The 57,671-nt window shown below is 66.0% G+C and carries 41 protein-coding genes (2 of these 41 cut by a window edge); 21 read left to right on the top strand and 20 right to left on the bottom strand.

What is annotated here, in order from left to right; all coding sequences use genetic code 11:
- The 5 genes from ASE13_RS15330 to hisS form a co-directional block, all read right to left on the bottom strand.
- Window positions 1–893: the 5' portion of a DUF4139 domain-containing protein gene (locus ASE13_RS15330; protein WP_414885379.1), read on the bottom strand. Its footprint begins 496 nt before the window's first position; only the first 893 of its 1,389 coding nucleotides appear in the window; its start codon is at window positions 891–893; its stop codon lies beyond the left edge, outside the window.
- A gap of 83 nt (window positions 894–976) precedes the next feature.
- On the bottom strand, window positions 977–1,819 hold the full coding sequence (locus ASE13_RS15325; protein ID WP_056617622.1) for a DUF4167 domain-containing protein: 843 nt from the start codon (window positions 1,817–1,819) through the stop codon (window positions 977–979).
- 256 nt (window positions 1,820–2,075) lie between these two features.
- The gene (gene prmC / locus ASE13_RS15320; RefSeq protein ID WP_082596880.1) at window positions 2,076–2,843 is read right to left on the bottom strand and encodes a peptide chain release factor N(5)-glutamine methyltransferase; all 768 of its coding nucleotides are present in this window, start codon (window positions 2,841–2,843) and stop codon (window positions 2,076–2,078) included.
- A 159-nt stretch (window positions 2,844–3,002) separates the two neighbouring features.
- Window positions 3,003–4,073, bottom strand: a complete 1,071-nt coding sequence (prfA, locus tag ASE13_RS15315; protein ID WP_056617615.1) for a peptide chain release factor 1 — start codon at window positions 4,071–4,073, stop codon at window positions 3,003–3,005.
- Window positions 4,074–4,194: 121 nt separating this feature from the next.
- Window positions 4,195–5,445, bottom strand: coding sequence for a histidine--tRNA ligase (hisS, locus tag ASE13_RS15310; RefSeq protein ID WP_056617612.1), 1,251 nt, complete (start codon window positions 5,443–5,445; stop codon window positions 4,195–4,197).
- A gap of 439 nt (window positions 5,446–5,884) precedes the next feature.
- Here hisS and ASE13_RS15305 point away from each other — a divergent pair, with 439 nt between their 5' ends.
- The 3 genes from ASE13_RS15305 to ASE13_RS15295 are packed head-to-tail and all read left to right on the top strand — an operon-like array spanning window position 5,885 to window position 11,697.
- Window positions 5,885–7,060 carry an efflux RND transporter periplasmic adaptor subunit gene (locus ASE13_RS15305; protein ID WP_156404914.1) on the top strand — a complete coding sequence of 392 codons (1,176 nt, stop codon included), beginning with the start codon at window positions 5,885–5,887 and terminating at the stop codon, window positions 7,058–7,060.
- Window positions 7,061–7,066: 6 nt separating this feature from the next.
- Window positions 7,067–10,261: an efflux RND transporter permease subunit gene (locus ASE13_RS15300; protein ID WP_056617609.1), complete on the top strand. Its 3,195-nt coding sequence runs from the start codon at window positions 7,067–7,069 to the stop codon at window positions 10,259–10,261.
- On the top strand, window positions 10,258–11,697 hold the full coding sequence (locus ASE13_RS15295) for an efflux transporter outer membrane subunit (RefSeq protein WP_056617606.1): 1,440 nt from the start codon (window positions 10,258–10,260) through the stop codon (window positions 11,695–11,697). Before ASE13_RS15300 ends, ASE13_RS15295 begins: the two co-directional genes overlap by 4 nt.
- Window positions 11,698–11,849: 152 nt before the next feature.
- Here the strand turns inward: ASE13_RS15295 and ASE13_RS15290 are convergent, their stop codons facing one another.
- Genes ASE13_RS15290 through ASE13_RS15270 form a run of 5 tightly spaced genes read right to left on the bottom strand, consistent with a single transcriptional unit; the run spans window position 11,850 to window position 17,940 of the window.
- Window positions 11,850–13,274 carry a tryptophan 7-halogenase gene (locus ASE13_RS15290; RefSeq protein ID WP_056617603.1) on the bottom strand — a complete coding sequence of 475 codons (1,425 nt, stop codon included), beginning with the start codon at window positions 13,272–13,274 and terminating at the stop codon, window positions 11,850–11,852.
- On the bottom strand, window positions 13,271–14,770 hold the full coding sequence (locus tag ASE13_RS15285) for a tryptophan halogenase family protein (protein WP_156404913.1): 1,500 nt from the start codon (window positions 14,768–14,770) through the stop codon (window positions 13,271–13,273). Before ASE13_RS15285 ends, ASE13_RS15290 begins: the two co-directional genes overlap by 4 nt.
- 40 nt (window positions 14,771–14,810) lie before the next feature.
- The gene (locus ASE13_RS15280; protein ID WP_056617599.1) at window positions 14,811–15,440 is read right to left on the bottom strand and encodes a 2-dehydro-3-deoxy-6-phosphogalactonate aldolase; all 630 of its coding nucleotides are present in this window, start codon (window positions 15,438–15,440) and stop codon (window positions 14,811–14,813) included.
- Window positions 15,437–16,309, bottom strand: coding sequence for a 2-dehydro-3-deoxygalactonokinase (locus ASE13_RS15275; RefSeq protein WP_056617596.1), 873 nt, complete (start codon window positions 16,307–16,309; stop codon window positions 15,437–15,439). The genes ASE13_RS15280 and ASE13_RS15275 overlap by 4 nt, the downstream gene beginning before the upstream one ends.
- Window positions 16,300–17,940: a sodium/sugar symporter gene (locus ASE13_RS15270; protein ID WP_056617593.1), complete on the bottom strand. Its 1,641-nt coding sequence runs from the start codon at window positions 17,938–17,940 to the stop codon at window positions 16,300–16,302. The genes ASE13_RS15275 and ASE13_RS15270 overlap by 10 nt, the downstream gene beginning before the upstream one ends.
- A gap of 196 nt (window positions 17,941–18,136) precedes the next feature.
- Here ASE13_RS15270 and ASE13_RS15265 point away from each other — a divergent pair, with 196 nt between their 5' ends.
- Together ASE13_RS15265 and ASE13_RS15260 are read left to right on the top strand one after the other, a co-directional pair.
- Entirely contained in the window at window positions 18,137–18,880 is a 744-nt protein-coding gene (locus ASE13_RS15265; protein ID WP_056617590.1) for a FadR/GntR family transcriptional regulator, read from the top strand.
- A 361-nt stretch (window positions 18,881–19,241) separates the two neighbouring features.
- Window positions 19,242–21,095 carry a methyl-accepting chemotaxis protein gene (locus ASE13_RS15260; RefSeq protein ID WP_056617973.1) on the top strand — a complete coding sequence of 618 codons (1,854 nt, stop codon included), beginning with the start codon at window positions 19,242–19,244 and terminating at the stop codon, window positions 21,093–21,095.
- Between the two features lie 150 nt (window positions 21,096–21,245).
- Here ASE13_RS15260 and ASE13_RS15255 read toward each other — a convergent pair whose 3' ends face one another.
- The 4 genes from ASE13_RS15255 to ASE13_RS15240 form a co-directional block, all read right to left on the bottom strand.
- The gene (locus ASE13_RS15255; RefSeq protein WP_235536999.1) at window positions 21,246–22,154 is read right to left on the bottom strand and encodes a family 43 glycosylhydrolase; all 909 of its coding nucleotides are present in this window, start codon (window positions 22,152–22,154) and stop codon (window positions 21,246–21,248) included.
- A 119-nt stretch (window positions 22,155–22,273) separates the two neighbouring features.
- Window positions 22,274–23,416 carry a cellulase family glycosylhydrolase gene (locus ASE13_RS15250; RefSeq protein ID WP_056617583.1) on the bottom strand — a complete coding sequence of 381 codons (1,143 nt, stop codon included), beginning with the start codon at window positions 23,414–23,416 and terminating at the stop codon, window positions 22,274–22,276.
- 16 nt (window positions 23,417–23,432) lie between these two features.
- Window positions 23,433–24,584: an aldose epimerase family protein gene (locus ASE13_RS15245; RefSeq protein ID WP_156404911.1), complete on the bottom strand. Its 1,152-nt coding sequence runs from the start codon at window positions 24,582–24,584 to the stop codon at window positions 23,433–23,435.
- A 35-nt stretch (window positions 24,585–24,619) separates the two neighbouring features.
- Window positions 24,620–26,425 carry an IlvD/Edd family dehydratase gene (locus ASE13_RS15240; protein WP_056617578.1) on the bottom strand — a complete coding sequence of 602 codons (1,806 nt, stop codon included), beginning with the start codon at window positions 26,423–26,425 and terminating at the stop codon, window positions 24,620–24,622.
- Window positions 26,426–26,560: 135 nt separating this feature from the next.
- Here ASE13_RS15240 and ASE13_RS15235 point away from each other — a divergent pair, with 135 nt between their 5' ends.
- The 4 genes from ASE13_RS15235 (at window position 26,561) to ASE13_RS15220 (ending at window position 33,046) form a co-directional block, all read left to right on the top strand.
- Complete coding sequence (locus ASE13_RS15235) at window positions 26,561–27,499, top strand: Gfo/Idh/MocA family protein (protein ID WP_056617575.1); 939 nt, start codon at window positions 26,561–26,563, stop codon at window positions 27,497–27,499.
- A 254-nt stretch (window positions 27,500–27,753) separates the two neighbouring features.
- The gene (locus ASE13_RS15230) at window positions 27,754–30,507 is read left to right on the top strand and encodes a TonB-dependent receptor (protein ID WP_162254703.1); all 2,754 of its coding nucleotides are present in this window, start codon (window positions 27,754–27,756) and stop codon (window positions 30,505–30,507) included.
- 113 nt (window positions 30,508–30,620) lie between these two features.
- Complete coding sequence (locus ASE13_RS15225) at window positions 30,621–31,778, top strand: glycoside hydrolase family 105 protein (protein ID WP_056617570.1); 1,158 nt, start codon at window positions 30,621–30,623, stop codon at window positions 31,776–31,778.
- Complete coding sequence (locus tag ASE13_RS15220) at window positions 31,778–33,046, top strand: BNR repeat-containing protein (RefSeq protein ID WP_056617567.1); 1,269 nt, start codon at window positions 31,778–31,780, stop codon at window positions 33,044–33,046. Before ASE13_RS15225 ends, ASE13_RS15220 begins: the two co-directional genes overlap by 1 nt.
- Window positions 33,047–33,130: 84 nt before the next feature.
- Here ASE13_RS15220 and ASE13_RS15215 read toward each other — a convergent pair whose 3' ends face one another.
- The 6 genes from ASE13_RS15215 to rhmD all read right to left on the bottom strand — a co-directional run bounded on the left by ASE13_RS15215 (window position 33,131) and on the right by rhmD (window position 39,290).
- A complete protein-coding gene (locus tag ASE13_RS15215; RefSeq protein WP_235536998.1) occupies window positions 33,131–34,201 on the bottom strand; it encodes a glycoside hydrolase family 43 protein in 1,071 nt (356 codons plus the stop codon).
- Between the two features lie 11 nt (window positions 34,202–34,212).
- Complete coding sequence (locus tag ASE13_RS15210) at window positions 34,213–35,454, bottom strand: MFS transporter (protein WP_056617564.1); 1,242 nt, start codon at window positions 35,452–35,454, stop codon at window positions 34,213–34,215.
- A gap of 8 nt (window positions 35,455–35,462) precedes the next feature.
- Window positions 35,463–36,365, bottom strand: a complete 903-nt coding sequence (locus ASE13_RS15205) for an amidohydrolase family protein (protein WP_156404910.1) — start codon at window positions 36,363–36,365, stop codon at window positions 35,463–35,465.
- Between the two features lie 105 nt (window positions 36,366–36,470).
- On the bottom strand, window positions 36,471–37,238 hold the full coding sequence (locus ASE13_RS15200; protein ID WP_414885375.1) for an SDR family NAD(P)-dependent oxidoreductase: 768 nt from the start codon (window positions 37,236–37,238) through the stop codon (window positions 36,471–36,473).
- The gene (locus ASE13_RS15195; RefSeq protein ID WP_056617555.1) at window positions 37,217–38,077 is read right to left on the bottom strand and encodes a fumarylacetoacetate hydrolase family protein; all 861 of its coding nucleotides are present in this window, start codon (window positions 38,075–38,077) and stop codon (window positions 37,217–37,219) included. The genes ASE13_RS15200 and ASE13_RS15195 overlap by 22 nt, the downstream gene beginning before the upstream one ends.
- A gap of 16 nt (window positions 38,078–38,093) precedes the next feature.
- On the bottom strand, window positions 38,094–39,290 hold the full coding sequence (gene rhmD, locus ASE13_RS15190) for an L-rhamnonate dehydratase (RefSeq protein ID WP_056617552.1): 1,197 nt from the start codon (window positions 39,288–39,290) through the stop codon (window positions 38,094–38,096).
- 205 nt (window positions 39,291–39,495) lie between these two features.
- Here rhmD and ASE13_RS15185 point away from each other — a divergent pair, with 205 nt between their 5' ends.
- The 12 genes from ASE13_RS15185 to ASE13_RS15130 form a co-directional block, all read left to right on the top strand.
- A complete protein-coding gene (locus ASE13_RS15185) occupies window positions 39,496–40,326 on the top strand; it encodes an IclR family transcriptional regulator (protein ID WP_056617550.1) in 831 nt (276 codons plus the stop codon).
- Window positions 40,327–40,341: 15 nt separating this feature from the next.
- A complete protein-coding gene (locus ASE13_RS15180; protein WP_056617547.1) occupies window positions 40,342–41,106 on the top strand; it encodes an SDR family NAD(P)-dependent oxidoreductase in 765 nt (254 codons plus the stop codon).
- Window positions 41,103–41,891: a rhamnogalacturonan acetylesterase gene (locus ASE13_RS15175; protein WP_056617545.1), complete on the top strand. Its 789-nt coding sequence runs from the start codon at window positions 41,103–41,105 to the stop codon at window positions 41,889–41,891. Before ASE13_RS15180 ends, ASE13_RS15175 begins: the two co-directional genes overlap by 4 nt.
- Window positions 41,892–42,158: 267 nt before the next feature.
- On the top strand, window positions 42,159–45,158 hold the full coding sequence (locus tag ASE13_RS15170) for a TonB-dependent receptor (RefSeq protein WP_056617968.1): 3,000 nt from the start codon (window positions 42,159–42,161) through the stop codon (window positions 45,156–45,158).
- Window positions 45,159–45,519: 361 nt separating this feature from the next.
- Window positions 45,520–47,388, top strand: coding sequence for a rhamnogalacturonan lyase (locus ASE13_RS15165; protein ID WP_056617542.1), 1,869 nt, complete (start codon window positions 45,520–45,522; stop codon window positions 47,386–47,388).
- 4 nt (window positions 47,389–47,392) lie between these two features.
- Window positions 47,393–48,592: a rhamnogalacturonan acetylesterase gene (locus tag ASE13_RS15160; RefSeq protein WP_056617539.1), complete on the top strand. Its 1,200-nt coding sequence runs from the start codon at window positions 47,393–47,395 to the stop codon at window positions 48,590–48,592.
- Window positions 48,592–50,085, top strand: a complete 1,494-nt coding sequence (locus tag ASE13_RS15155) for a glycoside hydrolase family 28 protein (protein ID WP_056617536.1) — start codon at window positions 48,592–48,594, stop codon at window positions 50,083–50,085. Before ASE13_RS15160 ends, ASE13_RS15155 begins: the two co-directional genes overlap by 1 nt.
- A gap of 68 nt (window positions 50,086–50,153) precedes the next feature.
- Window positions 50,154–50,471: an L-rhamnose mutarotase gene (locus ASE13_RS15150; protein ID WP_056617533.1), complete on the top strand. Its 318-nt coding sequence runs from the start codon at window positions 50,154–50,156 to the stop codon at window positions 50,469–50,471.
- Window positions 50,472–50,590: 119 nt separating this feature from the next.
- Window positions 50,591–53,572 carry a glycoside hydrolase family 35 protein gene (locus tag ASE13_RS15145; protein ID WP_235536997.1) on the top strand — a complete coding sequence of 994 codons (2,982 nt, stop codon included), beginning with the start codon at window positions 50,591–50,593 and terminating at the stop codon, window positions 53,570–53,572.
- Window positions 53,569–54,762 (top strand): glycosyl hydrolase 53 family protein, encoded by a 1,194-nt coding sequence (locus tag ASE13_RS15140; protein WP_056617530.1) that lies wholly within the window; start codon window positions 53,569–53,571, stop codon window positions 54,760–54,762. The genes ASE13_RS15145 and ASE13_RS15140 overlap by 4 nt, the downstream gene beginning before the upstream one ends.
- A 35-nt stretch (window positions 54,763–54,797) precedes the next feature.
- Window positions 54,798–55,910: a glycoside hydrolase family 105 protein gene (locus ASE13_RS15135; RefSeq protein ID WP_056617527.1), complete on the top strand. Its 1,113-nt coding sequence runs from the start codon at window positions 54,798–54,800 to the stop codon at window positions 55,908–55,910.
- Window positions 55,911–56,092: 182 nt separating this feature from the next.
- Window positions 56,093–57,671, top strand: partial view of a glycosyl hydrolase 115 family protein gene (locus ASE13_RS15130; RefSeq protein ID WP_056617524.1) — the 5' portion only. The gene runs 848 nt beyond the window's last position; the window shows 1,579 of its 2,427 coding nt (coding positions 1–1,579); it begins with the start codon at window positions 56,093–56,095; the stop codon falls past the right edge of the window.

Here is a 57,671-nt window from a genome sequence, read left to right as displayed (position 1 = left end):
TTGCGCGCCGGCGTGTTCTTCACGTCGAGGAAGCTGACCTGCTTCTGCTGCGCATTGGCGATCGTGGTGCGTTCGCCCAGCGGATAGAGATAATAGTCGCCCAGTTTCTCGCGCGGGCTGGTCTCCGTGCCGGCCTGCTCGATCGTCGAATCGCCGAGCTGCGACAGGCCGCCATTGCCGCGATTGGGATTGCCCGCGATTAGCAGCACATCGGCGCCCCGGTAATTGGTGCCGGTATTGTTGGTGAGCGTCACCCAGCCCTGCATGTCGATCGCGCTTTTGGCCTCGTCGAACAGCATCACATAGTCGCTGGTCCAGCCGAGACCGGGGGTGAGATAAGTGAGCGTCGCCGGGACGCGGCCGGCATTCGCCGCCTGCAGCGTCACCGACAGTGTCGGGCGGGCGCGCAGATTCTCGGGGACTTTATCGAAGATCACGCGAACGGGCAGTCCGTCGTCGCGCAGCACTTCGATGCGGTTGCCGATCTGGAGGACGATGCCGCCATTGGCGGCGAGCACCCGCGCCTGCTCGCGCGTCTCGGCGCCCGTCGCGGGATTGGTGCGCACGATCGTGACGACCGAGCCCACGGCCTTTTCCATCAACTTGTCGGGCGAGAGCAGGTCGTAATCGAAATTCTGCTCGACGATGCCGAGGCCGGGGCCCGACAAGGTCACGGTTTCCGAACGGATCTGCGCCGACACATCGGGGAATTCCTGCCGCGTGCGGCCGGCGGGCAGATCGAGCTGGCGCACGTCCTGCACCAGCGACTGACCATTTTGATAGATGGTGACCGAGACGTCGCCCTGCGCGCTCTGATCCGGGGACGGCACCGACGGCGGCGGGGTCTGGGCGTGCGCGGCGAACGGAATCGCCAGCAAAACGAGAGCCGTCAAACGCAAAGCATCCTCCCCCAAGGCCTTCTCAGGAGAGGATGCTAGCAGGTTGATCGCGAAGGGCCAGCCCCTCGCGGAAGATATCAGGCCGCGGGCGGAACCTCGGCGTCGTCGCTCTTCACGGTGCGGCGGCGGCGCGGCTTCTTGGGCGCTTCATCGGCATCGTTGGCGGCGCTCGCGTCGCCGAAAGCCGGCGGAAGGATCGCGGCGTCGATGCCCTGCGGCGCTTCGACCTCGGCTTCGTCGCGGCGCGGACGACCGCGGCCGCGAGCGGGGCGCGGCGCGCGCTCCTCGCCGACGTCGCGCTGCTCGGCGAACAGCTCGGGAGCCGGGGTTTCCTGCGCCTCGGGCTGATGGCCGTTGGCATAGCCGTTGGCGGCGTTACCATTCGGACGACGATCGCGGCGACCTTCGCGGTCGCGATTCTCGCGGGGCTCACGATCCTGGCGCGGTTCGCGATCCGGACGGAATTCCCGATCCGGGCGTGGCTCGCGGGCTTCGCGGTCCTGGCGCGGTTCACGCTCGTAGCGCGGCTCGCGCTGCTGCGGCTGCTGCTGGCGGTCGTCGCGCTGATCGTCGCCGCGATTGCCTTCGGCCTCGTACTCGAAATCCTCGTCGTCGCCATCGATGTCGTTGCTCGGACGGGGCTGACGCTGATTGGGATTCTGCTCCTCGAAGCGCGAGCGGGTCTCGCTCAGCACGCGGAAATAATGGTCCGCGAACTGGAGATAATATTCGGCGTTGACCCGATCGCCCTGACGCTGCGCGTCGGAGGCGAGATTCTTGTATTTTTCGAGCAGCTGCGCCGCATTGCCGCGGGCGCGATTGTCGATGCGGTTACCATTGCCCTGGTTGGGGTTTCCACCCTGGCGCTGCTGACCGCCACGACCGCGACGGCGGCCGTTATTAGCCTGACGATTGTTCATCAAGATCTGTATGTCCTGTCTACTTAAGCCGTCCGTCGATCCATCGGGGTCCCGGATGCACGTTACACTTGCGGACAGCGCCCCTGCCGACGCTTCCGCGCGCCACGGCCGTCGGACTGCAACGGCTCACATGACCATGGAGTGGGCCTTAGCCCTATGTTTCAACAACTTGGTTGAAAGTGCCTCGCCCCGGCGCTGTCTTAGCCCGTGGAGCACCAATCTCCAAGAGGAAATATGGGCGGAGGGTGCCGCGGTTTCAAGTAAGTAGTATCACGCGTGGACGTCCCCCGAGATCGCTGTGGACCGCGGGCAACAGACCGTGCTGGAGCGCCAGCGCCGAGACCGCTTTCGCCTGCGTCCAACCGATCTCCAGCACCGCCGCGCCTGCGGGGGCTAGCAGACGAGGAAGATCCGGGACGATGCGGCGATAATCGTCGAGACCGTCGATGCCCGCGAACAGCGCCGACGCGGGTTCATGGTCGCGGACCTCGGCCGGAAGCGATTCGCGCGTCCCGATATAGGGCGGGTTGGCGAGGATCAGATCGAACGCGCCCTCCACCCCCTGCCCCCAGTCGCCGATCCGGAATTCGGCGCGGTTCGCCATGCCGAGGCGCCCGGCATTGGCGCGGGCATAATCGAGCGCCTGCTCCGACGCGTCCACGCCGAGCCCGCGCGCTTCGGGCCATTGATCGAGCGCGGCGAGCAGCAGCGTGCCCGGGCCGGTGCCGAGATCCAGGATCGTCATGGGCGCGCGCTCGTCGAAATGCTCGATCGCGGCTTCGATCAGCGTCTCGCTGTCTGGCCGCGGGATGAGGGCGCCCGGGCCGACCTGCAGGTCGATCGTCCAGAAGGCGCGGGTGCCGGTGATATAGGCGATCGGCTCGTGCGCGAGGCGGCGCTGGAGGAGGGGTTCGAAGGCGGCTGGGATGGGATCGTCGAGATGGCGGAGCAGCAGATCCTGGCGCGAGGTGCCGAGGGCGTGGGCCATCAGGAGCTCGGCGTCGAGGCGGGGGGTGTCGGTGATGCCTGTGAGACGCTGCGCGGCGTCTAACAGGACGTGCCGTATCAAAGCCCCTCCCCTTCAGGGGAGGGGTTGGGGGTGGGGCCTGTCCACGGGCGGTTGGCCTGCCGCACCGCCCCACCCCAACCCCTCCCCTGAAGGGGAGGGGCTTTCTTTGGCTTGTTACCCATCCAGCTGCGCCAATCGATCCGCCTCGTCCTGCGCGATCAGCGCGCCGATCAGTTCGTCCATCTCGCCTTCGAGGATCTCGGGCAGGCGATGGAGGGTCAGGTTGATGCGGTGGTCGGTCACGCGGCCCTGCGGGAAATTGTAGGTGCGGATGCGCTCCGAACGGTCACCCGAACCCACCATCGATTTGCGCGCGCCCGCCCGCTGGGCGTGGAGGCGTTCGCGCTCCTGCTCGTAGAGACGGGTGCGGAGCACCTTCATCGCCTTGGCCTTGTTCTTGTGCTGCGACTTCTCGTCCTGCTGGATCACCACGAGGCCCGTGGGGATGTGGACGATGCGCACCGCCGAATCGGTGGTGTTGACCGATTGGCCGCCGGGGCCCGACGAGCGATAGATGTCGATGCGCAGGTCCTTGTCGTCGATCTTGATATCGACTTCCTCGGCCTCGGGCAGCACCGCGACGGTGGCGGCGGAAGTGTGGATGCGGCCCTGCGTCTCGGTGGCGGGCACGCGCTGGACGCGATGGACGCCGCTCTCGAACTTCAATTTCGCGAACACGCCTTTGCCCTCGACCGAGGCGATCGCTTCCTTGAACCCGCCCGCATCGGAGGCCGAGGAGGAGATCAGTTCGACCTTCCAGCCCTGCTTCTCGGCATATTTCTGGTACATGCGGAACAGGTCGCCGCCGAAGAGCGCGGCCTCGTCGCCGCCGGTGCCGGCGCGGATCTCGAGCATCGCGGCGCGCTCGTCCGCGGCGTCGCGCGGAAGCAACGCCAGCGCGAGCTTTCGGTCGGCGGCGGCGAGCGCCTCGCCGTTCGCATGGAGCTCCTCGGACGCCATCTGCCGGATCTCGTCATCGGCGTCGTGCGTCATGTGCTGGAGCGATTGCGCCTCGGCACGCAGCCGCCGCACTTCGCTCGCGGCCTGGGCGACGGGCTCGAGCTCGGCATATTCCTTCGACACCTGGACGAAGCGCTCACCCGACAAGTCGCCGGTCGCCATCAGCGCCTGCAACTCGTCGCGCCGCGCCTCGATCGCGGCGATGCGGTCGGGAGCTATTTTCACTTCCTCCGTTCCCCGGCGAAGGCCGGGGCCCAGACTCGGCGCGAAGCGCCGAAGTGCACGCTGCCGCGTGCGAGTTTGCTATAGGGCTGGGCCCCGGCCTTCGCCGGGGAGCTGGTTGGCGTCACCATTGCCCTCCCGCCACGACCCGCAATAGCTCTTCGACGCGCTGCAGCTCGGGAGTTCCGGGCACCGAGCGAGCGTTCGCCTTGGCCGTTTCGCCTTCCCAGACGAGACCGACGATTACCTTGGCATTCACCTTGGCCGCCTTGTCGTACCTCTTCTTTGGCGAGCCGGTGGCAATCATATCCGCTGAAAGCCCATTCGCGCGAAGTGCTTTGAGCGTGCGGATACCAAACGGAAGCGCGCGGTCATCTTCAACCGCAATGATGACCTCGGGTCGCTCGACCTTCGGCTCCTCGATCAGCATCGCGAGCCGTTCGACACCCGCCGCCCAGCCCACGCCCGGCGTCTCCGGCCCGCCGAGCGAGCCGATCAGCCCGTCATAGCGGCCGCCGGCAAGGACGGTGCCCTGCGCGCCGAGGCGGTCGGTGACGAACTCGAACGCCGTGTGGCGATAGTAATCGAGGCCGCGGACGAGGCGGCTGTTGCGAGTCCATTTGACGCCCGCCGCGTCGAGGCCGTCGGTGACTGCCTTGAAGAAGGCCGCAGCCTCCTCGGTCAGATAGGCATCGATATCGGGCGCGCTGTCGGCGATCGGGCGGTCGCGCGGATCCTTCGAATCGAGGATGCGCATCGGATTCTTGTCGAGCCGGACCTGACTGTCCTCGGACAGTTCGCCCCGGTGCGCCTCGAAATGCGCGACCAAAGCCGTGCGCCAAGCGTCGCGCGTCTCGGCATCGCCCAAGGTGTTGAGCTGGAGCGTCACGCCATCGGCAATGCCGAGCTCGTGGAGCAGCTGGTCGGCCAGGACGAGCAGTTCGACATCGGCGGCAGGCTCGGCCGCGCCGATGATCTCGGCGTCGACCTGGTGGAACTGGCGGAAACGGCCCTTTTGCGGACGCTCGTAGCGGAACACCGGACCCGATGTCGCGAGCTTCAAAGGCGCATATTGCTGCCAGCCCTCGGTGATATAGGCGCGGGCGATGCCGGCGGTGAATTCGGGGCGCAGCGTCAGCGAATCGCCGCCGCGGTCCTCGAATGTGTACATCTCCTTCGAGACGACATCCGAAGTCTCGCCCATCGAGCGGGCGAAAACGCCGGTCGCCTCGAAGATCGGGATCTCGAGCCGCTGGAAGCAATAGAGCCGGCGGACGTGCTCGAACGTGTCGAGCACACGCGCGAAGCGCCTCTGCTCGTCGCCGAAAATGTCCTGGGTGCCCCGGATGCGCTTGGGGGTTTCGATACGTGCCATTTCGCGCGGGTTTCTAGGGCGTTAGGCACGCTTGCGCCACTCCCCTTTAAATCCCGTTGTGGACGCCCATATTCCCGTTCGAGTTCAACAGCATGGAAGGAGGTGATCGAATGTCTCATTGTCAAACGCCGTCTGCGGCGCGCACTCAGGGTTCGGTCCGCTCCATCGGAGCCGCCGCCTGAGGCATTGACGTTAAGGTCGCTCGCCGCAGCGGCTGACAATGGAAAGGCCGTTCCCCGATGGGGAGCGGCCTTTCGTGTATCCGGCCCCTTTCGTATGTCCGGATCGTGTCTGACACATTCTGATACAATTCCCCCCTAGTAGCGCCGCGACCGTCTGCCTATGGCGAGCTACGGAACTGAACTGCGCTGCACAAAAGCGCTACGAGCGGGTCTGCGAATTGAATCTGAAGCCTTCGAACCTCTCCGGTCGATCCAGCGTGGCACTTCTGGCCACAGCTCTCCTTCTCATCTCTTGCAGCAGCGGCAACAACGCCGCCCAGAAAAAGGGCCAGAGCGGCCCGGCGCAGGTCGGTTTCGTCGTGGTGCAGCCGAGCAACGTGCCCCTGGTCACCGAGCTTTCAGGCCGGGTGACGGCGTTCCAGACCTCCGAGGTGCGGCCGCAGGTCGCCGGGATCGTCCAGCGGCGCTTCTTCACCGAAGGCTCGATCGTCCGCGCCGGCCAGACGCTCTACCAGATCGATCCCAGCCTCTATCAGGCGCAGGCATCCGAAGCCGAGGCCAACCTCCAGAGCGCACGCGCCACTGCCGAGGCCGCCCGGATCCGCGCCGAGCGCTATCGCCCGCTCGCCAAGATGGAAGCGGTCAGCCAGCAGGACTATACCGACGCCGCCGCGCAGGCGCGCCAGGCCGCGGCCGCGGTCGCGCAGAACAGCGCGCAGCTCCGCACCGCGCAGATCAATCTGCGCTTCACGCGCGTCCCCGCGCCGATCACCGGGCGGATCGGGCGTTCGCTGTTCACCGAAGGGGCGCTGGTCACCACCAATCAGGCCGATCCGCTGGCGGTGATCCAGCGGCTCGATCCGATCAACGTCGACATCCAGCAATCGAGCGCCGACATGCTTTCGCTGCGCAAGGCACTGGCGCGTGGCGGGCTTACCCCGACCACCGCAGTGGTCCGGCTGCGGCTAGAGGACGGCACCGAATATGGCCAGACCGGCACCGTCGAATTCTCCGAAGTGATGGTCAACGAGAATACGGGGACAGTGACGCTCCGGGCGCGCTTCCCCAACCCGCAGGGCATATTGCTTCCCGGCATGTTCGTACGCGCCTCTTTCGCGCAGGCGATCGATACCCAGGCGTTCCTCGTGCCGCAGGCGGGGCTCTCGCGCGATCCGCGCGGCAACGCGACCGTCTATATCGTGGGGCCAGGCAATCGCGCCGTCGCCCGCACGGTCGTCGCGGCGCGGACCGAGGGGGCGAACTGGGTGGTGACGCAGGGACTCGCGCCCGGCGACAAGGTGATCGTGCAGGGCACCGCCAATCTGCGCCCCGACGCCGAGATCCGCCCGGTGCCCTATACGGCGCCGCAACGCATCGAGGCGCCGAAGGGCGGCCAGAACGCGCAGGGCGGCGCGGCGAAGAAGGGCGGCTGACCGCCCATGTCACGCATCTTCATCGATCGCCCGATCTTCGCATGGGTGATCGCGATCATCGTCATGCTGGCGGGCGTGGGCGCGATCATGGCGCTGCCGATCGCGCAATATCCCGACGTCGCGCCGCCGCAGGTCAATGTCCGCGCCACCTATCCCGGCGCCTCGGCGGAGACGGTGCAGAACTCGGTGACCCAGATCATCGAGCAGCAATTGAGCGGAATCGACGGGCTGATCTATTTCAGCTCCTCCTCGACCTCGCGCGGGCAAGTCAACATCACGGCGACCTTCGAGAAGGGCACCGATCCGGACATCGCGCAGGTCCAGGTCCAGAACCAGGTCCAGCAGGCCTTGTCGCGCCTGCCCCAGCAGGTGCAGCAGCAAGGGTTGCGCGTCACCAAGTCCAACCCCGACTTCCTGATGATCGTCGGCGTCTATGACGAGACCGACAAGCGGACCAACCAGGACGTTTCGGACTGGATGGCGTCGAACATGCAGGACACGCTGGCGCGCACCCCGGGCGTCGGCGACACCAATGTGTTCGGCGCGCCCTATGCGATGCGCATCTGGCTGAATCCCGATCGGCTGGCGAGCTATTCGCTGATGCCGAGCGACGTGATCACGGCGATCCAGAACCAGAATACCGAAGTCGCCGCGGGCGAGATCGGCGGCCAGCCGCAGCCGAGCACCCAGATGCTCAACGCGACCGTGACCGCCCAGTCGCGGCTCCAGACCCCGGCGCAGTTCGAAAAGATCATCCTCAAGACCGAGACCAGCGGCGCCAACGTGCTGCTCAAGGATGTCGCGCGAGTCGAGCTCGGTGCCGAGAGCTACAATGCCGTCAGCCGGGTCAACGGCCATCCGGGCGCAGGCATCGCGATCAGCCTCTCACCCGGCGCCGACGCGCTCGAGACCGCCGAATTGGTCAAGGCGGAAGTGGAGCAGATCGCGCGCAGCTTCCCCGCCGGCTTCAAATACGCCTATGCCAACGACACGACAGCGTTCATCAAGCTCTCGATCGAGGAAGTGGTGAAGACTTTGGTCGAGGCGATCCTCCTCGTCGTGATCGTGATGTTCATCTTCCTCCAGAGCATTCGTGCGACGTTGATCCCATTCATCGCAGTGCCGGTGGTGCTGCTGGGCACCTTCGCGGTGTTCTACGCGCTCGGTTTCTCGATCAACACGCTGACGCTGTTCGGGCTGGTGCTGGCGATCGGCATGCTCGTCGACGACGCGATCGTCGTGGTCGAGAATGTCGAGCGGCTGATGGAGGAGGACCCCGATCTCTCCCCGCGCGACGCGACGATCAAGTCGATGGAGCAGATCCAGATGGCGCTGGTCGGCATCGCATTGGTGCTCTCTGCGGTGTTCCTGCCGATGGCGTTCTTCGGCGGATCGACCGGTGTGATCTACCGGCAATTCTCGGTGACGATCGTGTCGGCGATGGTGCTCTCGGTGCTGGTCGCCCTGATCCTCACTCCCGCGCTCACCGCCACCCTGCTCAAGAAGAAGAGCGAAGAGCATAATGGCTGGGTAGAGCGGCGCTTCCCGGCGGTCGGCCGCTTCTTCGGCAATGCCCGCGACTGGTTCAACAGCAACTTCGATCGCGGCGTCCAGCGCTACACCGGCGCCGTCACCACAGTGGTCAACCGCAAATGGCTGTTCCTGCTGATCTACGCGGTGGTCTGCCTGTTGCTGGTGCTGATGTTCACGCGGCTCCCCACCGGCTTCCTGCCGACCGAGGACCAGGGTGCGGCGTCGGTGCAGTTCCGCCTTCCCGCCGGCGCGACGCAGAGCCGCACCCAGGAAGTGCAACGAGCGGTCGAGCGTTATTTCATGGAGCAGGAGGCGAAGAACTCGGCGACGATGTTCACTGTCACCGGCGGCGGCGGCGGCGGCGGCGCGAGCGGCCAGAATACCGGCCAGGGCTTCATCAACCTTGCGGACTGGTCGAAACGGCACGGCAAGGAAAATGCGGCCGACGCCATCGTTCAGCGCGCGTCGGCGGCGTTTCGCAATTTTCGCGATGCGCAGGTTTTCGCGCTGGTGCCGCCCGCGATCCGCGGCCTCGGCCAGTCGAGCGGCTTCACGATGGAGCTCCAGAACGCCAGCAGCATGCCGCGCGACCAGTTCCTCGCCGCGCGCGACAGGCTGCTCGCCGCCGCCAACGCCGACCCCGCGCTCGCGCAGGTCCGCCTCTCGGATCTTCCCGATGTCGCCACGCTCAAGGTCGATATCGACCAGCAGAAGCTCGCCGCGCTCGGCCTGAGTCAAAGCGACGTCAACAGCACGCTCTCTACTGCCTGGGGCGGCCGCTACGTCAACGACTTCATCGACCGCGGCCGGGTGAAGCGCGTCTATGTGCAGGGCGACGCGCAATATCGCGCGAACCCGGACAATATCGACGAATGGTTCGTCCGCTCCAATAACGGGCAGATGGCGCCCTTCTCCTCCTTCGCGCAGACGAGCTGGGCGACCGCGCCGACGACGATGTCGCGCTTCCAGGGCATTCCCGCCTTCGAGTTCCAGGGCCAGGCCGCGCCGGGGCGGAGCTCGGGCGAGGCGATGCGCCGGATGGAGGAGCTCGCTGCGCAGATCCCGGGGACGAGCGTCGCATGGGCCGGCCTCTCCTTCCAGGAGCGGCTGTCCTCCGGGCAGGCGCCGTATCTCTACGCGGTGTCGCTGCTCGTCGTCTTCCTGTGCCTCGCCGCCTTGTACGAGAGCTGGAGCATTCCGGTCGCGGTGCTGCTGGTGATTCCGCTGGGCCTTGTCGGCGCGGTGTTCGCAGTGACGCTGCGCGGGCTGCAGAACGACGTCTATCTCCAGATCGGGCTGCTCACCACGATGGGGCTCGCCGCCAAGAACGCGATCCTGATGATCGAGTTCGCCGAGCGCGCCGAGAAGGAAGGCAAGCGCGTCATCGATGCGGCGCTGGAGGCGGCACGCATCCGTCTCCGCCCGATCCTGATGACCAGCCTCGCCTTCATCTTCGGCGTGCTGCCGCTGGCGATCTCGACCGGCGCCGGCGCGAACAGCCGCATCGCGATCGGCACCGCGGTGATCGGCGGCATGCTGACCGCGACGATCCTGGCGATCTTCTACATTCCCTTGTTCTTCGTGCTGGTCCGCCGCGGCGTGCGCGACGGACTGAAGGCGATCCGCGAGCGAGGCCATCACGACGATAGCCCGGAGGCCACGGCATGAGGCGCGCGGCGCTGTTCCTCGCCGCGACCGCGCTCGCCGGCTGCTCGATGGATCCGAAATACGTCCAGCCCGCGGCGCCGGTGCCGCCGAGTTGGCCGGTCGGCGACGCCTATCTGGCTAACAGCGAAGCTGCGCTGCCCACGGTCACCTATCGCGACATCTTCCGCGATGCGCGGCTCCAGTCGCTGATCGCCCGGGCGCTGACCGAGAATCGCGACCTTCGCCTCGCCGCGGCGAACATTCGCGTGGCGCGGGAGCAATATCGCATCCAGCGCGCGGATCGGCTGCCCGAAGTCAGCGCCGGCGCAGGCGCGACGGTCTCCGACGGCCAGAGCACCGGCTCCTCGACTGCGGGATCGGGCGCCCGCACGCGCTTCACCGCCGATGCCGGGATCACCGGCTTCGAGCTCGACCTGTTCGGCCGCGTCGCCTCGCTCACCCGCGCCGAGCAGAACCGCTATTTCGCCACCGAGGCCGGCGCGCGCGCGACCTATCTCACCCTGGTCGGCGACATCGCCGACGCGTGGCTGAACTATGCCGCCGACGCGAGCCTGCTCAAGATCGCGCAGGACACCGCGGGCAATGCCGAGAACAGCGTGCGGCTGACTCGCGCCCGGCTGGAAGGCGGGATCGCGCCGCGCACCGATCTGCGCCAGGCCGAGCAAGTGCTGGAAGGCGCACGCGCAGACCTGGCCCAGCAGCGCACTGCGCTCGCGCAGGATATCAATGCGCTCCAGCTGCTGGTCGGCGCGCCGATCGATCCGGCGTTGCTGCCCGCGTCGCTCGACGAGGCCGCGCCGACGATCGCCGAATTGCCCGCCGGGATCGATTCGAGCGTGCTGCTTCGCCGCCCCGACGTGGTCCAGGCCGAATATCAGCTGCGCGCTGCCAATGCCGAGATCGGCGCGGCGCGTGCCGCTCTGTTTCCGCACATCTCGCTCACCGGCCTGCTGGGACTCGCGAGCAATGCACTGACCGGGCTGTTCAGCGGCAACGGGTTCAACTGGTCCGCCGGTGCCGATGCGAATTATTCGATCTTCAACGCCGGCGCCGGCAAGGCGAACGTGCGGCTGAGCGAGGCGCAGCGCGAGGCGGCGGTCGCCACCTATGAACGGGCGATCCAGTCGGCGTTCCGCGAAGTGGCCGACGCCTTGGCGCGGCGCGGGACGATCACCGAGCAGCTCCGCGCGACCCAGGCGCAGGCGACCGCGGCGGCCGATACTTTCCGGCTGGCCGAGGCGCGCTATCGCGGTGGGATCGACACGTTCCTGTCCAGCCTCGATGCGCAGCGTTCGCTGTATACGGCGCAACGCACCTTGGTGAACACGCGGCTGGTGCAGGCGAGCAACCTCGTGACGCTGTACCGCACGCTGGGCGGCGATTCGCTGCTGCGCGTGACGCCGCAAGGGCCGGAAACGGCGGGCGGGCGGCCTTGAGCCTGAAGTCTTGGATTCAAACGTCATCCCCGCGAAAGCGGGGACCCATCTCCGACAGTTTCCACAAGCGCGCCGGTGCACTTTGCCGCTCGCTCAGGAGATGGGTCCCCGCTTTCGCGGGGATGACGAAAAGGGGTGAACGGGTCTTCAGCCTAACGCCTCGAAGCCCTCACCTGCGCAAGATATTCCGCGAAACCAGGCACCCGCGCGGGCAATTGCGCCAGGCCAGCCCGTATCTCCGTCATCCGCGCCGCGGCGACGATCGGGTCCACCGCCGCAGCGAGCGGCTGGATGTCGCGGGGCAGCACGCCCAGGCCGAGCAGCGCCGACAGCCAGATCTCGTCGGGCAGGCTATCCTCGTCATAAACGGGCAACCGCCCACGGCTCTCGAATTGCTGGAGCGTCCGGGCGAGGCTCTCGGGCACTTCGATCGATGCGCCCGCGCGCAGATAATGGAGTGCCTGAAAGTCGCGCATCCGCCGGGCTTCCTCGCGCGAACGGCGGTTATACTCGGCGATCTCCACAGGATGACAATCACGCCCCGGGAGCAGATCGAGCGCACGCGCGATCCCGTTCTGGGCAAGGTGGAGATTGGGCCAGTGGAGTGGGTCCAGCACGACAGCGGCATCGCCGATCATGAGAACGTTGCGAATCCACGGATCGGCGCGTCGGCCGGGACGGAGCGCGAGCGAACGCCCCTGAGGATCGGGCGCGGGATCGGCCGAGGACCAGACGTGCCCGAGCATGGTCCGCCCGGGCAGCGGGCAGGCGAATTGCCAGCCCCGCGCGCCGCCGACGATCGTGTCGTTCGGGCTTGCGGCGCTCGGCGGCCCCTCGCCCAGCAACAGGCGGTCGCAGGGTAGCGCGTTGCTCCAGTCCTCGAAGGCGCCGCCGACCGCTTCGGCCAGCACCGCCGCGGGGCCCGAGGCATCGAGATACAGATCGGCCTCGATCCGGCGGCCGTCGGCGAGCAGCAGCGCTGCGACCACGCCATCCCCATGCCGATCAATGCCGGCAAAACTGCCTTGGGTACGCACCACGCGCAACTGATCGACGAGCGACGCGAGGATCTCGCGGTAGCGTTCGGGATCGAGCCGCAGCGCATAGTCGAAAGTCGCCAGCGGCGATCCGGGACCGCCCTGCGGATGTACGAACCTTCCCGCTTCGGCAAGCACACCGGCAGCGGCGTAGCGATGCCAGGGTTCGGCCTGCCCCTCGCGCCGCGCGCGCGCCCAGAGCTGGTGGAAGGCGACCGTCCCCGTCGGCGCGCCGTGATCGCCGTGGACATGATACCAGGTTTCGCCACCCGCGGGCCAATTCTCGAAGCGGAGCCCCAGCCGTGGGGTCGCCGCCCCCGCGCCGAGCAGCACCGCCTCGTCGAGGCCGATGCTCGCATGAAAGCGGTGGATCGAAGTCATGCTGCCCGGCAGCCGATCGGCGAGCGCCGCGGGATCGGGCGCGGTCTCGATCACGGTGATCGCGACCTGCGGCAGCGCGCGCGCGAACGCCGCCGCGGCGGACAGGCCGGTGATGCCGCCGCCGAGAATGGCGACGCTGCGAATCGCGCGATCGTTCACAGCAATTTCTGCCGTTCGAGCGTCTGGCGATGCCCGGGCAGCGCGCGTACCTCCACCGCGATCCGGCCGCGCAGCCGTTCGAGCGCCTGGCCGAGTTCCTGCGGCGGCGCCGCCGCGATACGCTGGTCCCACCCCTCGGGCATCACGCCCTGCCCGATCAGCACCGCGATCCAGCTCGGCTCGAAGAACAGGCCATGGGCATAACGCTGGATGCGCCCGGCGCGGCGGAACAATTCGATCTTGTCGGCCAGGCTGTCCGGGATCGGCATGTGGCGGACATAGTTCCAAAACTCCGAATCGTCGCGCGTGCTGGCGTGGTAATGGAGGATCAGGAAGTCGCGGATCCGGTCATATTCATAGTCGATCAGCCGGTTGAACTCGTCGCGATCGGCGGCTTCGATGCCGCGGATCGGGAACAGTTCGAGCAATTGGGTGATCGCCGCCTGGACGAGATAGATGCTGGTCGATTCGAGCGGCTCGAGAAACCCCGAGGCGAGCCCGACCGCGACGACATTGTGCGACCAGCTCCGCTTGCGGCGGCCGGCACGGAAGCGGAGCACGCGCGGATCGGCAAGCGCCTCGCCTTCCACGGCGCCGAGGATCGCGTCCGACGCTTCGTCATCGGACAGATGCGCGCTCGAATAGACATAGCCGTTGCCGACACGGTGCTGGAGCGGGATGCGCCAGCGCCACCCCGCCGGCATCGCAGTGGCGCGGGTGAGCGGTTCGATCTCGCCCGGAGGCGAGGCGCAGGGCAAGGCCATCGCGCGATCGCAGGGGAGCCAGTGCGACCAGTCCTCCCATTCCTCGCCCAGCGCGTCGCCGAGCAGCAGGCTGCGGAATCCCGAGCAATCGACGAACAGGTCGCCCTCCACCCGTACGCCGCTTTCGAGCAGCACCGCCGCGACGTCGCCGGTTTCGGAGTCGCGCTCGACCGAGACGATCCGGCCCTCGGTACGCTTCACCCCCTGCCCTTCCGCGAAGCCGCGCAGATAGGGGCCGAAGCGCGTCGCATCGAATTGATAGGCATAGCCGATCCTCGAGAGCAAAGAGGCGGGGTCGCTCTCGGGCGGAGCGAAGCGCTTTGCCGCCGCCATGACATTGGCCATCGAATATTCGAAGATCTCGCCCCCCTGCCCCAGCGCGCGCATCCGCAGCCAATATTGCAGGAAGGGCACATTGTTCAGCGGGCGGCCGAAATCGCCGAACGGGTGGAGATAGGAATCGCCCGGCTGGCCGAAATCGCGAAATTCGATGCCGAGCTTGTAGGTGGCGTGGGTGGCGGTCATGAACTCGGCCTCGTCGAGCCCGAGCGTGTGGATGAAGGCGCGCAGATGCGGGAGCGTCGCTTCGCCAACCCCGACGATGCCGATCTCGGCGGATTCGATCAGTTCGACGCTGCACGCATGCGGCAGCATCTTGCCGAGCGCCGACGCGGCCATCCAGCCGGCGGTGCCGCCGCCGATGATGATCACTTTCCTGCGTGGTCGGTTCACCGCGCCCCCTCTCCGGGAGGGAGCCTAGGCGATCAATCGGTCAGCTGGCCAGTGCCGAGACGAACGCCCGTGCGCGTGCGCCGACTTCGGCGGCGGTGAGGCCGGGCTTGTAGAGCGCCGAGCCCAGTCCGAAGCCCGCCGCGCCCGCCTCGCGCCACGAACCCATAGTGTCGGGCGCGATCCCGCCGACGGGGAGCAGGCGCATGTCCTTCGGCAGCACGGCGCGCATCGCCTTGAGGATGGCGGGGCTGGAGCCTTCGGCGGGGAAGAGCTTGAGCGCGGTGGCGCCGGCTTCGATTGCGGCGAAGGCTTCGGTGGGGGTCACCACGCCAGGGAGCGAAGTCATGCCCGCCTCGGCGCTGGCGGCGATCACGCGGGTGTTGGCGTTGGGCGAGATGATCATCGTGCCGCCGACGGCGCGGACCTGCTCGACCTGCCCTTCGGTGAGGACGGTGCCGGCGCCGATCACTGCCCTGCCCTCGAAGCGCCGCGCCAGGCGGGCGATGCTGTCGAGCGGATCGGGGGAGTTCATCGGGACTTCGATCAGCGTGAAGCCGGCATCGACCAACGCATCGCCGATGGCCTCGACCTCGTGCGGAGCCACGCCGCGCAGGATGGCGATCAGCGGGCAGCGGGCGAAGGCGGCATCGAAGGCGGCGACATGGGTCATTGTTTCACGATCTCGTTGATACCCGCGACGAACGCGGCGTGGCTGTCGACCAGATAGGCATTGCGGCCATGGGCTTGAATGGCCGCGGAATAGAGGCCGCCCAGTACCGGATCGGCGAGGACGTGGACGGCGTCATGCGCCGAAGTCGCGAGGCGGGCAGCGACGTCGGTGCCGATCAGAAGGCCGCTGGCATAAGAGGCCGCGTCGGCATCGTCGCGTTGCCCCAGCATCTTCGCGGCGCGGATGCCGAAGAGCGACGCCGCCAGGTCCTGGCGCTTGCCGTCCTCGACACCTTCGCGGAAGGCACCGCCCAGCGTGACTTCGCTGCCGAGCTGGGAAGCGAGCAGGCCGTGCTTGCGGAGCAATGCGAACAACTCGCCGGTCATCGCGGTAACGAAGTCGGCGATCCTGCCGTCCCGCATCTCGACCCATTTGCAGTGGGTTCCCGGCTGGGCGAGCAGGGAGTCCGCCGGAACGAGGCCGGCCGCTACGGCGCCGAGCAACTGGACTTCCTCGCCGCGCATCACATCCGGGCGGCCATTCATCAGCGTCGAGATGCCAGGGACGATCGCGGTGCGATCGTCGATCCAGAGCAAACCCGCCGCGAGTTCGGCGGCACCGGCGGGCGCGGCGACATAGGGCGCCGGCCGCCAGCCGATGTTCGAACCGACCATGCCGGCGAGCAGCATCGGCAAGTCGCCGAAGCGGCCGCGGATCGCCGCCGCCTCGGCTTCGAAGTCCTCGACCGAGGTAACCCCGCGGTCGTCACGCTCGGTCTTCACGACCTGACCGCTATCGATCAGGAACACGCGCCTATTGGTCGTGCCCCAGTCGACGGCGAGGAAGCGGCTGCCGAAACTCACCACCAGATCGCGTACAATGCGATGAGGATGGCGATGATGATTGCGGATGCGATGTTGAAGCCGCGGGTAGTGCGGAAGCTGACGCCTTCCATCGTGATCAAATTGCTCTCCGCACGCGCCGGCCTGGCCAGCGAGACGATCACCGCGAGGGCGAGCGAGAGGAAGAACACGATCATCATGCGGTTCATGAACGGCACCGCGTTGAGCGCCGCGATGCCGCCCCAGTCCGCGGGGAACCAGAACAGGAAGCTCAGCACCACCGATGCCACCGCACCCACCAGCGCCCCCGCCTCGGTCGCGCGCGGCCAGAACAGGCCGAGCAGGAAGATGACCGTGATGCCCGGGGTTACGAAGCCCGAAAACTCCTGGATGTACTGGAACGCCTGATCGAGGCTGCCGAGCAACGGGCGCGCCGTCGCCATGGCGATGATGATCGAAACCACCGCCGCGATCCGGCCGACCAGCACCAGCCGTGTCTCGTGCGCCGTGGTGCCCTCGGCGTCCTCGGCGCGGGTCTGCACGCCCTTGAACTTGGCGTAGATGTCGAGCGTGAAGATCGTCGCGATCGAATTGATCTTCGATGCGGTCGACGCGATGATCGCCGCGATCAGCGCCGCGAAGACGAGACCGAGCAGCCCGGTGGGGAGCAGCGTCATCATGGTCGGATAGGCCTGGTCGGGCTTGGTCAACTCAGGGGCGAGCACCACCGCGGCAATGCCGGGCAGCACGATGATCACCGGCATCAGCAGCTTGAGGAAGCCGGCGAAGATCACGCCCTTCTGTGCTTCCTGCAAGCTCTTGGCGGCCAGCGCGCGCTGGATGATGTACTGGTTGAAGCCCCAGTAAGAGAGATTGGCGATCCACATGCCGCCGATCAAAACCGCGATGCCCGGGAGCTTGTCGTAGCGCTCCTTGTCGACGGCCGCGTTGCCTGTCTTTTCCAAAATCATGTCGAAATGATCGGGGACCCGACGGGTGAGTTCCATGAACCCGCCGACGAAACCGGAGTCCCCGCCGATCTTGCTGAGCGTGAGGTACGAGACGACGAGGCCGCCGAAGACGAGCAGGGTCACCTGGACGATGTCGGTGAGCGCAACCGCCTTGAGGCCGCCGCGGAGCTGATAGAGCAAAGCGAAGGTGCCGAGACCGATCAGCGCGACGTCCTGATTGACGCCGGCGACCTGCGTCACCGCGATCGAACCGAGCCAGATGATCGAGGTCAGGTTCACGAATATGTAGAGCACGAGCCAGAACACCGCCATCACCGTGCGGATCGTCGGTCCGAACCGCTGCTCGAGGAACTGCGGCATCGTGTAGATCTGGTTCTTCAGGAAGATCGGCAGGAAGAATTTGCCGACGATCAGCAGCGTCAGCGCCGCCATCCATTCATAGGAGGCGATCGCGAGGCCGATGGCAAAGCCCGAACCGGACATGCCGACGATCTGCTCCGCAGAAATGTTCGCGGCGATCAGCGAGGCGCCGATCGCCCACCAGGGCAGCGACTTGGACGCGAGGAAATAATCCGACGTGTCCTTGGCATGGCCCGCCTTCTCACGGCTAACCCATTGCGCAAGGCCGAAAATTCCGATCGCATAGGCGATCACGACGAACAGATCGATGTTCGAGAGACTCGTCATTGCTTCCTCCCTGCCCCGGGCGCCGGCGGCTGATGCCGCGCTCTTGTGCCCGCCTGAGGCACCCGATCGGGCGCCGTTGGTTCATTTATCGTATTTATTGGACTTGTCCAGCGCCCCCGCTTCGCTAACGTAGGTGAAACAATGACGAGGAGAGGATCCTGACATCGCTGTCAGGATCGATCAAGGGGCGACCGAAATGCCGAACTATCCGAGGCTCGATGCGGAGGACGTGGGCCCCCAGCTCGGGCGCAACTTGACCTATGGAATGCTCGACAGCCTGGGACGCGCGATCGTCACCGGACGCTATGAACGCGAGGCCTTCCCCACCGAGGCCGAACTCGCCAAGCAGCACGGGGTCAGCCGATCGGTGACGCGCGAGGCAGTCAAGATGCTCACCGCCAAGGGGCTGTTGAGCGCGCGCCCGCGCCAGGGCACGGTGGTGCAGCCCGCGACCAACTGGAACCTGTTCGACACCGACGTGCTGCGCTGGCTGCTCGAACGGCAATTCTCGGTCGACCTGCTCCGCCAGTTCAACCAGCTCCGCGTCGCGATCGAGCCCGAGGCGGCCGCCCTGGCCGCGCGTGTCGCCACGCCCGAGGATCTTGCCCGGATCTCGCACGGGCTGGAGCGGATGGAAGCCGCCGAACAGGGCCTCGAGGATACGCTGGAAGCCGATATCGCCTTCCACGTCGCGATCCTGCGGGCGTCGGGCAATCCGTTCTACGCGCAGTTCCGCGACGTGGTGGGCACCGCGCTGCGCACATCGATCCGCTTCACCAACCGGATGAAGGGCCGCACCGCCAATGTCGCCGATCACGCCGCGGTGCGCGACGCGATCGAGGCACGCAATTCCGAAGCCGCCCGCACGGCGATGCGTACGCTGATCGGCGATGTGCTCGATCTGATCGAACAGGTCGAAGCGGCCCCGCCCGAGGGCTGAGGGCGCGCTACCGGTGGAAAGCGGACGCTCCCATCCTCCCGTGCCGGGGAGGATCGACGATGGCCGCTATCGATCAAAGCCGTTCGCCCCGACACCCGCCCAGATGCGCGATGCGCCTGATTTGATTGAACATCTCGAAGTTGATCAGGGCATACGCCAAACGATGGAAATGATGCGGGAATAGCGCGGTCGCGATGATCGGCGCGGTTTTTCTCCGGAATAATATGGGGTTGGCGGCGCCGGGCCCCTCTCCTTCTTCCTATGATGGTGTGATGACCGGCGCGCCGAACCCGCGCAAGCGAGGGCGCGTTCGCGGGCGCTCGCGTCGCGGGCTCCGCCGGAGAAACGTACGGAGCCCATGATGTCTTTGCAGAACATCCCCATTTCTCGAAAGCTCGCCGGCGCCTTCGCCGCGCTGATTGTGATCTTTGCCGGTGTCGGCACGATCGTCTTCTCGAACCTCTCGTCGCTCGTCACTGCGGCCGCCGAAAAGGAGCAGTCGCTGCGCGCGCTCGAGAAAAGCCAGATGCTGCTGACCGACGTGCTCGAGCAGCAGAACGCCGCGCGCGGCTTCGCCATCCTCGGCAAGGAAGAGTTCCTCAAGACCTATCAGGAGAATGGCCAGAAGTTCGGCGAGACGGTCGCCGAGTTCAAGACATACTCGACTTCGCCCGAGCAGCACGCCCGTATCGACCAGCTGGTCGCCAATGTGCAGACGCTGCGCGGCAAGCTCGATCACGTCATCGAACTCGCGCACAATCCCGCGACGCGTGGCCAGGCGGGCGAGCTTTCGGGCGTCAAGATGCTCGGCGACATCCGTCCGCTGATCAAGGAGATCGGCAAGGTCCAGGAAGAGCGGGTCGTGAAGCGGATCGCCACCGAAGAGGCGGCGGTCGCTTCGGCCAAATGGGCGATCTGGATCGGTGGCGCCTTCGCGCTCGCAGTGTCGGTGCTGTTCGGCTGGTTGCTCTCGCGCGGCATCGCGGCGCCGGTCGCGCAGATGACCGGCGTGATGAACAAGCTCGCCGGCGGCGACAATGCCGTCGACGTGCCGGGAACGGACCGCGGGGACGAGATCGGCGCGATGGCCAAGGCAGTTCTGGTGTTCCGCGAGGCGGCGATCGAGAAGGAGAAATCCGACGCGGCCAAGAAGATCGCCGATGCCGAGCAGCAGCGCGTCGTGGATACGCTCGAGGCAAATCTCGGCAAGCTGGCGCAGGGCGACCTGACCAGCGAGATCCACGAAGCCTTCTCGCCGGCATATGAATCGGTGAAGGTCAATTTCAACGGTGCGGTGGCCGAGCTTCGCAACCTGATCGGCACGGTGATGGAGAGCGCCGCGACGATCCGCACGGGCTCGGGCGAAATCGCCCAGGCCTCCGAGGATCTCGCCCGCCGCACCGAAGCCAATGCCGCGAGCCTCGAAGAGACTTCGGCGGCAGTGACCCAGATGGACGGCCGCCTCAAGGCGACCGCCGCGTCCGCGGGACGTACTGTCGAGCGTGCCGACGGCGCGATCACCACGGTCTCGGGCGGCCGCAATATCGCCGACGAAGCGGTGCAGGCGATGACGCGCGTGGCGGATTCGGCCAAGGGCATCGACAGCGTGATCGAAGGCCTCGACAAGATCGCGTTTCAGACGCGGGTGCTCGCGATGAACGCCGCGGTGGAAGCAGGCCGCGCCGGCGAGGCGGGCCGCGGCTTCGCCGTCGTCGCCGATCTCGTCTCAGCGCTCGCGATGCGCGCCGAAGAGGAGGCCGGCCGCGCCCGCGACCAGCTCACCGCCACCCAGACCGACATCGTCGCTGCGGTGGAGATGGTCCAGAAGGTCGACGGCGCGCTCGCCGACATCTCGGGCGATGTTGCCGAAGTGCACAGCCTGCTCAACCAGATGGCGACCGACAATCAGGCGCAGTCGACTGCGATCACTCAGATCAGCGTCGCGATCGGGACGATGGACCAGTCGACCCAGCAGAATGCCGCGATGGTCGAGCAGACCTCGGCGGCCGCGCGCAACCTCTCGGGCGAAGTCGCGGCACTCAGCGAGCAGGCTTCGAAGTTCAACGTCGGCAATGGCGCGCGCGTCGCCGCGATGCGTTCGCCGGCACCGGCCAGGCTCGCGGCGAAGTCGAACGGCTATGTCTCCCCGGTCAAGCCGCTGCCCATCGCCGCGATAGCCAACGGCGCCGGATCGGACGACTGGGCTTCGTTCTAATTCTTCCTTCAATCCTCCCTCGCGCAGCGGGGAAGGTGGCGTCGAAGGCGACGGAGTGGGCCTGGCCGCAAGCGAACCGCCTGTGGCCAAGCCCCCTCCACCAGCTTCGCTGGTCCCCTTCCCCCGCTGAAGCGAGGGAGGATTTGTGCTTCACTTCATCCTGATCGCTTCGATCGCACCGTCGTCGCGATAGGTGATCGGCTGGATCGCGACGCGGCGGCTGCCCTGATAGGGGCCGTCGCCGAACTGCCCTTCCCAGCGATGATAGGCGATGTACCATTTGCCGTCCTTCGGATCCTCGAAGAAGGCGTGGTGGCCGGGGCCGCGATACCGCTTGTCGCCGACGAGCAATGGTCCGCCATAGCGCCATGGGCCTGTGGGCGAGAGCGCGACGGCGTAGTGGACCTGATAAGAGGCGGTGTCCCACTTCCCGGCCGAGTAGGACAGATAATAGATGCCCTTGCGAAAGTGCATGAAGGCACCCTCGGTGAAATTGGGCGGGGTATCGACCTTCACCTCATGGTCCAGGCTGACCATGTCGGGCTTGAGCGCCCAGACACGCAATGTCGCGCCGGCGCTGCCGCCGGCATAGAGATAGGGCGTCCTGCTTTTCGGATCGACGAACACCGCGGGATCGATCGCCTCGAAGCCCTTGCCGCCGGTGACGAGCGGCTTGCCGCTGTCGGTGCAGGGTCCCGCCGGCCCCTTGCAGATCGCGACGCCGATACGGCTGGGAGTCGGGTTCTGGGGGCCGACCGAATAATAGAAATACCAGCCGCCATTGGCCTGGACCATGTCGGGCGCCCAGAGGAAGTGCTGCGGGGCGCGGTCGTCTTCGATCCAGGCGATGTCCTTGAGCCGGAGGAGCGGCTGCTCCTTGCGTGTCCACTGGACCATATCGGGCGAAGACCAGGCGAAGAGCCCGCCGCCGCCGGTCGGATAGATCCAGTAGCGGCCGCCGGCGAACGCGATATCGGGATCGGCGCCGGCGAAAACCGACTTAACTTCCTGCGCGGACGCTGCCGGTAGCGTCGCCCTCAAGGCAATGCCGGTGAGCACCAAAATTCCTCCCCAGGAGCGGAAGCTCCGGGGGAGGGGGACCGTTCGCGCAGCGAATGGTCCCCCTCCCCCGGAAACGCCGTTTCCGGGGGAGGAATTGATCGGCGCAGCGGCCTCGCTCATTTTCCCGCGGGCACCACGCCCTTTGGCGCCGCGGCCAAGCGCTTGATCAGGTCGACCTCGGCTTGGCGATAGGGCTTGCCGTCGGCGCGGAAGACCTCGTGGAACCAGATCGTGGGTTCGTCCCAAGTGTAGGGCTTTTTCCAGCTGTCCCATGGCAGGCGCGTCTGGGTCTTGCCGTCGACGAAGCCCCAGTTGAACATCGCGATATTGTATTTCTTCGCGATGGGCAGCGAACCGTCGAAGGTCGAGCCGTTGCCGCGCGCCATATATTCGGTGCACCACACCGGCCGGCCATAGCTGAGCATCTGCTTCGCGCGCTCGTCGAACTTCTCCGGCCAGCTGTAGTCGTGGAAGCTGAGCACGTCCGACTGGGCGATCTGGGTCTTCTCGACTGCGTCCAATTTGGCCTGGTCGTCCCAATGATCGCCGATCCACACGCCCGAGGTGAGCGGCTGGGTCGGATCGACCGCGCGCGCCCAGGTGAAGATGCGCGGGAGCAGCTTCGCGACATATTCCTTCTTGTCGGGAGTCGGCTTGTAATTGCCGCCGCCGCCATTGTTGGGCTCGTTCCACAGATCCCAGCCGAGGATGCGCTGGTCGCCCGCGAAATGGCCGATGACGCCCTTCACGTAGCTCTCGAACTTGTCGTATTGCGACGCGTCCTTGAGCCGCGCTGCGCCGGGGGACTGGACCCAGCCCGAATTGTGGACGCCGGGGATCGGCGGGTGCTGCGGTCCGGCGACGGGATCGGGATCCCAGCAGCTGTCGAACAGCACGAACAGCGGGCGGATCTTGTGCTTCGCAGCGATGACGAGGAATTCGTCCATGCGGCGCTTGAGGCCCTCGGGGTCGTTCTCCCAGAGCAGATTGTGGAGGAACACGCGCATCGTGTTCATGCCAATCGATTCGGCCCAGGCGAGCTCCTTGTCGATCCTGGCGGGATCCCAGGTTTCGGCCTGCCACATCTCGAGCTGGTTGATCGCCGAGGCCGGCGTGTAGTTCGCGCCGACGAGCCAGGGCTGTTTGGCATGGAAGGCAGCGGCCTGCGCTTTGGTCCATTGATCGCGCGCATCGGCGGGTGCGGCGCCCACAACGAGGACGAGCGCGGTCGCCGCGAAAAGGAAGCTACGACGGATCATCAGGTCTCTCCCGGGTTCAGCGGCGAGCCGCGGTCGCGCCGCTGCTGAACTTGTAGGTCATGACGTTGCGATAGGTCTGGCCGGGTTGGAGGCGTGCCTCGGGGAAGCCCTTCTGGTTGATCGCGTCGGGGAAGATCTGCGGCTCCATCACGATCGCGTCGCCTTCGCGATAGATCTTCTTCGCCTTGCCCGAGAAGGTGCCGTTGAGGAAATTGCCCGAATAGAATTGCAGACCCGGCTGGTTCGACCAGAGTTCGAAGCTGCGGCCCGAGACCGGATCCGAGACGCGCGACATCAGATGCTGGGTCGTGGTCACCTTGCGGCCGATCACCCAATTGTGATCATAGCCACGGCCATAGACCATCTGCTTGTCGCTGGCGTCACGAACACGATCACCGATCGCGCGGGGCTTGCGGAAGTCGAACACGGTGCCGGCGACCGGACGGAACGCGCCGGTAGGGATCAGCGTCTCGTCGACCGGCGTGATCGAATCCGCGGGGATGGTGACGACGTGCCCCATCGCGCCGTTGGACGAGCCTTCGCCGGACAGGTTCCAGTAGGCGTGGTTGGAGATGTTGACGATCGTCTCCTTGTCGGTGGTCGCGGTATATTCGATCGTCAGGTTGTTCTGCTCATCCAGCGCATAGGTGGCGTCCACCGTCATCGTGCCGGGATAGCCCTGATCGCCGTCGGGGCTGACATAGCGCAGGGTCACCGACGCGGTCGGGCCGTTCTTCACCGAGACGACCTGCCACAGCACCTTGTCGAAGCCGACCGAGCCGCCGTGGAGCGAATTGGTGCTGTCGTTGAGCGGTGTCTGATATTGGCGGCCGTTCAGCGTGAAGCGCCCGGCGTTGATCCGGTTGGCGAAGCGGCCGACGGTCGATCCGATGAAGTTCGGATGCGCCAGATAATCGCCGATATTGTCATGGCCGAGCGCGATGTCGGCCTTCTTGCCGGCGCGATCGGGCATCACCAGCGACTGGATCGACGCGCCATAAGCGATGATGTTCGCCGAGATGCCGCGATTGTTGGTGAGCAGCACCGAATCGACCGTGCGGCCGTCGGGCAACTTGCCGAAGGTGCCGCGCTTCGCGGTGGCGGCGTCGGCGGCGGGGGCGGCGATTGCCATGGCGGCCAATACTCCCAGAGCAGCGATCGTCTTCATTCTCTCTCCCTCCATTTTGTCGTTGTCGGTGCGTATCAGTGGCTGTCGCGCGGAATGCCCCTGGTCTGGGCGATGCGCTGGTATTTGACGGCATTCTCGAGCACCGCGCCAGTATCGAATTGTCCGACCAGATTGCGGTGGATCTCCTGCCAGGGGGTCTGGCTCTCCGGAACGTAATCCACGCCCAGGGCTTCGCGACGGCGCGCGAGTTCGGCGTCGTCGACCAGCACGTCGACCCGGAGTTTCTTCAGATCGATGCGGATGCGGTCGCCGGTCTGCACCAGCGCGAGTCCGCCCCCGACCGCGGCCTCGGGCGCGGCGTTGAGGATCGACGGGCTTCCGCTGGTGCCCGACTGGCGGCCGTCGCCGAGGCAGGGCAGCGCGTGCACGCCGGCGCGGATCAATGCGACGGGCGGACGCATGTTCACGACCTCGGCGCCGCCCGGATAGCCGACCGGCCCCGCGCCACGCATGATCAGGATCGAATTGTCGTCGATACCGAGCGAGGGATCGTCGATGCGGTGGTGATAATCCTCGGGCCCGTCGAACACGAAGGCCTTGCCCTCGAATGCCTCGGGATCGTCGGGGTTGGAGAGGTAGCGCGCGCGGAATTCGTCGGAAATCACGCTCAATTTCATCACGGCGCTGTCGAACAGATTGCCCGACAGGACGGTCAGTCCCGCCGCGCGCTTCATCGGCGCATCGAGCGGGAAGATGACATCCGCATCCTCGGTCTCGGCAGTCCCGACATTGTCGCCGACAGTCTTGCCGTTGACGGTGAGCGCGCTGCCGTCGATCAGCCCAGCGCGGAGCAACTGCCCCATCACCGCGGGCACGCCGCCGGCGCGGTAGAAGTCCTCGCCCAGATATTTGCCCGCCGGCTGGAGATTGACGACCAGGGGCACGTCCGCGCCATGCTCCTCCCAGTCGGCGAGGCTCAACTCGACGCCGATGTGGCGGGCGATCGCATTGAGGTGGATCGGCGCGTTGGTAGAGCCGCCGATCGCCGAATTGACGCGGATCGCGTTCATGAAGGCAGTCCGCGTCAGCACATCCGAAGGCTTGCGATCGGCATGCACCATCTCGACGATCTGCAGCCCCGTGCGATAGGCATTTTCCTGCCGGTCGCGATACGGCGCGGGGATCGCCGCCGAGCCGGGAAGCGACATGCCGAGCGCCTCGCACAGCGAGTTCATCGTCGTCGCGGTGCCCATCGTGTTGCACCAGCCGGTGGACGGCGCCGAAGAGGCCACGAGCTTGATGAAGCCCTGATAGTCGATCTCGCCCGCGGCGAGCATCTCGCGCGCTTTCCACACGATCGTGCCCGATCCGGTACGCTCGCCCTTGAACCAGCCATTGAGCATCGGGCCGACCGACAATGCGATCGAGGGGATGTTCACCGTTGCGGCGGCCATCAGGCAGGCGGGGGTGGTCTTGTCGCAGCCGATCGTCAGGACGACGCCGTCCATCGGATAGCCGTAGATCGATTCGACGAGGCTCAAATATTGCAGGTTGCGATCGAGCCCCGCGGTCGGGCGCTTGCCGGTCTCCTGGATCGGATGGGTGCCGAATTCGAGCGCGATGCCGCCCGCGTCGCGAATCCCCTCGCGCACGCGCTTGGCGAGTTCGAGATGGTGGCGGTTGCACGGCGCGAGATCGCTGCCGGTCTGGGCGATGCCGATGATCGGCCTGCCCGACTGGATCTCTTCGAGGCTGATGCCGAAATTAAGGTAGCGCTCGACATAAAGTGCAGTCATGTCGGGATTGGCGGGGTTGTCGAACCAGGCACGCGACCTCAGGGGCGGGCGCCCGCCGTTCGAACCGTTTTCCGCGTCGTTCATTCACCTCTCCGGTGGGTAGTTTGTCTTTACACCAGCGCCACTATTTGTTCGCCCCGGCGGCGCCGTGCGGGCTTGATACCGGCAGTGCGCGGCAATAGGAAGAGCATATATATCTTATAAAAGGAAGTCGCGAGGATGACGGAAAGCGGGACGCAGCGGATTCGGCTGGGGCTGGTGGGAATCGGCAAGATCGCGCGGGATCAGCACCTCCCCGCCCTCGCGGCCGATGGCCGGTTCGAACTGAGGGCGACTGCGAGCCGGCACGCGACCCTCGACGGCGTTCCAGGCTATCCCGACATCGGCACGATGATCGCGAGCGGGCATGATCTCGACGCGGTTTCGCTCTGCACCCCGCCGGACGGGCGTTACGAACAGGCGCTGGCCGCGATCGATGCGGGGCTGCACGTGATGCTCGAAAAGCCGCCGGCAGCCACGCTGACCGAGATCGCGGCGCTCGCCGACCGCGCCAGCGCGAAAGGCGTCGTGCTCTACACGACATGGCATTCGCGCGAAGCGGCCGGCGTCGAGCCCGCCAAGGCCTGGCTGCAGGGCAAGCGCATCCTCGCGGTGCGCATCACGTGGAAGGAAGACATTCGCCGCTGGCATCCCGGGCAGGAGTGGATCCTGGCGGCGGGCGGCTTCGGCGTGTTCGATCCGGGCATCAACGCGCTGTCGATCGCGACCAAGATCCTTCCCGAGCCGATGCTCCTCGACAAGGGGTGGATGGAAGTGCCCGAGGGGCGCGCCTCCCCGCTCGCCGCCAGACTCGAGATGCGCAGCGGCGATGCGCGCGTCGAGGTGGTGTTCGACTTCCTCCAGACCGGGCCGCAAACCTGGGACATCGAGATCGACACCGACGCAGGCACGCTGCGGCTCGGCATGGGCGGCAGCATCCTGCAACTGCCCGGCGAGGAGGAGCAGAAGGCGCCCGATCGCGAATATCCGAGGCTCTATGCACGCTTCGCCGAGCTGCTCGCGGCGGGCGAAAGCGATGTCGATGTGCGCCCGCTCCAGATCGTCGCCGATGCCTTCATGATGGCAGAGCGGCGGATCACCGCGCCTTTCGAATTCTAGACTCCACGGGGCCGGTCCCATTAACCGGGCCGGCCCACCTGCGGACGCCAGGATTCGGGATGCGTGCCGTCGCGCTTCCACACTGTGTCCTTTTCGCAACGCCAGTCGAGCATTTTTCATTTCCAGTCTTATTGATATGATAAATGGCTTGGCAGCCGCCGTAACCGGTTGCATAGCTCCGGGCTGAACAGAGAGGCCCGCCAAGGGCCCTGCTCAACTCGCCAGGGGAGGTACGCGCGATGCGCCTGAAATCCATGATTCTAGCTTCGACTTCGTTCTTCATTCTCGCCGGGGCTGCGCCCGCCTTCGCTCAGGCGGACTCAACGGCCGCCGCGCAAGACGCAGCGGCTGGTGCGCCCGATGCCGCGGCAGCCAGCGCCTCGGTGCAGCAAGCCGAAGAGGACGCGATCGTCGTCACCGGTCTTCGCCGCAGCCTCGAGACCTCGCAGCGGATCAAGCGCGAGTCCGAGGGCATCGTCGACGCGATCGTCGCCGAGGATATCGGCAAGCTGCCCGACACCTTCGCTTCCTCCGCGCTCCAGCGCGTTCCCGGCGTGGCGGTCACCCGCGGCGGCGGTGAATCGGCGGGCGTCACCGTCCGGGGGCTGCCTAACCTGACCACCACCTATAACGGCCGCGACATCTTCACGGCCGAGGGCCGCTACGTCCAGATCCAGGACTTCCCCGCCGGTACGGTCGCGGCGCTGGAAGTGTACAAGTCGGGCCTCGCCAACCAGATCGAAGGCGGCATCGCCGGCGCGGTCAACGTGCGCGGGCGCAAGCCGTTCGACTTCAACGGCTTCGAGCTCTCCGGCTCGCTCAACTACGTGCATTCGGAGCAGGCGCAGCGCGAAGCCCCCAACGGCAACCTGTTGATCAGCGATCGCTGGGATACCGGCATCGGCGAGATGGGCCTGCTGGTGAACGCCTCCTATGTCGGCATCGAATTCCTCGATTCGACCCGCGAGCAGTCGCTGGTGATCGGCACCACCGACGCGGTCAACGCGCCGGGCAATGCGGGTCTGCGCTTCCCCGACGCGCAGGGCAACTTCCTCGGTTATGGCAAGCGCTGGCGCCCGTCGGTCAATGCCGCGTTCCAGTGGAAGCCGACGCCCGAGCTCGAAATCTATGCCGACGGCCTGTTCCAGGGCTTCCGCTCGGAGGATTACAACCGCTGGATGTTCATCCCGATCTTCGGCGGGATGACGCTGTCGAACATCTCGAAGATCCCCGGCACCAACCAGATCTCGTCGATGACCGTCACCAACGCCGTGCGCCCGGACGGCTATGCCGGATCGTTCAACGGCCACACCGACACTTATCAGGGCGGCGGCGGCCTGATCTGGACCAGGGACCGGCTGCGGCTCTCGGCCGACATCGCCTATACCGACAGCCAGTTCACGACGAGCGTGATGAACGTCGACTATGCGATGGCGAGCTCGCCGGTGCGCAACGTCGTGTTCGATGCCGCGCATGACGGCGGCCCCACCCAGACTTTCCTCAATTTCAACATCAACGACCCCGCCAATTACATCAGCCGCGGCCTCTGGCAGGAACGGCTGCGGGTGAACGGCAAGGACTGGCAGGCGCGCACCGATTTGTCCTACGATCTCGATCTCGGCTTCCTGAAGCGGATCGACGTCGGCCTGCGCTACACCAATCGCAAGGCAGGCCGCGACCTGGGCAACCTCTACATCAACAATGAAGGGGCGCGCATTCCGCTGACCGCGCTGCCGGGGCTGGATGTCCGTTCGACCATGCCCGGCTTCCAGTTCAACAACGTGCAGCCCAACGTCTTCTTCGCCACCCCCACGCGCGACAGCATCCGCGACAACATCACCCAGCTGCGCACCTTCTTCGGGGTCCCCGCAGGCATGCCGCCCTACAATCCGGCCGAGAATTTCCGCGCGAACGAGAAGTCCTATGCGGCTTATGCGCAGCTCAAATACGGCTTCGATCTGGGCGGCACCGTCATCGACGGCGTGGTCGGCCTGCGTGCGGTCAAGACCAAGCTGAATATCGACGGCTTCTCGCGGGTCGAGGCCACCGGCGGGGCGGTCACTTTCCCGGCAACCAGCGCCGAGAGCGAATATACCGACTATCTGCCGAACGTCAGCGCGCGGGTCGGCCTCACCGACAAGCTCCAGCTGCGTCTCGCCTTCACCCAGACGCGCACCCGGCCGAACTTCTTCGATCTTCGTCCCAACACCTCGCTGGGCCAGCCGGTGATCCTCGCGCCGGGCGACACCTGCCTCGATCCCGCGAACGCAGGCTCGGCGGTCTGCGTCGAGCGCCTGCGTCGCGGCGGTTCGGCCGGCAATCCCGACCTGAAGCCGCTCACTTCGGATAATTACGATGCGAGCCTCGAATATTATTTCTCGCGCACCGGCTCGATCACGGCGGCGGTCTTCCGGCACGACGCCGCGGGCTTCCTCGCGACGGTGGATGATCGCACCCAGCCCGGCCTGCGTATCGCGCGGCCGGTAAACCTTGGCCAGACCCGACTGCAAGGCGCGGAAGTGACGTTCACCAGCTTCCTCGACATCGACGGGCTGCCCGAATGGATGAAGGGTTTCGGCCTTCAGGCGAACGGCACCTATATCGACGCGAAGGGCGATCTTCAGCCCAACTTCGCAGCGACGCTCAACAACGAGCAGCAGCCGTTCCCGGGCGTGTCGAAATGGGCGTACAACCTCATCGCATTGTACGAGAAGCCGCAATTCTCGGCGCGTCTCGCCTATAACTACCGCTCGGAGTTCGTGAACTATTACAGCCTCGAGCCGCTCGATCCGACTGCGCACGCAGTGAAGGAGCGCGGGCGCGGCCAGCTCGACTTCTCGACCTCGATCACGCCGATCCCGAACATCACGCTCGCGTTCGACATCGTGAACCTGCTCGGCAATCCGCTGCAGCGCGATCGCCAGTACAATGTCGACGGCGACAGCTACGCGCGGCAGATCCTGTACCTCGAGCGCAGCTACTCGCTCGGCGTGCGCTTCCGCTTCTGATGGAAGCCGCCATACGGCAGATCGAAGGCCGGGGGACGCGAGTCCTCCGGCCTTCTTCTTTTCCGACGCGGCTTTGCTATGACTTCTCCCAAACAGAACCGGAGAGGATATCCATGTCGCTGCGCACTGCATTGCTTCTGCTGGCCGCAGCCGGAGGCGCGATGCCGGGCACCGCTTTTGCCCGCGATTCAGCCGAAGCCAGCCCGCGCGCGGCGATCGACAGCGCGACGAAGCTGGCGCGCTGGCAGCTCGAACGGATGCGCGACACCAGCCACATCGCGCGCGCCGGCGGCGAGACGCGCAACCCGCGCGCCTGGGAGCAGGCGGCATTCTGGGTGGGGATGACCGCGCTCGCCGACCACGGCGCGCTGGCGGATATCGGCAAGGCGATCCTCGACATGGGCGCCGCCAACCAGTGGCTGCCCGCCGATCGGCCTTATCATGCCGACGATCTCGCGATCACCCAATCCTATCTGTGGTCCGCGAAGCATGGCGGCGGCGCGGCGGCGCTGGCCCCGACGAAGAAGGCGTTCGACCTCATCCTCGCCAATCCGCCCAAGACCACCCTCGCCTTCGTGATCCCCGAAAAGGGCGGCTACAACGCCACCGAATGCCTGACGCGCTGGTGCTGGTGCGACGCGCTGTTCATGGCGCCGCCCGCGATGCTCGAGCTCTCGAAGCAGACCGGCGACCGGCGCTACCGCGACTATGCCATCCGCGAGATCTGGGCGACGACCAACTTCCTCTACGATCCCGTCGAGCAGCTCTTCTATCGCGACAGCCGCTTCTTCGAGCGCCGCGACGCCAGGGGGCGCAAGATGTTCTGGGCGCGCGGCAACGGCTGGGTGGTCGCAGGGCTGGCGCTGATGATCCCGAAACTGCCCAAAGGCGATCCCGACCGGAAGAAGCTGGAAGCCCTGTTCGTCGAGATGGCGGGCAAGCTGAAGGCGGTGCAGAAGCCCGACGGCTATTGGGCGCCTTCCCTCCTCGCACCCGAGGATTCGCCGCCGGAGTCGAGCGGTACGGGCTTCTTCACCTACGGCCTCGCCTGGGGCGTGAAGGCGGGCCTGCTGCCGCGCGCGGAATATGAGCCGGCGATCCGCAAGGGCTGGGCGGCACTGACCCGCGCGATCCAGCCCGACGGGCGGCTCGGCTGGGTGCAGCAGGTCAGCGACCGGCCCGAGCAGGTGCTGGCGACGGATACGCAATATTATGGCGTCGGCGCCTTTCTGCTCGCGGCGACCGCGGTCGCGGACCTCAGGTTCGATTGATGCTCAGGCTGCTGGCACCGCTCGCGCTGATCTGGGCGGCGCCAGCGGCGGCGCAGAAGATCGAGGCAGTCGACCGGGTCTGGGCGGGGCACGAAGTGCCGTTCGCGCTCGTGGTGACCGCGGACCGCATCTATGTCGGCTATTACGACGCTGCCCGGCAGCTGGGCGTGGCCAGCCGGCCGCGCGGTTCGTCGTGGTGGACCTACACGAAGCTGCCGAGCTGGGTCGGGTGGGACAGCCATAACCGCATCGCGATGGCGGTGGATGCGGCCGGGCAGCTCCACGTCGCGGCGAACATGCACAACGATCCCCTGGTCTATTTCCGGACCTCGGTTCCCGGCGACGTGCGGACGCTCGCGCGGACTCCAACGATGGTCGACGCCGCCGCCGAGCGGAGCATGACCTACCCCGCTTTCCTGAAGGACGCGGGCGGGCGGCTGATCTTCAAATATCGCGACGGCGGCAGCGGGCGCGGGCGCGAAATCTACAATATGCTGTACCGCGGCGGCTGGAAGCGGCTCACCGACGCGCCGCTGGTCGATGGCGAAGGCAAGAGCAGCGCCTATTTCGTCGGACCGGTGCTCGGGCCGGACGGCTGGTTTCATGCGATATGGGTCTGGCGCGACACGCCCGATGCCGCGACCAATCACGACCTCTCTTATGCGCGCAGCCGCGATCTGGCGCACTGGGAGCGCTCGGACGGGACGGCCCTGCCCCTGCCGATCCGGTTCGGCGATGCAGAGGTGGTCGATCCGGTGCCGGTGCGCGGGGGGATGATTAACAACAACACTGTGCCCGGGTTCGACAGCGCAGGCCGCGTGGTGATCGCGTTTCACAAATATGATGCGGCAGGAAACACCCAGATGTTCGTCGCGCGGCGTGAAGCGAAAAGCTGGCGCGTAGTGCAGGCGAGCGACTGGAAGGGGTTTCGCTGGGACTTTGGCGGGATGGGATCGCTCGATTTCCGGCTGCGCGTCGGAACGCCGGTAATGGACGGGAAGACGCTGCGAGTGCCGGTAGTACGCGACGGCAAGCCGATCGACCTGCTGCTCGACGGCGAGACGCTGGCGCGCGTAGGCGAGCGGCCGGGCGTGACGTTGGCGGATCGGCTGGCATCGCGGATCGCGGTGCCGGCGGGAATGCAGCTCAATATCGTGGAGGACGCGTCCGGCGTGGCGATCGCCTGGGCGACATTGCCGCCGAACCGCGATTTGCCGCGCGAGGACGTGCCGGAGGCGCAGACGCTCCGCCTGATATTACCCGACTAGTGCTCCTGCGAAAGCAGGAGCCCAGAGCCACGAGCGACACGGCCTGTAATCCTGGGCTCCTGCTTTCGCAGGAGCACTGATCCGTCAGCAATCCACCTTCCGCTCGGTCGGCGTATGTGGCTGCACGCAGGGGTGCGTTGGATAGGCTTCGAGGTCCAGCTCGGTCGCCTCCCGGACGACCTCCACCCGATCTCCCGCATCCTTCATCTCGTAGAGCTTGCCGAGCGCAAAGGTGAACGGCCGGTGGAGCACCATCATCAGCCGGCCATCGAACGCGCGGAACAGCATGCCGTGGCCGCTGTCGCGCCGGACCAGCGGGTCGAGCTGCTCCCACGGACCTTCGAGCCTGCCCGATTTCGAGCGTGCGATTCCCTGGATGTAGCCGCGCTCGCCATAGCTCGACCACAGCATCACCAGCGTGCCGGCGCCCGTGCGGTAGAATTGGGGACCGTCGGTCACCCAGACATTGTCGCCGTCCGCCTGGCGCTGGCCCTTGGCCCACGGCGCTTCATTGGCGCGAAACAGAACGCGCGGCTCGCCCATGGCAGCGAGATTGTCGTCGAGCGGGATCGCTTCGATCGTGCCGATCGTGGTCTGCAGCCATTCATGCGCATAGACGAGCCATGGCTTGCCGGCCGCATCGACATGGAGCGTGCCGTCGAGCGTCATCAGCGCTTTCGGCGCGATCGGCTCGCCGTTCCGGACGACGCGATACGGCCCATCGACCTTGTCGGCGACCGCGAGGATCGTGCCGCGGCGATAGGGTTTGCGGTTGCCTGTCGGCGGCAGCGTCGCGGCTTCGTCGTGGAACGTGGTGAAGAGGTACCACTTCCCCTTCCACGCGTGGACTTCGGGTGCCCAAGCGCCGTCCTTGGCCCAGATCCCCTCGGGCAGCGCGAACGCGACGCGCGGGCGGCTCCAGTGCTTCAGGTCCTTGCTGGAATAGACCATCGTGCCGAGCCGGCGGTCGCCGGTCATCGCAGTCTCGTTGCGGGTGAACAGATAATAGGTCTTCGTGGCCTTGTCGGCGACGATGAACGGATCGTGGAGCTGCATCTGCGGGAGCAGCAGCGGTGCCTCCGCGGGCTTTTGCTGTGCGGCGGCGGGCGTGGCGACAAGCACGGCCAGCGCCGCGAACAGATGTTTGATGCGCATTCCCGTTCCCCTCAAGCGCGGGCCGCCGCGATCTCTTCGAGCGACTTGCCTTCGTTGCGCGGCGCCCAGATCAGGCCAACCATGCCGCTCACCACCAGGAAGCCGGTGAGGATCCACGCGAGCGTGGTGAAATCGTAAGCGGCGAGCGTCGGCACCGCGAGACTCCAGATGCCGAGGCCGATGCGGACGATCGCGAAGGTGGCGCCCTGCGCGGTCGAGCGGATCGCGGTGGGGAAGAGCTCCGCCGACCAGAGCTGGAAGAAGCTCTGCGCGCCGAAACCGCCGGCGATCCCCATGATCACGACATGGAGGATGACGATCTCGAGCTTGAACCCGAAGATCGCGAGCAGCGCCATGCCGACCACGTGCATCCCCGCCGAGATGCCGAAGAGCAGGCGCTGGTTCACCTTGTCCGACAGCGTCATGAAGATGGTGAGGATCGAGATCATGCCGATCAGGAAATAGCCCGCCGGCAGCATCGTCGCGGTCCATGCGGGGAGATTGTTCTGGGCGATCAGATAGGGTGTGAAGAAGCCGTTATAGCCGGCCCACAGGTTCCAGAAGCCGTACATCGAGGCGAGGAACAGCATCGAGCCGAGATAAGCGGGCTTGAACAGTTCGCGCCAGCTCTGGCTGAGCGCCTGGCCGGCAGTGGCGGCCTGGCTATCCTCCCAGCGCTGCGATTCCCGCATCCGCGAGCGCAGGAAGGTGAGCGCGATCGCCAGCACCGCGAGATGCGCGAACAGCCAGCGTATGCCGGTGATGCCCCAGGGCTGGAGGAAATAAGCGGCGACGAGCACCGCGACAGGGCCGAGATACCAGAGCATCTGCGCCACGCCCGAATGCGCACCGCGTTTGTCGTCGGGCGCCTGCTCCGCGATCAGCGACCAGGAGGCGGGGATGTCCGCGCCCACTGCGAGGCCGACGAGCACGAAGCCCAATACGATCATCCACGCCGACGAGGCGAAGATGAGGAAGAGCATGCCGAACGCGTAGAACAGCATGTCGTACTGGTAGATCTTCTTGCGCCCGAACTTGTCGCACAGGATGCCGCCGATCAGCGCGCCGACGCCCGCCGATATGGCGTTGGCGCTGAATGCGCCGATCAGCCCGATGAAATTATCGGAAAGGCCGTAAATTTCCTTCCACAGCGCCAGCGCCACCGATCCGGCGACGATCGACCCCGCGTCGATATAATTGGCGAGCCCCGCGAGGATCGTGTCGCGCCACTTATGGTCCGGGGTATCGCTCATATGTCCCCTCAGATGCCCAGCCCGAGCCGATAGATACGATCGGCGTTGCGCCCCCAGAGCGCGCGGCGCTCGTCTTCGCTGAAATCCCGGGTGATCGCGTCATATGCATCGAGATGCTGCGCGAAGCTGCCGAATAGCTTGTCGGTAGGGAAATCGCTGGCGAACATCGCGCGATCGGTGCCGAACAGCTCGATCGTCTGGAGGATATAGGGCCGCGCCTGTTCGAGGCTCCACGGGCGATGGGTGAAGCCCATTCCCGACAGTTTCGTCGCGACATTCGGCAAGGCGGCGAGCGCGGCCATGCCCGTGCGCCATTGCTCCCATTCGCCGGGAACGGCCATGCCGGTGTGGTTGATGATGACCTGAATTTCGGGGTGCCGGGCGATGAGCCCCGCAAGCTCCGGGAACTGGCCGGGATAGGCCTGAAGGTCGAAGCTCAGGCCATATTTGCCGAGCAGCGCGAAGCCGCGCGCCCAAGCCTCGTCCTGCGTCACGTCGCGGGACGAATAAGTGCGGCGCGGATCCGGGTGCCAGTTGACGATATGGCGGATGCCGCGGACGTTGGGGTGCGCGGCATGTGCTTCGAGCAGGCGCTCGACTTCCGGACCGTCCAGCGCGGCGAAGGCGATGATCGCATTGGGCATGCCGCGCGCGTCGGCGAGACCCTGAAGCCATTCGGTCTCGGCGAGCGCGGCCGAGGCATCGGCGCCGGCATCGACATGGACGGTGCCGCGGACGTCCCAGCCCTGCACATCCGCAAGGTAATCGTCGAGCAGGTAGGTGTTGGCGATCGGCTCAACGCTGCCGTTCGGGCCGTCATCGGCGAACGGCGGCGTCAGCCAGGGATAAGCGATGCGGTCGAGATCCCAGAGATGCACATGAGCATCGATGAAGGGCAGATCGCGCGCCATTTCCTCTCCTCTTGTCGTCATCCCGGCGAACGCCGGGATCTCGCGCCGCAGGCCGTTCGCTTGCCGCCTGAGATCCCGGCTTTCGCCGGGATGACGGAGATTGGCTTAGTACGTCGTCCGGCCGCCCGACGTGTCGAAAGTCGAGGCGGTGGTGAAGCTGCACTCCTCGCTCGCCATGAACAGGATCATCGCAGCGCTTTCCTCGGCTTCGCCGAGGCGGCCCATCGGAATCTTCGAGCGCATGTAATCAACTTGGCTCGCGGGAAGCTGGTCGAGGATCGGGCTCTCGAACGTGGCCGGAGTCAGTGCGTTGGCGATGATGCCCTTGCCCGCCAGTTCCTTGCCGAGCGACTTGGTGAGGCCGATCACGCCCGCCTTCGATGCCGAATAGGCCGAGGCGTTGGGATTGCCTTCCTTGCCAGCCACCGAAGCGACATTGACGATGCGGCCATAGCCGTTCGCCAGCATGTGGGGGACGACCGCGCGGCAGCAATAGAACAGCCCGTTCAAGTTGATCGCGACCACCCGCTCCCAGCTGTCGAGCGGATATTCGTGGACCGGCGCAGTAGCGCCGGTGATGCCCGCCGAGCAGACGAGGACATCGATCCGGCCGAGCGCCTTGGCGGTCTCGTCCGCGGCGCTCGCCACGGTCGCCGCGTCGGAGACGTCGACCAGCGCCGTATGCGACGCGCCGACCTCGGCCTTGGCCGCGGCCAGCCAGTCAGCGTTGACATCCCACAGCGCCACCTTGCCGCCCTCCGCGACGAAGCGCTTGGCGACTGCGCGCCCGAGCCCGGAGGCGCCGCCAGTAATGATCGCGGTACGGCCCGCGAAGCGATCGGCATAGAGCGTCAAGCGACCTTCTCCGACCATGCGACGACCTGCTGCGCCTGCTCGCCGAGCTTCTCGATGCCGAGCGCGACCTTGTCGCCGGCCTTGAGGTAAATTGCCTCCGGTTTCTGGCCCATGCCGACGCCGGGAGGCGTGCCGGTGGTGATGATGTCGCCGGGAAGCAGCTTGATGAACTCGCTGACATAGGCGACGATCTTCGAGACCGGGAAGATCATCGTCGCGGTGGTGCCGTCCTGCTTGCGTTCGCCGTTGACGTCGAGCCAGAGGCGTAGGTTCTGCGGATCGCCGACCTCGTCGGAAGTGACCAGCCACGGACCGACCGGGCCATAGGTCGGGCAGCCCTTGCCCTTGTCCCACGTGCCGCCGCGGTTGATCTGGTAATCGCGCTCGGACAGGTCGTGGACCACGCAATAGCCGGCGACGTGATCGAGCGCGGAGGCTTCATCGATATAGGACCCGCCCTTGCCGATGATCACGCCGAGTTCGACTTCCCAATCGCTCTTCACCGATCCGCGAGGGATCACGACAATGTCGTGCGGCCCCTGGATGCAGCTCACTGCCTTGGTGAAGATCACCGGCTCTTCGGGGATCGGCAGGTTCGATTCGGCAGCGTGATCGGCATAGTTCAACCCGATCGCGATGAACTGGCGGGTGACCGACACCGGCGGGCCGTAGCGTACGCCTTCGGGCGCGAGCGGCAGCGAGGCGGGATCGATCGCGGCGAGCGCGGCAAGGCCCTCGGGCAAAAGCTGATCGGGCCCGATGTCGCTGATGTGGCTCGAGAGGTCGCGGATGCGGCCTTCGGCGTCGATCAGGCCGGGGCGTTCGTTACCGGCGGGTCCAAAACGGCAGAGTTTCATATCGGGTCTCTCGTTCTCAATGCGTGTAGGGGCGGTGCATCGGCAAATCGCGATTGAGCTCGACCCCGAAGCCGGGCGTGTCGAGCGCGCTCACGTGCAGGCGCCCGTTCACGGGCACCGGCTCGCCGATCAATTGCGGGTGGAACATGGGCACGACTTCGGTCGGCCCGGGATGCATCATCAGGAACTCGGCGAACGGGCTGTTATGCCGGGTGATCACGAAGTGGTAACTGTACACCGACGAGCCGTGCGGGATCATCAGCACGCCCTTGCTGTCGGCATAAGCGGCGATCTTGATCAATTCGGTGACGCCGCCGCACCAGCCCACATCGGGCTGTATGATGTCGCAGCATTCCATGTCCATCAGCATGCGGAAGCCCCAGCGGGTCGCCTCGTGTTCGCCGGTGGTGACGAGCAGGCCCTTGGGGGCGTTCTTCTTCAATGCGGCATAAGCCCAGTAATCGTCGGGGCTCAGCGCCTCCTCGATCCATTTGAGCCCGCACTCCTCGTACGCCCGGTGCGCGAGCCGCGTGGCGTAATCGAGATCGAGGCTCATCCAGCAATCGAGCATCAGCCAGAAATCGTCGCCGACACGGGCTCGCATCTCGGCGAGCTCGGCGATGTTCTTGTGAAGGCCTTCCAGCCCTTCGGCGGGGCCATGATGCAGCGGCAGCTTGCCGCCGATGAAGCCGAGTTCCTTGGCCACATCGGGCCGCGCGCCGGTCGCGTAGAATTGTAGCTCGTCGCGCACCGCGCCGCCGAGCATCTGATAGACCGGCTCGCCGCGCAGCTTGCCGAGCAAGTCCCAGAGCGCGAGGTCGACTCCCGAGATGGCGTTCACCACCAGCCCCTTGCGGCCGTAATATTGCGTCGAGAAGTACATCTGGTCCCAGATCTTCTCATATTCGGTCGGGCTGCGGCCCTCGAGGAAGCGCGCGAGATGCTTCTCGACGATGAAGGCGGCAGGCTCGCCGCCGGTGGTCACCGCGAAGCCGATCGTACCGTCCTCGGCTTCGATTTCGACGATCAGCGTGCCGAGCACATTGATCCCGAAGCTCTGGCGCGACTGGCGATATTCGGGATAGCGCGCCATCGGCGTGGCGATGTGGTCATCGATCCAATGGCCTTCGCCCTGATCGTGATAATCGGCACCGCCGCCGCGGACGGTGAACGCGCGGACGTGCTTGATCTTCGAAAGGCCGGCTGCCGCCACGTCTTCTGATCCCTTTTGCGGCAAACGTACCACATCTGGGCACGTCGCCTGATAATGTGAAAAACTGCGGACAACACATACCATCATGTGATACGTCGCGCCGCTATGCCTGACTGAATGGGTCTGGCGGGTGCCGAAATGCTCCGCCGCTTCGCACCCCTCCTGATGCTTTACTTTCTCACTTTATGGGATAGGATGTTACGAGATGAGACGCGACACGTCAAACGCTGAATCGGAAACGACCGAGAAGAAAGCGGGCCCCAAGGTACAGGGCAGCCAGACGCTGATCCGTGGGCTCGACATGCTCGACAAGGTGATCGACGGCCCGATCAAACTCGCCGAGCTGTCGGCGCGGATGGGGCTCACCCGCTCGACCACGCACCGTCTCGCCAATGCGCTGATCGATCGCGGCTTCCTCACCTATCTGCCGCGCGACGGCTATCAGCTCGGCCCCAAACTGATTCAGCTCGGCTTTCTCGCGCAGAGCCAGGCCGACATCGTCCAGATCGCCCGCCCGCGGATGGAAGAGCTCGCTGCGGCTTCCGAGGACACGGTGCATCTCGGGCGGATGGACGGCGACCTCGCGCTCTATCTCGACAAGATCCCGGGCCGCCGCCGCGTCGAGATTTCGAGCCGGATCGGCGATCGCCAGCCGCTCACGTCGACCGGGCTCGGCAAGGCATTGCTCGTCGACGGCAGCGAAGCCGAATGGACGCGGCTGTTCGAGGCCGACCAGGCGCATGGCGCGCCGCGTGCGAACCGCGAACTTTGGTTCGAGCGGATGCGCGGCTATGCCGAGGCCGGCCACGCCTACGACCTCGAGGAGAATGAGGACCAGATCCGCTGCGTCGCCGCCCCGGTGCGCGACGTTTCCGGCAAGATCGTCGCGGCGATCAGCGTATCGAGCGCCGCGCAATATATGGACGACGAGCGGATGGCGGCACTGAGCTCCGAGGTCCGCGAGACCGCGCAGAAGATCAGCACCGATCTGGGCTGGAGCCCCGATGTGCGCCCGCCGCGCCGCGCACGAAGATAGCATCAGGAGAGGCTAGTGAAGTTGTTGGAAGGCAAGACCGTGCTCGTCACGGGCGCATCGACGGGCATCGGCCGTGCCGCCGCGGTGGGCGCGGCGAAGGCCGGCGCGGACGTGGTGATCAATTATCACAGCCGCGACGACGACGCCGCGGCCTGCGTTGCCGAGATCGAGACCGCCGGCCAGCGCGGGCTGGCCGTGAAGGGCGACGTCGCCGCGCCCGAGACCGCGACCGAGTTCGTGGCGAAAGCGGTCGAGGCCTTCGGCAAGATCGACGTGATGGTCTCCAACGCCGGCATCTGCCCCTTCCACTCCTTCCTCGACATGCCGGTCGAGACGGTCCAGCGCACGATGCAGGTCAATCTGCTCGGCGGCTATTTCATGTGCCAGGCGGCAGCGAACCAGATGGTGCGGCAGGGCCATGGCGGCGCGCTGATCGCGGTCTCGTCGATCTCGGCCTTGGTCGGCGGCGAATATCAGACGCACTACACGCCGACCAAGGCGGGGCTCCATTCGCTGATGCAGTCGACTGCGATCGCGCTCGGCAAGCATAATATCCGCTGCAATTCGGTGTTGCCGGGCACGATCCTCACCGAGATCAACAAGGACGACCTCGCCGACGAGGAGAAGCGCAAGTACATGGAAGGGCGCATCCCGCTCGGCCGGTTGGGCCAGGCCGAGGATCTCGCCGGCCCGATCATATTCCTCGCCTCCGACATGGCGGCCTATGTCACCGGCGCGGCCTTGCTGGTCGACGGCGGCGCGTTCGTGAACCTGCAATGAGGATGCTGCTCGCCGCCGGCGCGGCACTGCTCGCCATGGCCCTCCCCGCCCAGGCCCAGCAACGCATCCTGATCGCGAGCGATTCGACCGCCGCGAACTATGGTGCGGACAAATATCCGCAGACCGGCTGGGGCATGATGCTCAAATGCGGCCTCCAGCCCGATGTCGAGGTGATCAACCGTGCCGTCGGCGGGCGTAGTACCCGCACCTTCATTTCCGAAGGAAAATGGGACGCGCTGCTCGCCGAATCCAAGCCCGGGGACGTCGTGCTGATCCAGTTCGGCCACAATGACGCGAGCGTTTCGCGCCCCGAGCGCTATGCGCCCGCCGCAACGCTCTATCGCGACAACCTCCTCCGCATGATCTGGGAATCGCGCGGCCGCGGCTTGATCCCCGTGCTGGTCACGCCTCCTGCCCGCCGCTCGTTCGACGGCGCCCGCGCCAAGGCCGATTTCGCCGCCTACTCGCAGGTGGAGCGCGAGCTGGTGGTCACCACCAACACGCCGCTGATCGACCTCGAGGCGCGCTCGCTCGATTTCGTCAGCAGCGCGGGCGAGGCGGGATCGAAGAAATATTACCTCCATTACACGCCCGCCGACAAACTCTCCGCCTTCCCGAACGGCATCGCCGACGACACGCATTTCAGCGAACTCGGCGCCCGGGCGATGGCCAATCTGGTCGCGCAGGAGCTCAAGGGCCTGAAGATACCCGTGGCCGAAAAAGTGCTCCCCGAACGCCCCGACCTCACCCGCACCAAGCCGCTGGGCAACTTCGCCTGCCACTGAGATAAATAGCCGAGCGCCGCACATCCTGCCGCACCCCGGCAGCATGCCCGTCGCCGATTATTGACACCGGTGGACATCTCGCACAGCATCGGCTGCGGCGACCTGTGTCTGGAGTGTGACCAAAAGCCCACAGCGCAGGGACTAATCCCAAAAGGGGGATTGGCGAGACGTTTTCGTTACGTCATATATATTGGGAAATAAGAACAACAAATGAGACTCGTCAGCGCAAAGCGCGGCGGTCAGGCAGGACAAGAGGAGGGGAAGAGCATGAAGCTTTCAGCATATTCGCGCGCTCGCGGCGCCGGGATTTCGGGCGTGGCGCTGACCGTGGCGCTGGCGTGGACACCGGTAGCAGTGGCGCAGGACGCGCCCGCCGCCGCCCCTGCAGCGCAGCAGACTCCGGAGACGACCGACGAAGGCGAGATCGTCGTCCAGGGCTTCCGCGCCTCGCTCAACACTGCGCTCAACCAGAAGCGTGAGGAGACCGCCGCGGTCGACTCCATCGTCGCCGAGGACATCGGCAAGTTCCCGGATTCGAACCTCGCCGAATCGATGCAGCGCGTCCCCGGCGTCGCGCTGTCGCGTGGCGACGGCGGCGAAGGCCGCAACATCTCGGTCCGCGGCCTCGGCGCCGGCTTCACCCGCGTGCGCATCAACGGCATGGAAGGTACCGCGCAGACCGGTTCTTCCGACATTTACGGCGCCGGCAATTCGGGCCGCAGCTTCGACTTCAACGTCTTCCCGACCGAGATCTTCTCGGCGCTGTCGGTGCGCAAGACCACGTCCGCGGACGTCGAAGAGGGCTCTCTCGGCGCGACCGTCGACCTCAAGGCACCCAAGCCGCTCGACTTCAAGAAGGACTTCACCCTCTCGGCGACTGTGCGCGGCGTCTACAACACGATCAGCAAGAAGGTCGATCCGCGCGCCTCGCTGCTCGTCTCGAAGCAGTTCGCCGACGGCACCTTCGGCGTGCTCGCCTCGGTCGCCTATCAGAAGCGCCACATCCGCGAGGTCGGCTATTCGGCGGTCGACATCCTCGCGTCCAACACCAACGGCCTCGACCCGGACGGCAACGGCCCGGCCGCGCTCCAGCCCTTTTGCACGCCGATCGGCTATACGCCGCTCAGCCCCGCGGTCGGCACCAAGGGCGCGACGGCAACGCTGTGCAGCACGGGCAACCCGCGCACCAGCACGCTTGCCGCCTACAATACCGTCGCAGGCCTGCGTCGCGCCGACGCACCCAACACGCCGGGCAGCGGCGCCTTCCTGCCCCGCCTGCCCCGCTACGTGAATTCGGAGCAGGACACCAAGCGCATCGGCGGCACGCTGACGCTGCAGTTCTCCCCCGATGACGATACCGACATCAGCGTCGACGCGCTCTATTCGCGTTACGAGGTCGAGCGGCGCGACAATTACATCCTCGGCCTGTCGTTCGGACGCAGCGTCACCAACAACGGCCAGCCGATGGTGTCGGTGCGCGACATCCAGTTCGATGACAAGGGATCGCTGGTCTACGGCCTGTTCGATGGCGTCGACGTCCGTTCGGAAGGGCTGGTCGATCACTGGATTTCGGACTTCAAGCAGGGCAATCTGAACTTCCGTCACCGCTTTTCCGACAGCTTCGAGATGACGGCGCTGTTCGGGATCAACCAGTCGGTCTGGTGGGGGCCGAAGCGCTTCCAGACCTTCATGGACGCGATCGACACCGATAATTTCTCGGTCGATTTCCGCGACGGCGAGGCGACTCCGATCATCGGCTTCGGCTTCGACGTCGCCAATCCGGCGAACTTCACCTATGCGCCGGCCCTCGCCGACGGGACGGTGCTGGGCGGGTTCAGCTTCCAGGGCAAGCCGTCGAAGAACCAGACCGACAACCTCACCGCCGAGGTGAACACCGACTGGGACATCGACCAGGGCCTCAAGCTCAAGATCGGCGCGCAGTTCCGTCGCAGCGATTATAATGCGTACAACTCCAGCCCGTACACCGCCGACACGATCGTCCGGCCGCTGCCCGCGGGGACGTCGCTTGCCAGCATCACGCGCCAGATCAGCGGGCTCGACGAGCTGTTCGGCCGCGGCGCGCCGGCGAGCTGGGCCGCGATCGATCCCGACAAATGGGACGGCGTGTTCGACTTCGATTCGGTACGCTTCTGCCGCACCGAATGCGGCGCCGGCGCCTCGCGGATCCGCGAGGAGGTCAAGAGCGCCTATGTGATGACCACGTTCAACACCGAGGACCAGCTCCCGGTGAAGATCCGCGGCGACATCGGCGTGCGTTATGTCCGCACCGACATGCTCGCGGCAGGTTATATCTCGGTGTCGGCCCCGGCGGGGTCCACGCCCACCAATCTGCGCGGCCAATATGGCCAGGTGCTGCGCGGCTATGACGATTGGCTGCCCTCGGGCAACGTCGCGATCGAACCGGTGGAAAATCTGATCCTGCGTCTGTCGGCCGCGAAGGTCATGGCGCGTCCGGAGCTCGGCCAGCTCGCACCGACCAGCGGCATCACCGCCACCACGCGTACGGGTAACATCAACAATCCGTTCCTCGATCCCATCCGCGCCGACACCTTTGATGCCGCGCTCGAATGGTATTTCAAGCCGGGTTCGCTGTTGTCGGTCGCCTATTTCAAGAAGGACATCAAAAGCTTCGTCCAGCGCGTCACCAGCCAGATCCCGTTCAACCAACTGGGGCTCCCGGTGGAGCTGCTCACCGGCACCAATACTGCGCCGACCGAGATCTTCACGATCGGCCAGCCGGTGAACACGCCGGGCGGTCCGCTCGAGGGTTTCGAAGTCAATGCGCAGGTCCAGCTCGACTTCCTGCCGGGCTTCCTCGGTAATTTCGGCGTGCTGGCGAACTACACGCATGTCACCTCAACGATCCAGTACGTGCTGGCGAGCGTGAACGGCGTGCCGACGGTGACCACCACCGCGGACCTGATCGGCCTTTCGAAGAACACCGCCAGCGGCACGCTCTTCTACGAGGACAGCAAGTTCAGCATCCGCGGGACGGCCAGCTATCGCGATCGCTACATCCGCGGCATTCCCGCCTCGGCAGGCAGCGATCTGCAGGGCAATTCGCCGAACCTGTTCGTCGACGCATCGGCCTCCTATGCGATCACCGACAACATCAAAGTGATCCTGGAGGCGCAGAACCTCACCGACGAGCGCAACAACCTCTATATCGACAGCCAGCGCAAGGACACGCTGTTCCAGACCCGGATCGGACGGACGTTCAACTTCGGCGTGAACTTCCAGTTCTGAGGCGAATCGACATTCAACTCCTCCCCTCCCTTTTAGGGAGGGGCTAGGGGGTGGGTAAGGAAAGGCCGGGCTCGATGCCCGGTCTTTCCTTCTTTTCCGAGCTGCTCGATGGGCTCGCTGCGCTCGCACCCACCCCCTGCCCCTCCCTTGCAGGGAGGGGAGGCAGTTTGCTGAAGCGTCGTGCGCGATGGTCCGCTTCCTTTCATCACCGAAGAAGCGGGCCGCGATCGGGGGATCGCGGCCCGCTTTGCGTATGGACATAATCCCGAAATGTAAATCATCGTGCCATTAGTTGGGAATCGATTGACTCCGCTCGCCACCCGGAGCAGCTTCGCCGCAAAACAAATCGGGGAGAGGTTTCATGCTGGTGGCACTCATCATTGCGTCCGCAGTTCCTGCGCAAGCGGCGCCGATCTTCGCGGGGCGGCAGGTCGAGCGGCTCGATCGCGGACTGGTCGCTGTCCCGGCGGCGGGCGGTGGCAACCATGTCTCGTGGCGGCTGCTCGCGACCGACGCCAAAGGCGCGCGCTTCACGCTGTATCGCGACGGCAAGGTGATCGCGCGAGTGAGCGGCCAGCAGGCGACGAGCTATCTCGACAGGAGCGGCACCGCCGCCTCGCATTATGCGCTCGCCGCGCGCGACGCCGGCACAACCGTCTGGGCGAACGGCTATCTGCCGATCCCACTCGACAAGCCCGCCGACGGCCGCACCCCTGACGGCGAGACATATAGCTACACGGCCAACGATGCCTCGGTCGGCGATCTCGACGGCGACGGGCGGTACGAGCTGATCGTCAAATGGTATCCATCGATCGCCAAGGACAATGCCTTTTCGGGCCATACCGGGGCGACGCTGATCGACGCCTATACGCTTGAAGGCAAGAAGCTGTGGCGGATCAATCTCGGGCCCAACATCCGTTCGGGCGCGCATTACACCCAGTTCATGGTCTATGACCTCGACGGCGACGGCAAGGCCGAGATCGCGATGAAGACCGCCGACGGTACTGTCGACGGTACCAACCGGACGCTCGGCGACCCCCACGCCAGCTGGACCAGCCGCGAGGGCGAAGTCGACATCGACGACCGCACCGGCGCCAAGGTTCTGCCCGACGGCAAGAAGGTCTCCGAGCTCAAGGGCCGCATCCTCAAGGGGCCCGAATATCTCACCGTGTTCGATGGGCTCACCGGCCGCGCGCTCGCCTCCGCGCCTTACGCCCCGGCGCGCGATCCGAGCGGCGACAACCCGACCTACGACCAGATGAAGGCGACCTGGGGCGACGGGTACGGCAATCGCTCCGAGCGCTATCTCGCGGGCGTCGCCTATCTCGACGGGCACCGGCCGAGCCTCGTCTTCGGGCGCGGTTATTATGCCCGCTCGACGATCGCCGCCTGGGATTACCGGAACGGCAAGCTCGGCATGCGCTGGCTGTTCGACAGCGCGACGCCGGGCAACGAGAAGTTCGGCGGCCAGGGCAACCACCAGCTCTCGGTCGCCGATGTCGACGGCGACGGCCGCGACGAGGTCTTCTACGGATCGATGGTGATAGACGACAACGGCAAGGGGCTATGGTCGTCGGGGCTGGGGCACGGCGATGCGATGCACTTGTCCGATCTCGACCCGACGCATCCCGGGCTCGAGAAGTTCGGCGTCCACGAGACCATGCGGATGAGCGGCAACCGCGGCGCGGCGATGCTCGACGCACGCACCGGCGCGATCCTCTGGTCGACTCCCGCCGACAAGGATACCGGCCGCGGCATCGCGATCGACATCGACCCGCGCCACCCCGGCGCCGAGGCGTGGGCGAGCAATTCGCGCGAGCTCTACGACGTGAAGGGGAATGTCATTCCCGGCGGGCATCCCCGCGCGGCCAATTTCGGCATCTGGTGGGACGGCGATCGCCTGCGCGAGCTGCTCGACGGCAAGAAGATCACCAAATGGGACTGGAACACATCGAGCGAGCAATTGCTGCTCGATCCGCCGGGCGTGGTCTCAAACAATGGCACCAAGGCGAACCCGTCGCTCTCGGCCGACATCCTCGGCGACTGGCGCGAGGAGCTGGTGGTGCCGAGCGCGGACAGCACCGAACTGCGCATCTACGAAACGCCGATCCCCACCAGCGAACGCATCGTGACGCTGATGCACGATCCGGTCTATCGCCTGGGTGTGGCATGGCAGAACACCGCGTACAACCAGCCTCCGCACACGTCCTACTTCCTCGGCGCGAAGTAAGGCGATGCTGCTGATCGCGCTCCAGATGGCAATGACCCAGGCCCCGCTCCGTTTCGATCTCGAGCCGCCCAAGCGCGCCACCGGCCACATCGCGGTGGCGACGGACAAGCCATACGAGAAAGGCGGCTTCGGCTACGAGGCGCAGCGCCGCGGCAAGGAGTTCCTGTTCTCCGCCGCGGTGCCCGAGGGCAATTACCGCGTGACGGTGCGGCTCGGCGGGCGCGTGACGGTGAAGGCCGAATCGCGCCGGCTGATGCTGCGCGACATCATTACGAAGCCCGGCCAGTACGTCACTGCCAGCTTCATCGTGAACGTCCGCAATGCCCAGCTCGCCCCGCCGCCCGCGAACGCGCCCGGCGGAAGCCAGGTCAAGCTCAAGAGCCGCGAGGCGGGCAGCTACACCTGGGACGACAAGCTCACCCTCGAATTCCTCGGCGATCCGCGCGTCGCCTCGATCGACATCGAGCCGGCCACGGTGCCGACGGTATTCCTCGCCGGCGATTCGACGGTGACCGACCAGCGTTCGGAGCCCGCGGCGAGCTGGGGGCAGATGCTGCCCGCACTGTTCGGACCCGATGTCGCGATCGCCAATCATGCGGAATCGGGCGAGACGCTGAAATCGTTCGTCACCGAATTGCGCTTCGACAAATTGCTGTCGCTGATCAAGCCGGGCGACTGGCTGCTGATCCAGTTCGGGCATAACGACCAGAAGGCCAATTGGCCGCAAACCTATGCCGACCCGGCGATCACCTACCCCGCCTGGCTGCGCACCTATATCGCCGAGGCGCGCCGCCGCGGCGCGCATCCGGTGCTGGTGACTTCGCCCGAGCGGCGGAACTATGAAAACGGGAAAGTACGTCGCACGCTCGCCGAATATGGCGCGGCGGCACGCAAGGTGGCGCGCGAGGAGAAGGTGCCGCTGCTCGACCTGCAGGAACGCACCGTCACGCTCTACGAAGCGCTGGGCGAGGCGAAGGCGGCAACCCTGTTCAACGATGGTGGCAAGGACCGGACACACCACAATAATCCCGGCGCATGGTTCCTCGCCCGCGCGGTCGCCGCCGAGATCGCCGCGCAGGTGCCCGAGCTGGCAACCCACCTGAAGCCCGCGGCGCGCAGCTTCGACACGGCAAACCCCGATCTCACCGAAGGCGCGATCGCCCCGAGCCTGGCCGAGAGCAACGTGAGGCCGGCGGGGAGCTGATGACGCCCGTTTCCGTCACCCCGGCGAAAATAGTGCGCACCGGCGCCACATTCGACGTCCGCGATCACGGCGCGCGGGGCGACGGCATCGCGCTCGACTCCCCCGCGATCAACGCCGCGATCCTGGCCGCCGAGGCGGCGGGCGGCGGGATGGTGATCCTGCCGCCGGGCAGATATCTCAGCTTCTCGCTCCGCCTGAAAAACCGTGTCACGCTGGTGATCGAGGATGGTGCCACGTTGGTCGCCGCCGAAAAGGGACAGCTCGGCGCCTATGACCTGCCCGAGGAACGCGGCCCCCAGCTCTATCAGGATTTCGGGCACAGCCACTGGCACAACAGCCTGATCTGGGCCGAGCATGCCGAGGATATCGCGATCATCGGCAAGGGCCGGATTAACGGAGCCGGCCTCACTCGCAACGGCCCCGGCACGCCGTGGAGCCGCCAAGCCGGCGAACGCCCCCTCTCGATGGCGGCGATGCCCGCCGCCGATATCGGCAAGCTCGAACGCAATCGCGCCGCGATGCAGGGCATGGGCAACAAGGCGATCGCGCTGGCGCATTGCAAGCGCGTCAAGCTCGACGGCTTCAGCATCTTCAAGGGCGGGCATTTCGCGCTGCTGGCGAGCGAGATCGACGGTCTCGACATTACGAACCTCGACATCGACACCAACCGCGACGGTCTCGACCTCGATTGCGTCCGCAACGCCCGTGTCGAGCGCTGCCGGGTCAACACGCCCAATGACGATGCGATCGTGCTCAAGACCAGCCTCGGGCTCGGCAGGCGTTCGTCGTGCGAGGACATCGCAATCCGCGACTGCCAGGTCAGCGGCTTCGATCTCGGCACGATGCTCGACGGCACGCGCCAGCGCACCCAGGAATTGTCGCCCGACCGTGACCGGGTGACCGGGCGGATCAAACTGGGCACCGAGAGCAACGGCGACTTCCGCCGCATCCGCATCGCCAATTGCCGCTTCGAGCGCAGCCGTGGGCTCGCCTTCGAGACTGTCGACGGGGGCGTCATCGAAGACGTGCTCGCCGAGAATATCGAGATGGCCGAGGTGACGACCGCGCCTTTGTTCCTCCGCCTCGGCGCCCGGCTGCGCGGGCCCGAGGGCACGACAACCGGCGCGATGCGCAACATCGAAGTGCGCGGACTGAAGGCGACGGGCATCGATCCGCGCTTCGCGGCGATCCTTGCCGGGCTGCCCGATCATCCGATCGAATGCGTACAGCTGCGCGACATCGACCTCTCCTTCCGGGGCGGCACTTCCGAGCCGGTGCCGGCGAGCCCGCTCGAGCTCGCCGATGCCTATCCCGAGCCGAGCATGTTCGGCCCTACCCCGGCCTGGGGTTTCTGGGCGCGCCACGTCACCGGGCTCGAAGTGAAGGGGCTGCGCCTCAACCGCGACGGCAATGATCCGCGCCCGCCGGTGCTGCTCGACGATGCGCAGGTCGCCCGCGTCGAGGATGCGCAATATTGGCCCGGCGAGGTTTGACGCCGCGCCCGCAGTCGACTATCCAAATACTGCGTTATAATCCCACATAATGGGCTTCAGGAGAGGGCATGACGACCACCCACGCATTCAAGATGCAGCTGAAGCCCGGCGTCGTCGATGAATATAAAGCGCGCCACGACGCGATCTGGCCTGAGCTGGCCGAGCTCCTCCACCATAGCGGCATCCGCGACTATTCGATCTTCCTCGACGAGGAGACATGCGCGCTGTTCGCGGTCCTGAAACTCACCGATGACAATAGCCGCGAGGCGCTGCCCGGGCATCCGGTGATGCAGAAATGGTGGGATTACATGGCGCCATTGATGGAAGTCGAGCCCGGCAACAAGCCGAAGGAATGGCCGCTCAAGCCGGTGTTCCACCTGCCATGATCCGCGCTCCTCGCACCCACAAGCCCGTTCGTGCTGAGCTTGTCGAAGCACGCCTTTCCACAAGGCCGATCGCCTGCGGCACTGCGCCCTTCGACAGGCTCAGGGCGAACGGTTGGGGTGTGATCCGCGCCGCCCTTCTCGCCGCCTCCGCGCTGCTCGCCCTACCCGCCGCCGCACAGGAAGCCCGCCAAACCGCGAACTTCAACGCGCCGGTCAAGACCTTCGGCCGCATCTCGTACGATGCGCGCTCGCTGATGATCGACGGCAAGCGCACGATCATCTGGTCGAGCGAGATGCACGCCTTCCGCCTGCCTTCGCCCGATCTGTGGCGCGACGTGCTGCAGAAGATGAAGGCGAGCGGGTTCAACACCGTCGCTTTCTATTTCGACTGGGGCTTCCACAGCCCGAAAAAGGGCATCTACGATTTCAGCGGCATCCGCGACATCGACCGCCTTCTCACCATGGCCGAGGAGGAAGGCCTGTGGGTCATCACCCGCGCCGGCCCCTATGTGAACGCCGAGCTCACCCGCGGCGGCTTCCCCGGCTGGCTGGTCAACCAGCGCGGCCGCGCGCGTACCGATGATCCCGAATATCTCGCCGCCTCGGACGAGTGGCTGACCCGAGTCAACGCGATCATCGCGCGCCACCAGGTCAACGGTGACGGCAAGGGCCACAAGGGCAATGTCATCCTCCACCAGATCGAAAACGAGCTGGCGCTGACCACCCCGGCGCAGCGCCGCTACATGGACCATCTCTACGCCAAGGCGCGCGCCGACGGCATCACCGTGCCGCTGTTCCACAACGATCAGGGCCGCAACGGATACTGGGTGCCGGAGGACTCCAAGGTCGAGAAGACCGTTCCTGGTCCCAACGACCTGTACGCATTCGACGGCTATCCCGGCGGCACCTGCACGGTGAACGGCAAGCCGACCCGCGGATCGGCGGCGCCCGACTGGGGCTATTACGGCCCGGGCGGCGCAAAGGGCGGTGCCTCGGCCTCGCCTAACACGCCCGGCTTCCTCGCCGAGTTCGGCGGCGGCTGGTTCGATTATTGGGGCTCGAACGGCGGCTATGAATGCAACGCCATCCAGCGCGGCAAGCGCTTCCAGCGGGTGTTCTACGGCACCAATCTCGCCAACGGGATCGGCATCCAGAGCTTCTACATGGGATTCGGGGGAACGAGCTGGGGCTGGCTTCCCGCCCCGGTGGTGTTCACCAGCTATGATTACGGCGCAGCCCTTTCCGAGGCGCGCGAAGTCCGCCCCAAGGCCGAGGAGCTCAAGCAGCTCGGCGGGTTGATCGCGGCGGTGCCGGACCTTGCGGGCATGATCCCCGCGGGGCCGGTGCAGATCTCGTCGGACAAAATTCAGGTCTATCACAACAAGAGCCCCGAGACCGACGCGCGCTTCCTGCTGGTCACGCACAAACCCTCGAACAGCCAGACCAATGACCGCTTCACTTTCACCGCCGACTTGCCCGACGGCCGCTACACGCTGCCGATGCAGCTCGACGGGTTCGACGCGAAATGGCTGGTCGCAGGGGTGAATCTGGGCGGCCAGCGGCTGGTCTATTCGACTTCCGAGCTGCAGGCCTTGGTCCGGCAGGACGGCCGTGACGTCGCGCTGATCTACGGTCGCGCGGGCGAAGCGGGCGAGACGGTGCTGCGCTATGCCAGCGCGCCCAAGGTCACCGTGCTCGAAGGCGGCGCGACCTCGGCGTTCGACGCGACCAAAGGGGACCTCAAGCTCAATTACGCGCATCGCGGCCTCACCCGCGTACGGATCAGCGGTGGCGGGCGACCGGACTTGCTGCTGCTGATCGGCGACGAGGCCGAGGGTGCGAAGTTCTGGCATGTCGGAGACGTGCTGGTGCGCGGGCCCGCGCTGGTACGTACCGCCAGCGCGGCCAAGGGAAATCTCGCCCTCACCGGCGATACCCGCGAACCTACGCCGCTCGAGATCTGGGCACCTGCCGGCGTTCGCAGCGTGACGTGGAACGGGGCGAAAGTCGCGATCACCCGCACCGCTTCCGGCACGGTGGCTGCAAACACGCCGCTCCCCGCCCCCGTCGGCTTCGCCCTGCCCGCGCTCACCGACTGGCGAGTCGCTCCGGGCTCGCCCGAAGCCGATCCCGCCTTCGACGACCGCGACTGGGCGAAGATCGACAACCGCGCGTACGCCAGCATCACCGCGCGCGCCGACGGCCAACCCAACATGCTGATGGATGCCTATGGCTTCCACGAAGGCGATGTCTGGTATCGCGGCCGCTTCACCGGGAGCCCGGATGCCGAGCGGCTAAAGCTCCATTATGGCGCGGGTGGCGCAGGGCTGGTTCAGGTGTTCCTCGACGGCAAGCTGATCGGCCAGGACGAAATCCCCGCCGGCCTCCCCCGACCGATCACCACCGGCGCGCCGAGCTTCACGCTCCCTGATGCGGCGCGCACGCCCGGCGAGCATGTGCTGTCGGTGATGGTGCGCAACAACGGCCATAATTGGGACCTCGACGCCGACGATTTCCACAAGGAGGCGCGCGGCCTCGTCTCCGCCTCGATCGAGCCGGTCGCCGGCCCGAGCTTCGCGGTGCCGATCGCATGGAAGATCAACGGCCGCGGCGAGGACTTGCCCGATCCGGTGCGCGGCGTCGCCAATAATGGCGGCCTCGATGGCGAGCGGCGCGGTTGGTATCTTCCCGGTTTCGACGATCGCGGCTGGAAATCCGCCCCCGCCCAGGCCACTCCCGGTACCAGTTGGTACCGCACCAGCTTCGACCTCGCCGTGCCCAAGGGGCAGGACGCGACGATCGGCCTCGCTTTCGGCGACACGTCGAAGCCACGCTCGCCGGTGGCCTATCGCGTGCTGATCTTCGTCAACGGTTGGAACATGGGCCAGTTCATCGCGCATGTCGGCCCGCAACGCGTCTTCCCGATCCCCGAGGGAATCCTCAACCATCGCGGCCGCAACAGCATCGCGCTGGCAGTGACGTCGGACGGCGCGCCGGGCAATACGCTGGAGGAAGTGAAGCTCGTCACGCTGCGCAACGTCAGGGGCGGGATCCCGGTCAGGATGGTTCCCGCTCCCGCGACGCCGGCCGAGCTGAAATGAGGGTAACCCGCCGTCAGACAATCGGCGCAGGTGCGCTCTGCGTGGCGGGCCTCGCCGCGCCGGCGCAGGCGAAGTCCGGCGCGCGGCCCTGGCCCTTCCTCATCGGCGCCGATATCTCGTGGGTGCCCGAGGACGAGTTCGCGGGCGCGACCTATTATCTCGACGGGGCGCGGAAGGACCCGCTGGCGATCTTCCGCGAGGCCGGGTTCAATGCGCTCAAGCTCCGGCTCTTCGTCGATCCCACCAAGGGCTATTCGAAGGGCAAGCCCGGCGGGCCGTGGTGCGGGCTCGATCAGATCATCGACTTCTCGAAGCGGATCAAGGCGGCCGGCTTTCACCTTTCGATCACGCTCCATTATTCGGACACCTGGGCCGACCCGCAGCATCAGGAGAAACCCGCGGCATGGGCGGACCTGCCCTTCGGCAAGCTGGTCGAGACGGTTCATCGCTACACCGCCGACACCTTCGCCGCGCTCAAGGCCGCCGGCGCGGCGCCCGATCTCGCGATCCTCGGCAACGAGACGACCTTCGGCATGCTCTGGCCCGAAGGCCGCGTGCCGCTGACCATCCCGACCGGCAATCCGCAGACCGATGCCGTGCACATGAACGTGGCGGGCGCAGGCGGTTATGCCCGGTTCGCGGCGCTCCTGAAGGCGGCAATTTCGGCCACCCGCGAGACACTTCCCGGCGTCCCACTCGCACTCCACAACCATCTCGGCCGCCACTGGGCAATCGTCCGCCACTGGACCGACAGCCTGATCGCGCGCGGCGTGGATTTCGATGCGCTCGGCTTCTCCTGCTATCAGCAGCAGGCCGAAGGCGATTGGGAGCGGACCTTCGCCGAGTTCGCCAGGCGCTATCCCGACAAGGGCTTCTTCGCGATCGAATACTCCTCGCGCAAACGCTACCTCAACGACCTCGTCCACGCGCATGCCAATGGCTGGGGCAGCTATATCTGGGAGCCGACGCGGCACCAGGAAGCGATCTTCCTCAAGGACGGCGTCAACGCAGGCGAAGGCCCGCGCCCCAATTTGCTCTCGCAGGGAATCAACGGCGCCGAGGCACCCGGCGCAGCCCCCGCTCCGCCGACGCCGCGCAAGCCGCGCGATCACGGCGGACGCTATGACGCCGATCCGAACTTCATTCGCCTCTACCAAAAGATGGCGAAGGACTATGGGGTCACGAAGTGACTCGCCCTCACCTTATCGAACTCAGGAGACACTAATTGGCTGCCCTCACCCACGACGTCCCGCGCAGCGAGATCACGTCGAAGATCGACCTGCTGATGGACAATCTCGTCAACATCAAGGACGAGACCGGCGAGTTCCTGCTCCATCTCGAGGACGGCCGGATCATCGACACCAAGGGCTGGGCCGGCTGGGAATGGACCCACGGCGTCGGCCTGTTCGGCATGTGGCGCTATTACGAGCAGACCGGCGACGACAAGGCGCTGCACATCATCAAGCAATGGTTCGAGGACCGCTTCGCCGAGGGCACGCCGACCAAGAACATCAACACCGTCGCGCCGTTCATCACACTGGCGTACCTCTACGAGCAAGAGCCCGACCCGCGCTACATCCCCTATCTCGACACCTGGTGCGAGTGGCTGATGGCACCCGACGGTCTGCCCAAGACCGAGGAAGGCGGCTTCCAGCACATCGTCTATAACGACGAGAATCCCGGCGAGATGTGGGACGACACACTGATGATGTCGGTGCTGCCGCTCGCCAAGATCGGCCTGCTGCTGAACCGCCCACAATATATCGAGGAAGCCAAGCGGCAGTTCCTCGTCCACATCAAATATCTGTTCGATCGCAAGACCGGTTTGTGGTTCCACGGCTGGGACTTTAACGGCCGGCACAATTTCGCCGAAGCTTTGTGGGCGCGCGGCAATTGCTGGGTGACGATCGCGATCCCCGAGATCATCGAGATCCTCGATCTGCCCGAAGGCGACGCCTTCCGCACTTTCCTGATCGACACACTCGCCGCGCAGGTGAAGACGCTCGCCGAGACGCAGGACGAGAGCGGGCTGTGGCACACCTTGGTGATGGACCCGACGAGCTATCTCGAAGCCTCGGCCACCGCGGGCTTCGCCTATGGCATCCTGAAGGGTGTCCGGAAGGGTTATCTGCCGCGGCACTATGAGCAGGTCGGGATCAAGGCCGTGAAGGGCGTGCTCGCCAATATCGATGCGACCGGCGAGCTGCAGCAGGTCAGCTTCGGCACGGCGATGGGCGACACGCTGCAATTCTACAAGGACATCCGCCTGACTTCGATGCCCTACGGCCAGAGTCTCGCGATCTGTGCGCTGGGCGAGTTCCTGCGGACCTATATCTGATGCTGGGGGCGGCGTGGTTCCTCGAGCTCGCCGCCCGTCGATTATTCCTGTCATCTCCTCAAAAGCCCACCGTCACCCCGGACTTGTTCCGGGGTCCATCGGGAGACCAGGGCTGGACGAGAGGCTCTATGGTAGTCGGTGAGGCTGAGTGGGCCCCGGAACAAGTCCGGGGTGACGGTGGTATGGGCGGAGCCGGCACGCTCCGTCGATTCATCCTGACCCTTTGCCTTCTCCTCTTCGCCCTCCCCGCACACGCCCAGCTTGCCGGCTGGATCGATGTGCGGCTGGACGCGGCAGGATTAAACCTCGCCGGCGCGCGCGTCGTCACTGCCGAAGGCGATCACGACGTCGTCAAGATCGCCGCCGAGGATCTCCGCCACGACCTCACCACCGTCACCGGCAAAACCGCAGGCGGTGACCAGATCTGGGTCGGCACTCTCGGCAAGAATCCGGCGATCGACCGCCTCATCGCCACGGGCAAGCTCGACGCCAAGCGGCTCGATGGCGCGTGGGAAAGCTTCGTCATCGCCACCATCGAGCGCCCCGCCCCCGGCGTGCCCCGCGTGCTCGTCATCGCCGGCAGCGACCGGCGCGGCACTGCCTTCGGAATCTACGAGCTCAGCCGTGCGATCGGCGTCTCGCCCTGGCATTGGTGGGCCGATGTCACGCCGCTCAAGCAGCCTGCACTGCACGTCCGCCCCGGCACGCACCGCTTCGGACCGCCTTCGGTCAAATATCGCGGGATCTTCATCAACGACGAGGATTGGGGACTCACCCCCTGGTCGGCGACGGTCTTCGAGCCGGGCACCCGCGGCATGGGCCCCAAGACCTATGCCAAGGTGTTCGAGCTGCTGCTCCGGCTCAAGGCCAACACCTTGTGGCCGGCGATGCACAAGATCTCGCCTGCCTTCAACGCGAACCCCGACAATGCGAAGCTGGCCGACCGCTATGCGATCGTGATGGGCTCGTCGCATGCCGAGCCGATGCTGCGCAACAATGTCGGCGAATGGACGGCCGATACGCACGATTACGATTACGGCAAGAACCCCGATGGCGTCCGTGCCTATTGGGAGGAACGCGCCCGCACCAACGGCAAGTACGAGAGTATCTGGACGCTCGGCATGCGCGGCATCCACGACAGCGGCATGCAGGGTGCGTCGGACATGCCGACTCGGAAGCGCTTCCTCGAAAGCATCATCGCCGACCAGCGCGCGATGCTCGCCCGGCATGTCTCGCCACAGGTCGAACGGGTGCCGCAGGTCTTCACGCCGTACAAGGAAGTGCTCGACATCTATCGCGCCGGGCTCGCCGTCCCCGGCGACGTCACCTTGATGTGGCCCGACGACAATTTCGGCTATATCCGCCGCTTCCCGACGCCCGCCGAGCGCAAGCGCAGCGGCGGCGCGGGCATCTATTACCACCTCTCCTATCTGGGGGCGCCACTTTCCTATTTGTGGCTGTCGACCACGCCGCCGGCGCTGATCGCCGAGGAGATGGGCCGCGCCTTCGATCTCGGCGCAGACAAGATGTGGATCGCCAATGTCGGCGACATCAAGCCGGCCGAACTGGCGACCGATTACTTCCTGTCGCTCGCATGGGACGTGCCGGGGACGCGGGCGCTCGGCGTGGAGGGCTGGACGCGGCGCTGGACAGCGGAGAACATCGCCACCAGCGAAGCCGACGAAATCGGAGCGATCCTCGCCGAATATCACCGGCTCGATTTCGCCCGCCGGCCCGAACATCTCCAATGGTATCTACCGG

Source organism: Sphingomonas sp. Root241 (assembly GCF_001428865.1).
Classification (GTDB): Bacteria; Pseudomonadota; Alphaproteobacteria; order Sphingomonadales; family Sphingomonadaceae; genus Sphingomonas.
This window is presented reverse-complemented; position numbering and strand designations above follow the sequence as displayed.

Bases quoted from the DNA above. Each gene is read 5' to 3' on its own strand.
- ASE13_RS15325 (WP_056617622.1), bottom strand. From the start codon at position 1,819: ATGAACAATCGTCAGGCTAATAACGGCCGCCGTCGCGGTCGTGGCGGT.
- hisS (WP_056617612.1), bottom strand. From the start codon at position 5,445: ATGGCACGTATCGAAACCCCCAAGCGCATCCGGGGCACCCAGGACATT.
- ASE13_RS15300 (WP_056617609.1), top strand. From the start codon at position 7,067: ATGTCACGCATCTTCATCGATCGCCCGATCTTCGCATGGGTGATCGCG.
- ASE13_RS15295 (WP_056617606.1), top strand. From the start codon at position 10,258: ATGAGGCGCGCGGCGCTGTTCCTCGCCGCGACCGCGCTCGCCGGCTGC.
- ASE13_RS15280 (WP_056617599.1), bottom strand. From the start codon at position 15,440: ATGACCCATGTCGCCGCCTTCGATGCCGCCTTCGCCCGCTGCCCGCTG.
- ASE13_RS15270 (WP_056617593.1), bottom strand. From the start codon at position 17,940: ATGACGAGTCTCTCGAACATCGATCTGTTCGTCGTGATCGCCTATGCG.
- ASE13_RS15265 (WP_056617590.1), top strand. From the start codon at position 18,137: ATGCCGAACTATCCGAGGCTCGATGCGGAGGACGTGGGCCCCCAGCTC.
- ASE13_RS15260 (WP_056617973.1), top strand. From the start codon at position 19,242: ATGTCTTTGCAGAACATCCCCATTTCTCGAAAGCTCGCCGGCGCCTTC.
- ASE13_RS15250 (WP_056617583.1), bottom strand. From the start codon at position 23,416: ATGATCCGTCGTAGCTTCCTTTTCGCGGCGACCGCGCTCGTCCTCGTT.
- ASE13_RS15245 (WP_156404911.1), bottom strand. From the start codon at position 24,584: ATGAAGACGATCGCTGCTCTGGGAGTATTGGCCGCCATGGCAATCGCC.
- ASE13_RS15240 (WP_056617578.1), bottom strand. From the start codon at position 26,425: ATGAACGACGCGGAAAACGGTTCGAACGGCGGGCGCCCGCCCCTGAGG.
- ASE13_RS15235 (WP_056617575.1), top strand. From the start codon at position 26,561: ATGACGGAAAGCGGGACGCAGCGGATTCGGCTGGGGCTGGTGGGAATC.
- ASE13_RS15230 (WP_162254703.1), top strand. From the start codon at position 27,754: ATGATTCTAGCTTCGACTTCGTTCTTCATTCTCGCCGGGGCTGCGCCC.
- ASE13_RS15225 (WP_056617570.1), top strand. From the start codon at position 30,621: ATGTCGCTGCGCACTGCATTGCTTCTGCTGGCCGCAGCCGGAGGCGCG.
- ASE13_RS15220 (WP_056617567.1), top strand. From the start codon at position 31,778: ATGCTCAGGCTGCTGGCACCGCTCGCGCTGATCTGGGCGGCGCCAGCG.
- ASE13_RS15215 (WP_235536998.1), bottom strand. From the start codon at position 34,201: ATGCGCATCAAACATCTGTTCGCGGCGCTGGCCGTGCTTGTCGCCACG.
- ASE13_RS15210 (WP_056617564.1), bottom strand. From the start codon at position 35,454: ATGAGCGATACCCCGGACCATAAGTGGCGCGACACGATCCTCGCGGGG.
- ASE13_RS15205 (WP_156404910.1), bottom strand. From the start codon at position 36,365: ATGGCGCGCGATCTGCCCTTCATCGATGCTCATGTGCATCTCTGGGAT.
- ASE13_RS15200 (WP_414885375.1), bottom strand. From the start codon at position 37,238: ATGGTCGGAGAAGGTCGCTTGACGCTCTATGCCGATCGCTTCGCGGGC.
- ASE13_RS15195 (WP_056617555.1), bottom strand. From the start codon at position 38,077: ATGAAACTCTGCCGTTTTGGACCCGCCGGTAACGAACGCCCCGGCCTG.
- ASE13_RS15185 (WP_056617550.1), top strand. From the start codon at position 39,496: ATGAGACGCGACACGTCAAACGCTGAATCGGAAACGACCGAGAAGAAA.
- ASE13_RS15175 (WP_056617545.1), top strand. From the start codon at position 41,103: ATGAGGATGCTGCTCGCCGCCGGCGCGGCACTGCTCGCCATGGCCCTC.
- ASE13_RS15170 (WP_056617968.1), top strand. From the start codon at position 42,159: ATGAAGCTTTCAGCATATTCGCGCGCTCGCGGCGCCGGGATTTCGGGC.
- ASE13_RS15165 (WP_056617542.1), top strand. From the start codon at position 45,520: ATGCTGGTGGCACTCATCATTGCGTCCGCAGTTCCTGCGCAAGCGGCG.
- ASE13_RS15160 (WP_056617539.1), top strand. From the start codon at position 47,393: ATGCTGCTGATCGCGCTCCAGATGGCAATGACCCAGGCCCCGCTCCGT.
- ASE13_RS15155 (WP_056617536.1), top strand. From the start codon at position 48,592: ATGACGCCCGTTTCCGTCACCCCGGCGAAAATAGTGCGCACCGGCGCC.
- ASE13_RS15150 (WP_056617533.1), top strand. From the start codon at position 50,154: ATGACGACCACCCACGCATTCAAGATGCAGCTGAAGCCCGGCGTCGTC.
- ASE13_RS15140 (WP_056617530.1), top strand. From the start codon at position 53,569: ATGAGGGTAACCCGCCGTCAGACAATCGGCGCAGGTGCGCTCTGCGTG.